This is a genomic window from Herbaspirillum sp. CF444, from assembly GCF_000282135.1.
In the GTDB taxonomy this organism is placed as follows: Bacteria; Pseudomonadota; Gammaproteobacteria; order Burkholderiales; family Burkholderiaceae_D; genus Herbaspirillum.
The window spans coordinates 1-56,158 of sequence record NZ_AKJW01000118.1 but is presented as its reverse complement, the minus strand read 5'-3'; the positions used below and the strand labels follow the sequence as shown (position 1 = coordinate 56,158).

Below are 56,158 nucleotides of genomic sequence, written 5' to 3'. Positions count from 1 at the left end.
GGTCATCCGGTGTTCGGCTACGAGCCGGGCCATCCGGAAATCTATTCAGTCGGACGCGACCGCTTCAAGAATCGTTTCGACGGTCCGCGTCTGGTGCGCCCGTGGACCGGCTGGCATACCGACGTGACCGCCGCGATCAATCCGCCGGCCGCATCGATCTTGCGCGGCGTGGCGATTCCGCCGTATGGCGGCGACACGCAATGGACCAACCTGGTCGCTGCCTATCAGGGACTGTCGCCGACGCTGCGCGCCTTCGTCGACACCCTGCAGGGCGAACATCGCTTTACGCCGCCCGAAGGCAATCGCGCCACGCAAGACTTCGTCAACAAGGTGGCGGCGACGCCGTTGGTCAGTCATCACCCGCTGGTGCGCGTGCATCCCGAAACCGGCGAGAAGGCGCTGTACGTCAGCCCCGGTTTCCTCAAGAACATCGTCGGCCTGCATCCGCGCGAGAGCGAGCAATTGCTGGCGTTGCTGTTCGAGCACGTGGTGCGCCCGGAATACACGGTGCGCTTCAAATGGGAAGAAGGTTCGCTGGCATTCTGGGATAACCGTTCGACCGCGCATCTGGCGCCGGTGGATATTTACGATACCGATTTCGAGCGTCAGCTGTATCGCATCACATTGGTCGGCGATGTGCCGGTCGGTCCCGACGGCAAGCCCTCGGTCGGCGTCGAGGGACAGCCTGTCGTCGCGCACAGCGTCGAATAGGGGCGGCGATGTCTCGTATTGAAACCGTGCCGCGCTCAGTGGCCATCATCGGCGGCGGCATGTCCGGCACGCTGGCGGCGATTCGTCTGATCCGCCAGGCGCGTACGCCGTTGCTGATCCGCCTCTTCGATCCCAATCCGGAACTGGGACGCGGCGTCGCCTATGGCACTACTGATTTCAGCCATCGCCTGAACGGGCCGGCCAAGGCGTTCAGCCTGCGACCGGATGACGCCAATCATTTTGCCGACTGGCTGCAGGCGCGCGCCAATCGCTCCGGCTGGCGCGATTTTGACGATGGGCTGCTGGCCTTCGCGCCACGCTGGCTATATGGCGACTACATTCGCGCCGAGCTCACCGAAGCATTGAATGTCGCGGCACCTGGGGTCGAACTGGAGCATGTGCTCGCACGCGTCGACGACATCGTGCAGGAGCACAACCGGGTGCGCATCAAGGTCGATGCGCATCGCGAGTTCTTGGCCGACCATGTCTTGCTGGCGCCCGGCGTATTCAAGGCGCGGCCGGGTTTTGCCGTTGCGCAGGCACTGCACGACGACGGGCGTTATCTTGCCGATCCATGGAATCCGGAAGCACTCGACAAACTGAAGAACGTCGAGGATGTGCTGCTGGTCGGCAGCAGCCTGACCATGATCGACGCCGTGGTGTCGCTGGAAGCACGCGGCTATCGCGGCAACTACCAGGTTGTCTCGCGCCGCGGGCTGGTGCCGGTCGGTCGCAGCGAGACGCAGGCCTGGCCGGAATTTCTTACCGATGTCGCGGCGCCGGTCTCCGCGCGTGCAGTGCTGCGCGCAGTGCGCGTGCAAATCGCCAGGGCGAAGGCTGCGGGTGAAGACTGGCAGCGCGTTGTACTCGCAGTACGGCCGCATCTGACGCGTCTGTGGCAAGGTGCTTCACTGGTCGAGCGACAGCGTTTCATGCGTCACGTGCGCGCCTATTGGGATATGTTCCTGCATCGCGTGCCGCCGCCGAGCGCCGCGGTCTTCGAGGCGGTGCGGGCCAGCGGTCGCTTGCATTTGCATACTGGTACGCCGACTGCGGTGCAATCCTCTGCGGACGGCAGGCTCGATGTCTGGGTGCGTTTGCGCGGCGGATCGCTGGAGACGACCTTGCGCAGCGACGCCGTCATCAATTGCACCGGTTTCGAATACGTATGGAAGCGCGTGAGCGACCAGCCCTTGCCGGCGCGATTGCTGGAAAAAGGATATGTGCGCCCGAGCGCGCTTGGCCTCGGGATCGATGCCGATCCACAGACGCTGGCGGTGATCGGCATCGACGGCAAAGCGTCTGGCAATATTTCCACCATGGGTTTGCCGTTGCGCGGCGTGCTGTTTGAATCCGGCACCATTGCCGAGCTGTTGCGGCAGGCGGTATTGTTGGCGCCGCTCCTGGATGCGGCCGGACAGTATGTGGATAAGGAAGAGCGCGACGCCGCCTGATCATGACAAATCCGAGCATGCATACTTGGATTGATTCTTTGATGCGCAGAGGCAAGAGCGATATAGTGGAATCTCTCCCCTTTGCTTCATGATTTGCGGTGTTGTTGTGAAATCGAAGGAAAGCAGGATGGTGCTTACTCCCGCGGCATCGTCCTCATGTCGGCAGCACCGACATGTGAGCAGATTCAAATGCGCGGCCACTTTGCAGATAGCACTGGGCGGCGCGAATCTACTCACATGTCGGTGTTATTTTTTTGCCCTGCAAAATCAAAAAGCCCCTCACGGCGACGTGCGGGGCTTTTGTTTTGGTCCGGCGGGAAATAATTTATTTTTTGTAACTGTAGACGCCGATGCGCGCGTTCGGATCGATCTGGCGGATGTAAAGTTGATAAGTATCGCCGCTGCTGGTTTTCAGTTTTGCCATCTTGCTTTGTTTGCAACACGATGGGCACGCCACTTTCTTTTCCTGTATCGGACGCGCGTCCGGAGACAGTTGCAACATGAGCTGTCCGCAATGCGGACATGCCAGGCTGATGTCTTGCGCAAACATGCTTGCGTGGGCAGCAGCCTTGTCGGCCGGGTTGTTCGATTTCATCGTCGATTATTCTTATAAGGGTTGCCGGTTATAACCAAAGCCGGGGGTGCAACTCCCCGAATCCAGGTGGAGCAAGTCGGTGAATGTATCACACTTTTATTGGCGCGCCCGCGATTTGCCATCGGCAAATTTTTGCACAAATCGTCAGCGGATTTTTTCGGCGTGAACGGATGTGCAGACTGTCTTCGCGGAACAGCAAGTATAAAAATATTGCATGAGATTTGGAACGACTGTTTACGACTTTGCTTAAACAAAAACGGCAAAAGGAAGGAGCGAAAACGGAGATGAAAAAGCAGTGAGGAAGGGCGTGCAGAATCAGACCCGGGAGAACAGCGCAACACAGATCGATCGCAAATGGACGACATGATCCGCGGCGACCTTGCGCGGCAGCCTCGCAGGAAAGCGAAAAGGAACAGTCAACAAAGATAGTCCGCCGGCGGCATTACGCCGGGGGCGGACCATCTGTCATCGGCATGTGCTGCAACCGATTAGTGCGTGGTGTTGATGTAGTTGTTGCGGGCGATGTCGCCGCCTTTGCCCAACTCAGCCACGACTTCGGCGCGGGTCTTGGCCGATGCGACAGGTGCAGGGTTGAAGGTTTCCTGATAGTTCTTGCGACCGAGATCGCCGCCGGCTTGCTTGAGTTCGGCGACAACTTCAGCGCGGCTCTTGGTGGACACGAAAGGCTGGTCGACCGGATATTGGGTTTCTGCAAAAGCGGAACCAGCGGCGGCGATCAGGGCGGTAGCGGCGATAATTTTAGCGATGTTCATTTCATTCTCTCTGAGTAAATGGTTGATGCAAATAAGGCAAAAAGTGAAGCCGTGAAGTGAAACCGGGGTTGGTTCGTTCGGGCTCAGTACCGATCTGGGATCGGAGTTTTGTTTTGCAACCAGATATTTCAGCGTTATCCGAAAATAGAATGACTGATATAAAGAGATCGTCTAACTGAGACGCCAGACGAGACGCGAAGAAATGCCCGCAGCGCGTCGTGCATTTCTTCGCAAATCCGCTCCCTGACTGGCGTTGCCGATGTTCCGATCAGAGATTGACAACGATGCGCGCGAGCTGCATTCCCGATTGTTCCAGAAAAGCGAATACAGAATCTGCGCCGATGGTCTCTATGCGATCGCTGAAACGTTTCTCGTTGGGATGATCGTCGAAGGCAATGTTGGCCTTGAACATCCTTCCGCCCAGACGCGTCATCGGACCAAGGTTCAGCACCGTAGGTTCATAGCCTTTGAACTTCAGCCACGCCTGCGCCTGCTCGCGATTGCGGATGGCGGACTCTTGCGCCATTGCAAGCGTTTCCAATACCCATTGATTGGACTGCTGGTACTTCGTGCTCCATGCGTAGGACAGCATGTTGTAGCTCGGCGTGTGTTCGGCCAGCACTTTTTGCGGATCGGTGAGCACGGCGCGCAGGCGTTGCTGTACTTCCGGCGTCGGCACCGCGATCGCGGTTTCGAAGCGGAACGGATCGTCGAGGAAGAACTGTCCCATCCCCTGCTCGTAAATATTGCTGACCGCCGTGCCGCATTCGTTGAGCTTGTGCACGATGGTCCAGCTGCCCTTGTCCTTGTAGGCGAAACCGATGTGCGAATAGTGCTGCTTGTATTTGCTCAGGTCCTGGCCGACGCGGCCGATGACGACAACGTCGGCGCCGCTGGCGTCGAGTTGCCCGACGGTCTTGACCGCCAGTGTGATGCCCTTGGCGACCATGTTCTCGGTGGGCGGTTTCTGTTCGCATCCCTGGCCGGCATGACCGACCGTCGGCAGCAGCAAGCAGAAGGAAGTGGCGGCGGCGAGCAAGAATTTTTTATGCATGTTGTGCTCTCTGTGATGGCGTGATGGTGTGACGGGCGACTATCAGGAAATCTTCTTGCTCTTCATGAGCGCCTTGCCCAGTTCATTGGGAATGATCGCCAGCACTTGTCCGGCGCTGACCAGCAGCATGCCGGCCGATGTCGCCGTGGCCTTGATGCTGGCGCCGACGCCGACCGAAGCGGCGCCGCTGACATTGGCGCTCACGGTGACCGAGCCGCGCACGCCGGTGCCGATCTTCTCCAGTACATACACTGAACCCTTGCCCGATGCCTCTACGCCTTTGACCAGGTATTCGCCGCCTTCGGAGATGAACATCGCCGGCGCAACCACCGACGCCACGACCGAAATCGCCGAGGCGTCGCTGGCGGTGGATTGCGCGGCGACCGGATTGGACAGCAGGGTGCAAGACAATGCGCAGCTCAGTGCAAGGGTGCGGACGAAGGACAGTGGTGATGTGTTCATGTTGTTCTCTCTGTGATGTTGTCGGGATGCGCTTCCGTTGAGCGCAGACGGACTGTAGCAAAGGTATTGAAAAATGGGTCATGAATGCTGGTAGAATCGAAAAATTATGAATTAAGTATCGAAATTCGATACTTCAATCGCATTGCATCGCACAGAGAGAACAACATGGCCCAGGCAGACGCGCTCATCGGCGCATTGAAAAACGTATTGAAGGCGCGCGGCGTGACCTATGCCAAATTGGGAAAAGGACTGGGCCTGAGCGAAGCCAGCGTCAAACGCGTCTTCGCCGAAAAGAGTTTTACGCTGGAACGTTTCGATCAGGTCTGCTCGCTGCTGAACATACAGATCAGCGACTTGGCGCGCATGGTCGCGCACGAGTCGGTCACGCCGGTGCAACTGACGCGGGAGCAGGAGAGCAAGCTGGTCGCCGACCCGCGCTTGCTGCTGATCGCCGTGCATGCGGTCAATCACTGGACGCTGGAAGAGATCGTGGAAGCCTTTGCGTTCACCAAGGCCGAATGCATCCGCCTGCTGGCGCGCCTGGACAAGCTGGGCATCATCGACCTGCTGCCCAACAACAAGATCAGGGTGCGCGTGGCGCCGGATTTCCAATGGCTGCCGGGCGGCCCCATCCAGCAGTATTTTCGCGCGCAGTTGAAGAATGATTTCTTCAATTCGCGCTTCGACGGCAAGGGTGAAAAGATGATGATGGTCAGCGGCATGCTGTCGCACGCCAGCAATGAAGTCGTGCAGCAGCACATGCGTCGCTTGGGCGCCGAGTTCTCGGCGCTGCATCATCAGGATCTGGAATTGCCGCTGGAGCAGCGTTTCGGCACCAGCTTCATCATGGCCGTACGGCCGTGGACGCCGGAGGCGTTCAAGGCTGTGCAGCGTAAAAGCGGCAAATAAGATTTCCTATCGGGCCGACAGCAGTTCCTCGACATAGGCGATAAACGCCCGCGCCTTGGCGCTGGCCATGCGTCCGCCCGGATACACCGCCCACAAGTCGACCGGCGGCAATTCCCACTCGGTCAGCACGCGTTGCAATGCGCCGCTGGCCAGTTCCGGTTCGAACATCCATTCCGACGAAATTGCCAGTCCCATGTCGGCCAGCACCGCGGCGCGCACGCCTTCGGCGGCGTTGACCCTGATGCGGCCGCTGACGGCGACGGAGACTTCGGTGCTGCCGCGCCGGAATTCCCAGCTGCCGCCGCCGACCCGGCCGTAGATGACGGCGCTATGGCAACCCAGATCGGCCGGCGTGGCGGGAACGCCGCGTCTGGCGAAGTAGGCCGGCGTGCCGACCACCGAACGCGGGCTCTGCGCGATCTTGCGCGCCGTCATGCCGGAGTCGGTGAGCGAACCCATGCGCAGGGCAACGTCGATGCCTTCTTCGAGCATGTCGATATGGCGATCGTCGAGCACGATGTCGAGGCTCAGTTGCGGATGCAGGTCGAGGAAGGGTTGCAGGTAGGGCAGGATGCGCAGGCGGGTAAACGTCACCGCCGCACAGATGCGCAGCGGCCCCGACAAACCGGTGCCGGCATCGCGCGCGCTGCGTTCGGCTGCGTCGGCTTCTTCGATGGCGCGCAGGGCGCGTTCGTAAAAACGCTGGCCTGCTTCGGTCGGCGTCAGGCCGCGCGTGGAGCGCAGCAGCAGGCGCACGCCGAGGCGTTCTTCCAGCTGCGCGATCGTCTTCGACACGGCCGGCTGGCCTACTTCCAGCCGGCGCGCGGCGCCCGAGAACGAGCCCGATTCGACCACGTTGACGAAGGTTGCCATCGCATTCAGCCTGTCCATTTGTATTCCTCCCTGGAATTTGTCGTGACGCGATGATTGGTGGTTTTGTGCGTCAGGAGCATAGTTTATTCCAATTTGGAATGAATCATATGCCGTGCGCCTGCGTTCTCAGGCCTGCCCGATTGGCAGAAGATGCATCCGTCGATTGCACTTCCGCGATCCCCAACCAGGAGAATCATCATGACATTGCAAGCCAGACTGGACGCCTTCAAAGCCGATTTCGTCGCCGGCAAGCCACCCTACAACGCGCCCGCCGCAATCCATCCGATCATGGCCCGCGCCACCGCCGAACTGATCGCTTCCGGCCAGGCCGGCCGTGCATTGAAGGCAGGCGATAAAGCGCCCTCGTTCACGCTCAACGATCCCGACGGCAAGTCGGTGTCGTCCGCCGATCTGTTGGCGCAAGGTCCGCTGATCCTCAGTTTCTATCGCGGCGTCTGGTGCCCTTATTGCAATATGGAGCTGCTTGCTTTGCAAGAAACGCTGCCCGCGTTTCGCGCAGCCGGCGCCAGCCTGGTGGCGATCTCGCCGCAGACGGCGCCCAACAGCCGCAAGTCGATGCGCAACAACAATCTGGGATTCCCCATCCTGAGCGACACGCACAACGACGTCGCCGCTGCCTTCGGTTTGCGTTTTGCCCTGCCAGACTATCTGGTCGACCTGTACAAGATGCTCAAGAACGACCTGCCGACGTTCAACGGCGACGACAGCTGGACGCTGCCGATGCCGGCGCGCTATGTGGTAGCACAGGACGGCACTATTTTGTACGCCGAGGTCAATCCCGACTACACCCACCGTCCGGAGCCGGAAGACATGCTGCACGTCCTGCCGTCCGCCTGAGCCCATCTGTGTCGCCCGGACGACGGCTGCCCTGCGTCCATGCAGGCGCAGCCGTATATCGCTCCGGCGGCAGCCATCGACCGCCACTTTTCACGCGAAGGCGCGGCATATCGTCATCAATGGAAGGAATCGTTTTCGCGGTGGCCGGAATCCGGAAGGCCATGGCCAGAGCACAGAAAAATTCTTGGATGAGTTTGATCGGACGCTGGTGCGAGAGAAGGTCGGGGCTGTTACCGTAGCCGATCATTGCATTCTTGCAGGCGCCATATTCTGGGGGCAGATCTATTGCAACAGCCCGCTGCCGCTCCTCGGCGTCTGCTGCGCACCGTTCGCCATCACTGCCGCTGCCGAACGGGTCTCCACGCCGAGTTTGACGAAGATGTGTTCCAGATGCTTGTTGACCGTGCGCGGACTCATGCCAAGGATGTCGGCGATGTCGCGGTTGGTTTTTCCCTTGCCCAGCCACATCAGCACATCGCTTTCGCGCGGCGTCAGGTGGAAACTTTCCAGCGCGAGCGGATTGGCTGCGGGTTCGCTGCCGGCCGCAGGATGCATCGACGCCGTGGCCGTGGCGGCAGCGATGTTTTTTTCCTCCAGCAGCAGGGTGATTTCGTGCCCCTGTCCGGCAGCCGAAAGGGCGATGCGCAATTCGCAGTCGCCTTGCGTCATCACCAGCGGACGGATGTCGCCGCCGCCCATGCTCTGTCGTTGGCGCACCAGGCTTTCGTTGAGCCAGGATTGCAGCATCGCCGGCAATTTGTGGCTGGCGTTCGCATTGACGCCGACGGGGAAATATTTTTCCAGCCACAGCGATGCCTTGCTGGTCTGCCACAGCGAGAGACCGTTGCCGCCGAGGACGATGACGGCGTGCGCGGCGTGTTCCAGCATGCCGCGCGCCTGCGACATCATGCGCGCGGTCTTGATGTGGGCGCCGATGCGGGCGACGACTTCCTGCGGCTTGATCGGCTTGGTGACGTAGTCGATGCCGCCGACTTCGAAGCCGCGCACCACGTGTTCGGTTTCGGTCAGCCCGGTCATGAACACCACCGGCACGTGGTTGACGCTCTTGATCAGCTTGATGCGCTTGCAGGTTTCGAAACCGTCGATGCCGGGCATCATCGCGTCGAGCAGGATCAGGTCCGGCGTGATGTAGTCGAGCCGCTCCAGCGCGCTGATGCCGTCGGTGGCGACCAGCACGATGTGGCCGCTCTCGTCGAGCGAATCGGACAGCATGGCGAGGTTGTCGGGCTTGTCGTCGACGATCAGGACGACATGCCTATCGGACGTTGTTGACATCATGACGAATCATCTCCTTGATGCGGGTGACATATTCATTCAGGCGAAACTGTTTGACCAGTTGCCGGAGTTCCGTGGTGAAGGGCAGGTAAGCGGAATTCTGTTGTTCCATCTCGTCGAGTTTCCTGATGATGCCCTTGGCGTAACCGATGGAGCCGAGCTCCAGCAGCGCCTGCAGTTTTTCCTGCGAGGGCACCAGCATCATCGGTTGGGCGGTGACGATTTTTTTCTCAGGAGCGGATGGCGGTAAAGGTGGCGGCGCCGATTCCGATGTCCCGGGCGAGGATACCCAGTCGATGCGCAGCTGCTGTTTTATCTTGGACAGCAATTCGCTGTACGACACCGGCTTGACGACGAAGTCGTTATAAAGAGGCGGATCGCCGCCATCGTTGCTGCGTTCGTTGCCGCGCTCGTGTCCGCTTTCGAAAGCATTGGCCGAGACGATGATGATCGGCAGCTGCGCCAGGCCGCGCGCGCGGATGGCGCGCGCCACCGACCAGCCGTCCATCATCGGCATGGCGATGTCGAGCAGCACCAGGTCCGGCGTCGGCGTACGGTGCGCCAGTTCTTCCAGGCAGGCGATGCCGCCGTCGGCCTCGATCACCTCGAAGCCCAGCGGCAGCAGCATCTCCTTGAGCAGCAGGCGTTGCGAGGCCTGGTCGTCGACCACCAGCACGCGCTTGGAGGGACCGATATAGCCCGACATCTGGTCTTCCAGTTTCAGGCGCGGGCGCGGCACGTGCACTTCCGGCAGATAGATCTTCAGGTGGAAACTGCTGCCGCTGCCGACCTTGCTCTTGACCGCCAGTTCGCCGCCCATGATATGGGTGAGCATGCTGCTGATGGCCAGTCCCAGGCCGGTGCCGATGTCTTCGCGCAGGTTGGCGGCATTGCTGCGTTCGAACGGCAGGAAGATGCGTTCGAGGTCGTCGTCGGCAATGCCGATGCCGGTGTCGATGATGTCGAAGTAGGCGATCTCGCGCAGGTAGCGCACGCGCACCGTCACGCCGCCGCGGTCGGTGAACTTGACGGCGTTGCCGAGCAGGTTGATGAGGATCTGGCGCAGGCGCTTCTGGTCGGCGTGCACGATGTGCGGAATGCGGCCGGTTTTCTCGAAGCGGAAGCTCAGGCCCTTTTGCTCGGCTTGCGGCGCGAACATGCCGGCGATCTGTTCGAGGAATTCCGATAGCGCCAGTTCGTCCGAGGCCAGCCGCATCTTGCCGGCTTCTATCTTGGCGATGTCGAGCAGGCCGTCGATCAGGCTCAGCAGATGTTCGCCGCTGCGCCGGATCACCGCGATGGCGTCCTTGCGCGCCGGCGGAATCGTCGCATCGACATGCAGGATCTGCGCATAGCCGAGGATGCTGTTCAGGGGCGTGCGCAGTTCGTGGCTCATGCCGGTGACGAAGCGGCTCTTGGCGAGGTTGGCGGATTCGGCGGCTTCCTTGGCGCGTTGCAGTTCGGCGTCGGTTTGTTTGTGCGCCTCGATTTCCTGCAGCAGCAGATTGGTCTGGCGTTCCGATTCTTCATGCGCGACGCTGCGGCTTTCGTTGGTCAGGATCAGCCACCACGAGCCGACGCCGATCAATACCAGCAGCGTGCAGAACAGCTTGATGAAAATGCTCTGGATGGAATCGGGACCGCTGGGCGTCAGGCCGGAGATGCCCGCCATCTGCTGGAAGTACAGCATCCACAGCACCACCGCCAGCCCGCCCGAGATCAGGCCGAACACGATCAGGTAATGGCCGATGCGGGTGTTGAGCTTGAGCGTGAAGCGCGCCGGCAGCAGTGCTTGCAAGGTGCTGAACACCTGGTTCGGCAGGCGCGCCGCCGGCGTCTTGCAGCGGTCGTTGCAACGGGCGTCGAGCGAACAGCACAGCGAACAGATCGCGCCCTGGTAGGCCGGGCAATGCGCCATGTCGGGAGTCTCGAACTGATTGCCGCAGATGACGCAGTCGAGCTGGGCATGTTGGTGGCCGTGTTCTTTGTACGCGTACTTATTTTCGTGCGCCGCCAGCGTGTCCTTGCGCGCAATGTAATAGCGGCTCTTCGTGGCGATGGCGATCAGAGGCGCAGCCAGCAAGGCCGTGCCGAGCGCGATGAACGGCGACATCGCCGCCGCCAGTTTGCCGAGCACGCCGGCCATGGCAATGGCCGAGAGGATGGACGCAATCGCCATCGAACCGACGCCCACCGGATTGATGTCGTACAGGTGGGCGCGCTTGAATTCGATGTGCGCCGGGCTCAGCTTCAGCGGCTTGTTGATCACCAGGTCCGACACCACCGCACCGATCCACGAAATCGCCACCAGGCTGTACAGCGCCAGCACGTGCTCCAGTGCATTGAAGACGCCGAGCTCCATCAGCAGCACCGCGATCAGCACATTGAACACCAGCCACACCACGCGGCCCGGATGGCTGTGCGTCAGCCGCGCAAAAAAATTGGACCATGCCAGCGAACCGGCGTAAGCATTGGTGACGTTGATCTTGATCTGCGACACCACCACGAACAGCGCCACCGCACCCAGCACCAGCGCCGGATTGGAAAACACGTACTGATAGCCGATCAGATACATCTGGGTCGGCTCCACCGCCTTGCCCATCGGCACTTCATGCTGGATCGCGAGGAAGGCCAGCAGCGCGCCGCCCAGCATCTTCGCCCCGCCCAGCAAGATCCATCCCGGCCCGGCCAGCAGCAGCGCGGTCCACCAGCGGCCGCGATTGGCTTGTGTTTTCTCCGGCAGGAAGCGCAGGAAGTCGACCTGCTCGCCGATCTGCGCGATCAGCGAAAACGCCACCGTCGCCGCCGCGCCGAACAGATAGATGTTGAACGAACCGCCTTCTTCGGCACGACCGGCGAAGGTGATCAGATTGGTGAGCGCTTCCGGTTCTTTATAGAGGACGCAGATATAAGGCAGCGTCAGCAGCACGATCCACACCGGCTGCGTCCACATCTGCAGGCGGTTGATCAGCGTGATGCCGTAGGCCACCATGGGGATCACGATCAGCGAGCACAGCACGTAGCCGTACACCAGCGGCAGGCCGAAATAGATTTCGATGGCCTGCGCCATGATGGCCGCCTCCAGCGCGAAGAAGATGAAGGTGAAGCTGGCGTAGATCAGCGAGGTGACGGTCGAGCCGATGTAGCCGAAGCCGGCGCCGCGCGTGAGCAGGTCCATGTCGACGCCGTACTTGGCGGCGTAATAACTGATCGGCAGACCGGTCAGGAAGAACAGCACCACCACGCAGGCAATCGCCCAGAAGGTGTTGGTAAATCCATAACTCAGCGTGATCGCGCCACTGATCGCTTCCAGCGCCAGGAACGAGGTCGCGCCCAGCGCCGTGTTGGCCAGACGGAACTCCGACCAGCGCCGGAACGAGCGCGGCGTATAGCGCAGCGCGTAGTCTTCCAGCGTCTCGTTGGCGACCCAGGTGTTGTAGTCGCGCCGGACTTTGACGATGCGTTGTATGGCGGGATTGGTCACATTTTGCTCGCGTTCATGGTGGCGGCCAGTATCGCTGAGGCCGTTGCCGTCCGCCGTGCAACATGCCGGCAGGACGAAACCCTTTGCAGGGCAGAGCAACATCCTTGCGACTGCCGCTCCGTGAAAGCAATTTTCAAACCAATCGGTATGTGAGGGCATACGTCAAATGACGTATGCCGGAACGCCGCTTCCGGCCTGATTCACCAAAACGCAGCGTCCTTGCGGTCTGCTGTCAAGCGCCCGGAGAAAGCGTCGCCGGAAAAACGCACCAATACCATGCCGCGCATGAGCGAAAGCTGTGCGGCCGGGCGGTTTTTTCCACGCCCGGCATGCGCAGATTTTTACGTCAAACAACGTATTGTTGCGCCGCATCGCAAAACCTATTCTTCGTCCCAGAACGAACGGAAAGAACAACCGGCAGGGAGAAAAACTCGCATGCGATGCAGCGCCACGCTGTGGTCATGCGATGGCAATGGGCCGGTCTTTCCACTCGTTTCGAAGCTCTGTGAGTTCCCTGACTTTCTCTGACCAGCACAACAACCAATAACGCTCGAAAGGAGTACCGCATGTCGCACCGTTCCTCTTCCAAACCGCCTTCATCCCAACGCCGCAAGATCATGATGGGCATCGTCGCCGGTGCCGCCGGTGCTGCCATGGCGCTCCCGGGCCTGGCCATGGCGCAGCAGTTCCCGACCGCCAAGGTCAATACCACCAAGCTGGCCATCACCGACACCGAAGTCACCGTCGGCCAGTTGCATTCGGCCACCGGCACCATGGCGATCAGCGAAACCGGTTCGATCCAGGCCGAACGCCTGGCCATCGACCAGATCAATTCCATGGGCGGCATCCTCGGCCGCAAGATCAAGATCATCCAGGAAGACGGCGCCAGCGACTGGCCGACCTTCGCCGAAAAGGCCAAGAAGCTGCTCGAGAACGATCACGTCGCCGCCGTGTTCGGCTGCTGGACATCTGCCTCGCGCAAGGCCGTGCTGCCGGTCTTCGAAAAAGACAACGGCCTGCTTTACTACCCGACTTTCTATGAAGGCCTGGAGCAATCCAAGAACGTCTTCTACACCGGCCAGGAAGCCACGCAGCAAGTGCTGGCCGGCCTCAACTGGGTAGCAAAAGAGAAGAAGGCCAAGACTTTCTTCCTGATCGGTTCCGACTACATCTGGCCGCGCACTTCCAACAAGATCGCCCGCAAGCACATCGAAAACGTGCTCAAGGGTTCGGTGGTCGGCGAAGAGTACTACCCGCTCGGCAACACCCAGTTCGGCTCGCTGATCAACAAGATCAAGCTGAAGAAGCCGGATGTGATTTTTGCCGACGTGGTCGGCGGCAGCAACGTCGCGTTCTACAAGCAATTGAAGGCAGCCGGCGTGACCGCCAAGACGCAGAACCTGCTGACCATCTCCGTGACCGAAGATGAAATGCTAGGCATCGGCGGCGAAAACGTCGAAGGCTTCTACGCCTCGATGAAGTATTTTCAAAGCCTCGACAACCCGAACAACAAGAAATTCGTGGCCGAGTTCAAGGCCAAGTTCGGCGCCAACTCGGTGATCGGCGACGTCACGCAGGCAGCTTACCTCGGCCCGTGGCTGTGGAAGGCCGCGGTTGAAAAAGCCGGCAGCTTCGACGTCGACAAGGTGGTCGCCGCCTCGCCGGGACTTGAGCTGAAGACTGCGCCGGAAGGCTACGTCAAGGTCCACGCCAACCATCACCTGTGGAGCAAGACCCGCATCGGCGAAGCGCAGAAGGACGGTCAGTTCAAGGTCATCTACGAGTCCGATCTGATCGAGCCGAATCCTTTCCCCAAGGGTTACCAATAAGCACTGCTGATCATTTCTCGGTCGTCCTGACGAAAGTCAGGACCCGGCGTCGTAACAGTCGTAACAGGTGGGCAGCGAGCAGCGGTGAGGCGCGCAACGTCACTGGGTCCCAGCGTGCGCTGGGACGACGGTGAGGGGGCAGCGGTCAATGGATTCTGATTTGTTGGCAGCAAAGCGGCGGCGTCTGTAGTGACATGCGGGCGTTGCCGCCCATGTAGTTTTCACGTCGTTGCGGCATCTAGAAAATGCATTTTCATTTCATCACTCAGGGCGGGAGTCAACATGGTTTCTCTATCCGAATTTTTCGCCATCTTCGCGATGCAAGGCTTCAACGGCCTGTCGGTGTTTTGCGTGTTGCTGCTGATGGCCCTGGGCCTGGCGATCATCTTCGGGCAGATGGGCGTGATCAACATGGCGCACGGAGAGTTCCTGACCATCGGCGCTTACATCACGTATCTGCTGTCGCATCTGACCACGACCTATGCGCCCAGCCTGCAGCCTTACTATTTTTTCGGCGCGGTGGTGCTGTCCTTCCTGGTCGCTTACGGTTTCGGCTATCTCACCGAGCTGCTGCTGATCAGCCGTCTCTATAAACGCCCGCTCGACACGCTGCTGGCGACCTGGGGCCTGAGCCTGGCGATGCAGCAGACCTTCCGCTCGATCTTCGGCGCCAAGGAAGTCAGCGCGACCCTGCCGGATTGGCTGCTCGGCTCCTTCAAGCCGACCGACGCCATCGACATCCCGATCAACGGCCTGTTCATGATGGCGCTGACGGTGCTGCTGACCGGCACCATCTTCATCCTGCTGTTCCGTTCGCGCTGGGGCCTGCAAGTGCGCGCCACGATGCAGAACCGCGTCATGAGCGGCGCCGTCGGCATCAATACCCGCAAGGTCGACCGCACCACCTTCGCTCTTGGCTGCGGCGTGGCGGGCGTAGCCGGCGCGGCGTTCACCACGATCGGCTCGACCGGTCCCACCAGCGGCTCGCTGTACATCGTCGACACCTTCCTGGTGGTGGTGTTCGGCGGCGCGCAAAGCCTGATCGGCACGATTGCTTCGGCCTTCTCGATTGCGCAGACGCAGTCCACCGCCGAGTTCTTCCTGACCGGTTCGATGGCCAAGGTGCTGACGCTGTCGGCGGTGATCCTGATCCTGATGCTACGTCCGCAAGGCCTGTTCTCGGTACGCGTTCGCAAATAAGCGCAAATAAGCGCAAGTAAGTGATGACGTCTTTCAGATTTCTCCTCCGCGAGGTTCGACAATGAATGCAGCATACGAAAAAATATTGGGCGGCAGATCCGGATTGGCCGGGCTGCTGATACTGGGCGTGCTGTTGCTGGTGATCTTTCCGTTGGGCCTGGATATCTTCCGTCTTAACCTGGTCGGCAAATATCTGTCCTACGCCTTCGTCGCCGTCGGCCTGGTGCTGTGCTGGGGCTACGGCGGCATCCTGAGCCTGGGACAGGGCGTGTTCTTCGGCGTCGGCGGCTATTGCATGGCGATGTTCCTGAAGCTGGAAGCATCGGACCCGATCAGCACCAAGATCCAGTCCACGCCCGGCATCCCCGACTTCATGGACTGGAACCAGATCACGTCGCTGCCGGCGATGTGGCAGCCCTTCCATAGCTTCAGCTTCACCGTGCTCGCCGTGCTGGCGGTGCCGACCTTGCTGGCGCTGATCATCGGCATGGCGATGTTCAAGCGCCGCGTCGGCGACGTGTATTTCTCGATCGTGACGCAGGCGATTGCGGCGATCCTGTCGATCCTGATCATCGGCCAGCAGGGCCTGACCGGCGGCGTCAACGGCATCACCGATCTGAAGACGATGATGGGCTGGGATATCCGCACCGACAGCGCCAAGATGATCCTGTATTTCGTCAATGCAGGTCTGCTGTTCGCCTGCATCCTGTTCGGTCGCTACATCCTGACCTCCAAGCTCGGCCGCCTGCTGATGGCGATGCGCGACAAGGAGGAGCGCGTGCGCTTCTCCGGCTACGACGTCGCCAGCTTCAAGGTGTTCGTGTTCTGCGTGGCGGCGATGTTCTCGGCCATCGGCGGCGCCATGTTCACCTTGCAGGTCGGCTTCATGTCGCCGTCCTTCGTCGGCATCGTGCCGTCGATCGAGATGGTGATCTACGCCGCGGTGGGCGGTCGCATGTCGCTGCTCGGCGCGGTGTACGGCACGCTGCTGGTCAACTTCGGCAAGACGTATTTCTCCGAGACTTTCCCCGAGCTGTGGCTGTTCCTGATGGGCGGTTTGTTCATCGCGGTGGTGATGTACTTCCCCAACGGCCTGGCCGGCGTGTATGAAAAACAGGGCAAGCGCTTGATGGCGAAACTGTCCCGTAAAAAAGCAACACCACCCGAACCGGTGAAGCCAAAAGCCGTAGCCAAGACCGATTCGACCGATATCCATCTCGACGGCGCCAACCTGGAGGCCAGCAAATGAGCAACGCACCCATCGGATTCGAATCGACCGACCATCCAGTTCTGGCGATAGAGGACCTGACGGTTTCCTTCGACGGCTTCAAGGCGGTCGACAAGCTCAACCTGTACGTCCAGCGCAATGAAGTGCGCGTGGTGATCGGCCCCAACGGCGCCGGCAAGACCACCGTACTGGACCTGATCTGCGGAAAGACGCAGGCGACCTCGGGCAGCATCCGCTTCAACAACCACGAGCTGACCAAGATGAGCGAACACGCCATCGTGCGAGTCGGCGTCGGCCGCAAGTTCCAGACGCCGTCGATCTACGAAAACCTCAGCGTGTTCGAGAACCTGGAGATGTCCTTCCCGCGCGGTCGCAAGGTGTTCGGCGCGCTGACCTTCAAGCGCACCGCCGACGTGGTGGCGCGCGTCGAGTCGGTGGCGGCGGAGATCTTCCTCGACCAGCATCTGTACACCCAGGCCGACCTGCTGTCGCACGGCCAGAAGCAGTGGCTGGAGATCGGCATGCTGCTGATGCAGGAACCGGAGCTGCTGATGCTGGACGAACCGGTCGCCGGCATGAGCGTGTCCGAGCGCGAAAAGACCGCGCAACTGCTGGGTCGTATCAGCCAGGGTCGCTCGGTGGTGGTGATCGAGCACGACATGGATTTCGTCAAGAGCATCGCGCACAAGGTGACTGTGCTGCATCAGGGAAAAATCCTCGCCGAAGGCAGCATGGACAAGGTGCAGTCTGACCCGAAGGTTATCGACGTCTATTTAGGTCACTAATTCATTCCCGGAGCCAGCCATGTTCAACGTATCCAATCTTGCTTCCGGCTACGGCCAGAGCGCCGTCATCCACGACATCAACCTGTCGGTGGCGAAGGAAGAAATCGTCGCCGTCATGGGCCGCAACGGCATGGGCAAGACCACGCTGTTCAAGACGCTGATGGGCATCCTGCCGCTGCGCGACGGCAGCATCAAGATCGACGGCGTCGAACTCGGCGCCATGGAAAGCCATCAGCGCGTCTCGCGCGGCGTGGCCTACGTGCCGCAGGGCCGCATGATTTTTCCCGGCATGACGGTGCTGGAAAACATCCAGACCGGCCTTGCCGCCGATGCACGCGGCAAGGTGCCGGACGAGCTGTACGCGCTGTTCCCGGTGCTGTACGAGATGCGCAGCCGCAAGGGCGGCAACCTGTCTGGCGGGCAGCAACAGCAACTGGCGATTGCACGCGCACTGGCAACCAATCCGCGCGTGCTGTTGCTGGACGAGCCGACCGAAGGCATACAGCCGTCCATCATCAAGGACATCGCGCGCAGCCTGAAAGAGATCCGCAAGATCCGCGAGCTCACCATCATCGTGTCGGAACAGGTGCTGAGCTTCACGCTGGAAATCGCCGACCGTTTCTTGGTGATCGACAAGGGCCGTTTCGTCTATGAAGACACGCGCGCCAACGTCGATGCACCGACCATCAGCAAGTATTTGTCGGTCTGATTTTTCTGCGCAGTTCATTTGTATATCGGCAGTCTTTAAGGAGGAGCACCATGAGGCACGGAGACATATCAAGCAGTAAAGACGCGGTAGGCGTGGCGGTCGTCAATTACAAGATGCCGCGCCTGCACAACCGCGCAGAGGTGATGGACAACGTCAACAAGATCGCGGCGATGCTGGTCGGCATGAAGCAGGGCTTGCCCGGCCTCGATCTTGTCGTTTTTCCGGAGTACTCGACGCACGGCATCATGTACGACGAGAAGGAAATGTACGACACCGCCGCCAGCATTCCCGGCGAAGAAACGCGCGTGTTTTCGGATGCCTGCCGCATCGCCGGCGTCTGGGGCGTGTTCTCGCTGACCGGCGAGCGCCATGAAGAACATCCGCACAAGGCGCCCTACAACACGCTGATCCTGATCGACAACCAGGGCGAGATCGTGCAGAAGTACCGCAAGATCATGCCGTGGACGCCGATCGAGGGCTGGTATCCGGGCGACACGACTTACGTCTGCGACGGTCCCAAGGGATTGAAGATCAGCCTGATCATCTGCGACGACGGCAACTATCCGGAAATCTGGCGCGACTGCGCCATGAAGGGCGCCGAGCTGATCGTGCGCTGCCAGGGTTACATGTATCCGGCCAAGGACCAGCAGGTGCTGGTGTCGAAGGCCATGGCGTGGATGAACAACGTCTATGTCGCCGTCGCCAACGCGGCCGGCTTCGACGGCGTGTATTCCTACTTCGGCCACTCGGCGATCATCGGTTTCGACGGCCGCACGCTGGGCGAATGCGAGACCGAAGAGATGGGCATTCAGTATGCCGAGCTGTCGGTCGGCGCGATTCGCGATGCGCGCCGCAACTGGCAGTCGCAGAACCATCTGTTCAAGCTGCTGCATCGCGGCTACACCGGCAAGATTAATTCCGGCGAGTCGTCGGCGGGCGTGGCCGATTGTCCCTTCGATTTCTACAAGACCTGGGTCAACGATCCGCAGGCTGCGCGCGCCAAGGTTGAAGCCATCACGCGCAAGACCGCCGGCACGCCGGAATGCCCGGTGCCGGGCATTCCCAACGAATAACCGCTCATTCATACAGATCCCACACGAGAAGGAGAGTCGCATGCAACACTTCAAGATCAAGCCCGGCGTACCGCTGGCAGAGCAGCCTGAACTCGGACACAATCGCTGGCATCCCGACCTGCCTTTCCTGTCGTCGGTCAAGCCCGGCGAAGCGATTCTGATCGAATCGCTGGACTTCCTCGATGCCCAGATCAAGGACACCGACGACGTCGCCGACGTCAAGAACGTCGACCTCACGCGCGCGCATCCGCTGACCGGTCCTTTCCATGTCGAAGGCGCCGAGCCTGGCGATCTGCTGGTGATCGACCTGCTCGACATCAAGCCGGTGACGCCGGTCGGTTTCTCGGGTGTGTTCTCCAAGGAAAACGGCGGTGGTTTCCTGGCGGATTATTTCCCCGAGGCCGACAAGGCGATCTGGGATCTGAAAGGCTTGTATGCCACCTCGCGCCACATTCCCGGCGTGCGCATCGCCGGCCTCACGCATCCGGGCCTGATGGGATGTTTGCCGTCGCACGATCTGCTGGCCGAATGGAATCGCCGCGAAGCGCCGCTGGCCGCCAAGGGCCTGGCCAAACCGCCGGATCCGAGCACTGCCGTGTTGCGCGGCCTGACCGGCGCCAAGTTCGACGAGATGGCCAAGGTCGCGGCGCGCACCGTGCCGCCGCGCGAGCATGGCGGCAATACCGACATCAAGGATCTGTCGGCCGGCACGCGGATTTTCTTCCCGGTGTATGTGAAGGGGGCGGGCTTCTCGATGGGCGACCTGCACTTTTCGCAAGGCGACGGCGAAATCGGTTTCTGCGGCGCGATTGAAATGGACGGCGTCAGCCACGTCGGCTTCGATCTGATCAAGGGCGGCATGGCGAAGTACAACATCACCTCGCCGATTTTCATGCCGAGCGTGGTCAAGCCGCACTACGAGCAGTGGCTGACCTTCGAAGGCATCAGCGTCGAAAACGGCGTCAACTATTACCTCGACGCCACCGTCGCCTATCGCCAGGCTTGCCTGAAGGCGATCGACTACCTGACCCACTTCGGCTACACCGGCAGCCAGGCCTACATGCTGCTGACCGCGGCGCCGGTGGAAGGACGCATCGGCGGCATCGTCGATATTCCGAACTGCGCGTGCACGGTGTCGCTGCCGACCTCGATCTTCGATCAGGACATCACGCCCAAGGGGATGTTGAATGACAAGTCGTATTGGGGGCGAAAACCTTAGTCGTTTAGTCCAATCGCGGATGGAGGTCTCACTTCGTCCGCGATCCTCGCGTCAAAGCAATTTTCACACCGGAGCAGAACATGCCCTTATACGATATCCGCTGCAGCCACTGCGAAGGCATCTTCGAAAAATTCCTCAACATGCAGGCCTTGCATGGCCAGGTTGCCTGCCCTTACTGCAAAACGGATACCATCGCCGCGCCATTGCTGACAGGAGGTCGCGTCGGCTTGCAGGTGACGGAGCGCTGGCGTCCGCGCAACGGCGCAGAACAGCTGGCCGGGCAGGGTGCCGCGGGACCGGGCGCGCATGCAGGCGCGGGGCGCAGCAGCGTGCTGCACAATTGCAAGGGGCATAGCTGCAGCATTTGTGCGACGTGAGATTTTCGCAATCAATGTGAGGACACAAACTGCGCGCCGTCATCCTGCGGCGGCAGTGTAAAGCTCTTGCGCATGCGTTCGACTTCATCGACCGGCGTACGGCCGAACAGGCGTTTGAATTCGCGGCTGAACTGCGATGCGCTTTCGTAACCGACTTGCGCGCAGGCGGCGCCCGCCGTCATGCCGTTGCGCAGCATCAGCAGGCGCGCCTGATGCAGCCGCGTCGATTTCAGATACTGCAGCGGCGAGGTATCCGTCACGGTCTTGAAATGGGCATGGAAGGTCGGCACGCTCATGCCGGCTTCCCTGGCCAGTTGTTCGATGCCGAGCGCTTCGTCATAGCTGCGGTGGATCATGCTGATGGCGCGCGAGATCTTGCCGAACTGTCCTTGCATGGTCAGCGCGGCGCGCATCGATCCTCCTTGCTGACCAGTCAACACGCGGAAGTAGATTTCGCGTCTCAACGACGGACCCAATACTTCCGCTTCCAGCGGATTGCTCATGGCTTCCAAAAAACGCAGCACGGAACTGCTCAGCGCCGTCTCCATCGGCGTTGACACCATCCCACGCGGTTTGGCGGCGCTGGGGCCGACGCATTCATCGATCTGCATCATCAATTCTGCCGCGACCTTGAAATCCAGACGCAGGTAGATCGCCAGCATCGGCTCCTTCTCGCTGGCGTCGGTTTCCATCGAAAACGGCACCGGCACCGATACCGCCAGATAGTGCTGAGCGTCGTACAAATACACTTCCGAACCGAGATGGCCGCGTTTGCGTCCCTGCGCCACGATCACGATGCCCGGCTCGTACAGCACCGGCATGCGCTTCAGCGGGCGATTCGAACGCAGGAAGCGCACGTCCGGCAGCGGCGACAGGTTGTAGCCTTCCAACGGCGTCAGCGCCGCCAGCAACTCGACCATACGTTCGGCCATGCGGCGACGGATTTCCTTCGGCGTGCTGAGCGGCAAGGAGGTTGGCATGTCATTGAATCCGGCAATTGGCAATGCCGCCACTGTGCCATTGTTTTCCTGTATTTGCAGGTGTCTCATAGAATCAGGCAAACATGCGAGAAGAACCGGCAGCTTCAGAATGCGTGGAAATCGATAATGGCCTGGTCGATTTTTGTTCTTGTTTTTCACGCACAGCAAAGGAATTGCCATGTCTGCATCCAAAACTTTTTTTATCACCGGCGTCAGCAGCGGCTTCGGCCGCGCCTTGTCGCAAGCTGCCATCGATGCCGGCCATCGCGTGATCGGCACGGTACGCAATGCCGCTGCCGCAAGCGATTTCAAAGCGCAGTTTTCAGCAACGCCGGGTCGCGCATTCGCACGTATTCTCGACGTCACTGATTTTGCCGCCGCAGAAAAGATCGCGGCCGATGTTGAAGCCGCCATCGGCCCGGTCGACGTGCTGGTCAACAATGCCGGTTACGGTCATGAGGGTATCTTCGAGGAGTCCGGCATGGATGCGTTGCAACGTCAATTTGACGTCAACGTGTTCGGCGCGGTGGCGGTGACAAAATCCTTCGTGCCCTTCATGCGTCAACGCCGACGCGGCCACATCATCAACATCACCTCGATGGGGGGCTTCATTACGATGCCGGGAATCGCGTATTACTGCGGCAGCAAGTTCGCGCTGGAGGGAATTTCGGAGACGCTGGGCAAGGAACTCAGGGCCTTCAATGTGTTTGTCACTGCCGTGGCGCCGGGATCGTTTCGTACCGACTGGGCGGGGCGTTCGATGGTGCGTTCGCCGCGCAGTGTCGCCGACTACGACGCGCTGTTCGACCCCATCCGCAATACACGTGCAGAGCGCAGCGGCAAGCAGCCGGGCGATCCGCGCAAAGCTGCGCAGGCGATGTTGACGCTGGTGGATAGTCCGTCGCCACCGGCGCATTTGCTGTTGGGAAGCGATGCATTGGGACTGGTCAGGAAGAAGCTGGCGGAGCTGACGCAGGAGCTGGCGCAATGGGAAGTGCTGACGTGTTCGACGGATGCCGCGTAGATTGAAACAGCGCAATCGGAGACGCGTTCGGTGATGACGGCATGGCAAATTTATTTCTTGGCAATGTCTGACAAACTGCTGAATCTTCTTACAGATTAATACAACTTTACCGTCTTCGTTTTGTGGTCTTTCTTCGTTAAGAGGGTAACAGCCTTGTTGCGTCCGGCGTCTGCCCGGGCGGTTGATATAGGGCTGACATCATTGTCCGATTTCCTAACGAGGAGCAAAAAGATGAATACCCGAATGATCAGGATCGCAGGCTTGTTGTCGGTGGCGGCCGTGGTGGTAGCCGTCAGTGGTTGCGTGGTGACGCCGCCATCGGTGCGCCCGGCGTATGTCGAACCGGCTTACGTTGCGCCACCGGGCGTGGTGTATGTGCAGCCGACCTATGCATCGCCCGGACCGGGCTATGTCTGGGAGTATCACGCCCACTACGGTTGGGGTTGGCGTCATCCGCAATACGGCTGGCATCGCGGCTGGCGTTGAGTTGATGACGATGGCTTGAATGTCGTCGCTTGCCTTCCGCTCTGCATTCCATGAAAGGAATGCAGGGCGTTTTCATTTCTGCATTTACTTTACCGTCTTGTCATTCGCTCTCTGATCGAACTCGCGGCGCGCCTGTTCGATGCTTTGCAAGTTTTCTGCAGCCCAGATCCATACGCCGCAAAATGCTGCGCCCAGGCTCATGCCGAGCCCGGTCAGCTTGTATTCGACGCGCGGCGGCACCACCGGATGTACGGTACGAATCAGCAAGCCGTCGCGTTCCATCTGGCGCAGGGTTTGCGTGAGCATCTTCTGGCTGATGCCGCCGACCAGTTCGCCGATGCGCGTGAAGCGCGACTCGCCGTGTTCCGATAGTACTTCCAGAATCAGCATGGTCCATTTGTCGGCGACGCGGCCGATCACTTCGGTGACGAGCGCTTCCAGGCGCGGATCGATTTCTTGCGGCGGCGCTTGCGTAATATAGTAGTGCGCCTTGGCAATTTGTTCTTTGGTGGGCGGTGCGATCTTCATTTTCTGGCTCTCCTGTTACTCTCTTTTCGGTAACTCTCGCACTTGATAGTGCCTACTTTCTAAAAGAGAGTGTAGTCCATATACTGGGTTTCAGCGGGTTTTCTGGCAAGCGAAACTTGTCGCTCATCCATCGATCATCATCGGACTCACCCAGGAGCAGTCATGAAACTGAAGAATAAAACCATCCTCATCACCGGCGGCAGCAGCGGTATCGGCCTTGAGTTGGCGCGCCGCCTGATCGCGCTCGGCAACACCGTGATCATCACCGGCCGCGATAGCGAAAAGTTGCACGCGGCAAAACGCGTGTTGCCGCAAGTGCACGCCATTCAGAGCGACGTCAGCGACGCCGGGGCGATTGCCGCCTTGCACGCACAGGTGACGGCGCAGTTTCCCGCCTTGAATGTATTGATCAACAATGCCGGCATCATGCGCAATCTCGATCTCAACGACACGCGTCACGGCGTCGCCGACATCACGCGCGAAATCGACATCAATCTGAGCGGACCGTTGCGCATGGTGCAGCAATTCCTGCCGCACCTGAAAGCGCAGAAGGATGCCGCCATCATCAACGTGTCGTCGGGACTGGCGTTCGTGCCGTTCGCTTCTTCACCGGTGTACAGCGCCACCAAGGCTGCACTGCATTCCTACTCGCAAGCCTTGCGCGTGCAATTGCGCGGCAGCAGCGTTGCGGTGATCGAACTGGCGCCGCCGGGGACCGAGACGCCCTTGTTCCGGGACGAGTTCAAGGAAGAGGTGAAGGACATGAAAGCGATGGACGTCAAAGTGCTCGCTGAACATGCGATCAAAGGCATCGAAGCCGGCAAGCTGGAAATTCGTCCGGGTCTGAGCAACGTGCTCAAGCTGATGAGCCGGCTGGCGCCGGAGTTCATGCTGAATCAGCTGGCGAAGAGTTTCAGGCCGTCCCGGATGTGAGCTGACGCGAGGTGAGGCAAACCGCACGGCGCCGACGGGAAGGGGCCGAAGCCGAAGTACGCCGGGCTTTGCGTACTTCGGTTTGTATCATGGCGCCAATCAAACTATCAGAACGCGTAGCGGCCTTGCACGTAGATCGTGCGGGGGGCGCCGACCATGCGGCCGGGATTGCCGTCGATGTTGCGCGTGTAATAGCGCTTGTCGGTCAGGTTGTTGACACCCGCCATGACATCGAAGCCCTTGGCGTTGGGGATCTTCCAGCTGACTTGCGCATTCCAGGTGCGGAAGCCGGGGATCTCGCCGACGCTGCCGTCGGCACTTTCCGTAATGGTATTAGCGACATCCATGAACTGGCGGCTCTGATGCGTGGTCGACAGATTGAACGCCCACGGACCCGTCTCGTAACGTGTGCCGATGGTGTCGGTCGTGCGCGAATAGAACGGCACGTCGAGACCGGAGGTCGTCCCCGACTTTTGCAAGGCGCGGGTGTAGGCATAGGTCGCGTACAGGCTCAGGCCGCGCAGGGCGCCGTCTTTGTCGAAGCTGTAATCGACCGAGGTTTCGACGCCGTCATGCTGGGTCTTGCCGATGTTCTGGAAGAGTGCAGGATTGGTGCCCGGGATTTGCGAGATCTGGTTGTCGAAGCGGATGTCGAACACGGTGACTTCAGCCGACAGATTGTTGCCCTTCCAGCGTGCGCCGGCTTCCACGGTCTTGGCCAGTTCCGGCGACAGCGGATTGCTGGCCGACAGCGAGTTGAGCTGGGTGTTCTGCACCACGCCGAAGGACGTGTTGTAGTTGGTGAACAGCGTCAGCTCGGGCGAATACAGGTAGGCCACGTTCACCGACGGCAGCGGCTTGTTGTTGGTGACTTCGAACTTGCCGTTGGTGGTCGAATCGATGCGGCTGGAGTTGATGTGCTCGTAACGCACACCCGGCGTAATGCGCCATGCGCCGAAAGCAATCTTGTCGTCGATATAGAGCGCATGCGCATCGGTGCTGTTCTTGAATGAAGAAACTGCACCATTGACACCGGTTGCGATGGACTCATTGTAGGTCTTGTCGGTGCCGCGCTCGCCGATGTAGCGATAGCCGACGGTCACGTCGTTGGCGACTTTGCCGGTGATGAAGCGTTGCGTGTAGCGCGGTTCGATGCCGGTGGTCTGGTAGTCTCGCGGCTGATGCTGGTAATTGGTCGTGGAGCTGCCGATCAGCACGCTTTGGCGGAAACTTTCGACGAAGTAAGTGCGGATTTCAAATTCCCTGGTGTCCGAGATCGTGTTCAGATAGCCGAGGTCGATGGCCTTGCGGTTGCCCGACCAGAAGTCGTGCTTGCGCGTGTTCTGGAACGGATTGGCATTGTACTGCGCGACTGTCAGGCCGCCCGGCGTGCGGGAGAGCACGTCGTAGTAGGACACCTTGCCGTAGATCTCGGAGCTCGGATCGATTTCGAAGCGGAACTTCAACGCGAAATCGTTCAGGCGCTCGTTGCTGTTGTCGCGCCATCCCGATCCTTCCGAACCGGAATACAGCATCGCCAGGCCGAGGCCGTTGTCGAGCTGCGTGCCTGCAAAAGCGCTGTACTGCGTGCTGGAGCCGCCCTGGCCGAAACTGTTGTAGCGCACGCTGGCATCGCTGGTCAGGCCCGGCTGGTTCGGGATCGAACGTGTCTTGAAGTTGATGATGCCGCCGACGTTCTGGGGACCGTAGCGCACCGCGCCGCCACCGCGCACGACGTCGATGGATTCGATGTTGTTGAGGCTGAGCGGCGCAAACGAAATTTGCGGCTGGCCGTAGGGCGCCACCGCCATCGGCAGGCCATCGAGCAGGATGGTCGAACGCGGAGAATAGCGTCCGGTCAGGCCGCGTACGCCGATATTGAGCGAAATGGCGCTGCCGGCCGTGCCGGAATTGTCGGTTGCCTGCACGCCGGGAATGCGGCGCATCACGTCGCCGATGCTGACGGCGCCGGTGCTTTCGATTTCGCTCTTCTTGACCACGGTGCGCGCTCCCGGGAAAGTCTTCACGCTTGTCTCGAGGCTATTGCTGCCCAGCCAGTCGCCGCTGACCTGGATGGACTCCAGCGTGTTGGGCGTATCAGTCGTTGCCTGCTGTGCATACGACGCGCCGGACAGGGACAACAAAGCGGTTGCAATGGCGACGGCGCAGCGGCTCGGCGTCGCGACGGAGCGCGGGAGAGTAAATGGAGTCATGGTCGTTTCGGTTGATATAAAAGCGAGTGGTGCTGCCGGCGTGCGATTAAGGGGCTCAGGCAGACATGTAAAAGTATTCTTTGGATATGTAACTAAATAAGAATCATAACCATTTGCATCTTCGATACCAAGCAGAACATGCTGCCTGGTATGGCCTTGAAGAGCGTATGCGGCCTGCTATTGGTCAAAGTGTTGCGAAAAAATCACAGGTTAAATACGCGAGTTAAAAACAACTGTGGAAAACCGCAAATCGTTTCTCCTGCGGTAAAAGATGACGCCCGGCAAGCCGGCGGGCGATCGTGTACGCTGTCGCCTGCGATCGAAGCTTGCAGATTTCACAAATTCAAAAGGCGGAGCAGCAATGAACACAACATCCTCTACAAAAGTCGCCCTGGTCATCGGCGGCGGCAGCGGCATGGGCGCCGGCGTGGCGCAAAGACTGGCGGCGGACGGATTCGGCGTGGCCATCCTGTCGTCGTCAGGCAAGGGCGAGGCGCTCGCCGGAAGCCTTGGCGGCGTCGGCGTCACCGGTTCGAATCGTTCACCGGACGATCTGCAAAAAGTGGTGGACGCCTGCATGGCCCGCTGGGGGCGTATCGACGTGCTGGTCAACAGCGCCGGTCACGGTCCGAAGGGAAAAGTGCTGGAGCTGAGCGACGAAGAATGGCTGCTCGGCATGGAGGTCTATCTGATGAACGTGGTGCGCACGGCGCGCCTGGTCACGCCGCTGATGCAACGGCAGGGCGGCGGCACCATCATCAATATTTCCAGTTTCTCGGCGGTGGAGCCGTCGCAGTCGTTCCCGACGTCCAGCGTGTTTCGCGCCGGCCTGGCAGCCTATGCCAAACTGTTCGCCGACAAGTACGCCGCCGAGAACATCCGCATGAACAACGTCCTGCCGGGCTTCATCGACAGCCTGCCGGAGAAACCGGGCATCCGGGAACAGATCCCCATGGGACGCTACGGCAAGGTCGCCGAAATCGCGGCGCTGGTGTCGCATCTGTCGTCGGACGATGCGGCCTACATCACCGGCCAGAACATCCGCATCGACGGCGGCATCACCCGCTCGCTGTAACAGGACGAAAGTCGCTGCCGTCCGGCAAGAACAGTGCAGTGCGGCTATCATGACCGGATTCAGAGAAGGAGATGCGCTATGGATAGCCAGACATTGCATGCCTACGACAGCAACGCCGCGTCCTTTGCCGACGACTGGCTGGCGCAGCCGGCGCCGGATGACATGTATGCGCTGCTGAGTGAACATTTTGCACCCGGCCCGACGGCCGACATCGGTTGCGGCGCAGGGCGCGATGTCGCCTGGCTCAATGCCAACGGTTTCGATGCGGCAGGTTATGACGGTTCTGCCGGTTTGCTGGAAGAGGCGCAGCGGCGTTATCCGACATTGACCTTCGAGAGCGCCCTGTTGCCGGCGCTCGACGGCGTGCCGACCGGACAGTTTCAGAACGTGCTGTGCGAGACCGTCATCATGCATCTCGATCCCGGTGATGTTCCTGCGGCGACCGCTCGCTTGTTGGCGCTCCTTCGTCCCGGCGGCACCTTGTATCTGAGCTGGCGCGTCACCGACGATGCGTCACAGCGCGACAAACATCAGCGCCTGTACGCGGCCTTCGATGCACAGTCCGTACTGGATGCCTGTGCCGGCCATCACGTGTTGTTCAACAAGACGGAAACCAGTCTGTCTTCAGGAAAAACCATACAGCGGCTGATTGTCAGGAAACCCTGAGCGAGGCACGAAACGCGCTTCAGGCCGTTGGAAAACGGCCGGGAAAGCAGACCGTCACGCGCAGGCCGGAAACGGTCTGGCCGGCGTCCTTCATATTGGCAACGGAAATGCTGGCGCCGTTGCGATCCAGAATCGCTTTGACGATGGCCAGCCCCAGTCCTGATCCCGATTCGCCGCTGCCGAGCACGCGGTAGAAGGGATCGAAGATACGCTTCCGGTCTTCGTCCGACACGCCGGGGCCGCTGTCTTCGATGTCGATCAGCACCTGGTTGCCGTCCTGGCGCGCGCTCATGACGATGCGGCCGTATTCGGGCGTGTAGCGGATGGCGTTGTCGACCAGGTTCTTGATGACGACGACGCAGTCGAACGCATGTCCGTGAAACCGGGTCTCGCGGTCGGCGCGCACTTCGATGTCGAGCTTCTTGGCTTCGACCATCGGCATCAGGTCTTCCAGCACCTGTTTGAACATGTCTTCCATCGGGACCTGCGACAAGGGCTGCTGCGACTGCCCCTGCGGACTTGCCTGCGAACGCGCCATCAGCAGCAATTGCTCCAGCAACGTGCGCATGCGCTGCAGGCCGCCGCGCAACGCGGACAGCCGTTCCGTGGCCGGCGGCGGCAGATCGATCTTGGACAGGTTCTCCGCCTGCAGCGACAGCGCCGTCAGCGGCGAGCGCAATTCGTGGGCGGCATCGGCGACGAAGCGTTTTTGCATCTCCATCGATTTTTCCACGCGCAGCAGAAGCGCGTTGATGGACGAGGTAAAGGGGCGGATCTCCGCCGGCACGTGGCGATCATCCATGGCGCCCAGGTCCGCTTCGCCGCGCCGGTCGAGATCGCCCGACAATTTGGCGATCGGCTTCAACATTTGCCGGATCAGCACGTTCACCACAATCAGCAGCACCGGCATCAGCACGAGGAACGGCAACACCGTGCGCAAGCCGCTGCCGTGCGCGATCTCGTCGCGTACTTCGGTGCGCTGGCCGACCACCAGCCGGTCTCCGCTGGGCAGGTTGCGGATGAACAGCCGCCAGGCGTGATGGCTGGACTGGAAGGTCTGGATGCCTTCGGGCAAATTCGGCGGCAGACTGAGTTTTTCGTCATGGCGCACGGAGATTTCAGAGCCGTGTTTGCCCATTACCTGCACGATGACCTGGGATTCCGGATCGGCGGTTTCTTCGGTAATTTCCGTAATCACGAATCCGGGCGCGGGGCGTTGCTGCTCCATCAGGCCGGCGATCTGGCGCAACTGATCGTCCTGGAATTCATAGGCTTCATTGAAGGCGCCCCGGAACGAAAAATAACCCCCGCCCAGCGCGGCGACGACGATCACCAGCGACAGCCAGAACAGCAGTTGCGCTTGCAGCGAATGCGTTATTTTTCTTTTGAAACCATCCATCCCAGTCCCCGGACATTCTTGATGATCTGGTTGCCCAGTTTTTTGCGTATGGAATGAATCAGATATTCCACGGCATTGCTTTCGACTTCTTCGTTCCAGCCGTAGATCCGGTCTTCCAGATCGCGGCGCGACAGAATGGCACCCGGACGCAGCAGCAGCGACTGCATCAGGGCGAACTCGCGTGACGACAAACGCAGCGTATTGCCTTCGAAAGTGATTTCGCGGGTGGAAGGAATCAGGCTGATGGCGCCGTTGGTCAGGATGGGGTTGCCGCTGCCGCCGTTGCGGCGCAGGACGGCGCGCATGCGCGCCAGCAATTCCCCCATTTCGAACGGCTTGATGACGTAATCGTCGGCGCCGCCGTCGAGTCCGCGGATGCGGTCTTCCAGCGCATCGCGCGCGGTGATGATCAGGACCGGGACCGGCACCTCGCTCTGGCGAATGTGGCGCAGCACTTCAAAGCCGTCCAGATGCGGCAGGCCGAGATCGAGCAGGACGACGCCATATTCCTGGGCCTTGATGGCAGTCTGCGCGGCGCGACCGTCATTCACCCAGTCGACGGCATAGGCCGCGTCCCTGAGGGCCTGTTCGATCGCTTGCGCAATCATCTTGTCGTCTTCCACCAAAAGCACTCTCACGATGCGCCTCGCTCCTTGTCCCGAAAAATGTCCGATGGCCGGACGAACCCGGCCATTCGGCCGCACGCCATGCCGACTATACAGCGCTGGCGGCTTCCCTTGTCCATGCGGCGGGTATTGCCGGAAATACGTCCGTACGCCGGATTCCGCAGTCTCGAGCTTGCAGGGTAAGCGAGAAAACTTAGCTGCGACTGAGGAAATGACTTATGTAATCGGGAGCAGAAAAGTTCGGGACAGGCAAAGCGAGGTCCAGGCTTTTCGTCAATTAAGCTTTGCTGCAGCCGCAGTGCTGGTTTTCCTGTCGTCGCTCTTCATGTACGAGCGTTTCCGTCTTGCCGGCATGATATTATTTATCTCTCTGTGATGTCGGTCTCGACGGCGTTTGTCGGACTCTCGTTGACCGGGATCGATCAGCACATCAGTGCAGCGCATGCAACAAGGCCAGGGAGGGCTTATGGCGGTACCGGAGTCGATCTCCTCATTGGACCCAGCGGACTGGAGCGATCTCCGGCAGCAGGGACATAAAATGCTGGACGACATGTTCGACTACCTTGAAAACGTCAGCGAGGGCCCGGTATGGCAACCGATTCCGGATGCCGTGCGCCAGGGTTTCAGCGAACGCCTGCCCATGCAGGGCAGTTCGCTCGACAGCGTTCATCAGGTCTTCATGCAAGACATTCTTCCCTATGCCGTCGGCAACGCCCATCCCGGTTTCATGGGCTGGGTCCACGGCGGCGGCACGCCGGTCGGCATGCTGGCCGAGATGCTGGCCGCCGGCCTGAACGCCAATCTCGGCGGCCGCAATCAGATTCCCGTGGAGGTCGAACGCCAGATCGTGCGCTGGATGCGCGAGCTGTTTTCCTTTCCCGACGGCGCCAGCGGCTTGTTCGTCACCGGCACCTCGGCCGCCAACCTGATCGGCGTGCTGATCGCGCGGCGCCGCGCCTTCGGTGTCGAAGTCCGCGACGACGGCACGCAGACCGGCAGCAACGTGGTCGCCTACACCTCGATCGCCGCCCACGCGTGCATCGAACAGGCGATGGACATTGCCGGCCTCGGCCGCAAGCACCTGCGCAAGATTCCCATCCAGGCCGACGGCGCCATGGACCTCGCGGCGCTGGAGCAAGCCATCGCCGCCGACCGCGCCGCCGGCATGCAGCCTTTCCTGGTGGTCGGCACGGCGGGGTCGGTCGACATCGGCGCCATCGATGACCTCGAAGCCATCGCCGCGCTGGCGCGGCGCGAGCAACTGCATTTCCACGTCGACGGCGCATTCGGTGCGATGGCCATGCTGTCGCCCACGCACGGCAAGAAGCTAAAAGGCATAGCACAGGCCGACACCATCGCCATGGATTTCCACAAGTGGCTGCAGGTGCCTTACGACGCCGGTTTCCTGTTGGCGCGCGACGGCGAACTGCACCTCAGCACCTTCGACGACGAGCAAAAGACCTATCTGGCACGCGACACGCGCGGCATCGCCGCCGGCTCGCCCTGGCCGTGCGACCTCGGACCCGATCTGTCGCGCAGCTTCCGCGCGCTCAAGACCTGGTTCACCTTCAAGGTCTACGGCGCCGCCAGACTGGCGCAGGTGATCGACCACAGCTGCGGGCTGGCGCGCTATCTGGAACAACGCATCAAGGCCGACCCGACGCTGGAGATGATGGCGCCGGTCAACCTGAACATCGTCTGCTTCCGCCTGCGCGGCACCGCGCAGATGTCCGATGCGGCGCTTGACGCGGTCAACCGTGAACTGCTGATCGCCATCCAGGAATCCGGCGTCGCCGCGCCGTCGTCCACCAAAGTCAACGGCCGTCTCGTCATCCGCGCCGCCCTCTTCAACCACCGGAGCATCACCGCAGACATGGATAAACTGCTCGACGCCATCGCGCGCCTGAGCCGTGACCTCCTCGCTGCGCACACCATGAGCCAGAACATCCAGCCATCTTTGCAGGACCTCACGCCCCGGTTCGATCCGGATTCTCCCTACCTGATCGGCTTGGCGAAGCTGCTGACCGCCGCCTATTTCGACGTCGATCTGGGACCGATCGGCAATACGCTGATCCAGCACCTGCAATCGGCGCCGGACGATCACAAGGCCATGATGGATCTGTCGACGATTCTGTACATCCGCGGCAATGACGAAGTTGCCGCGGCGACGCAGCTCGACGCCATCCAGATGCAGCAGCTCTACCATCTGCCCACCGCTGCCGGCGGCAAGCCCGGTTTGCGTCTGCTGGCGCTGATGGTGACCGGGGACTTCATGGCCAATACGCCGCTGGAGTTCATGCTCACCGGTTCCGACGTGGCGCTCGACGTCTTGTACGTCAAGCCCTACGGCGACCTGCCGACCGAATTGCCGCCGCACGACGTGCTGTTCGTGGCGGTCGGCGAATCCGACATGACGCGCGACCTGCTGGAAGAATTGTGCGAAGCCGTGGACGGCTGGAACACGCCGCTGCTCAATCATCCGCGTCCCTCGCTGGACCTGTCCCGCGATCGCGTCGGAGAACTGCTGCAAGACAAGCCCGAGCTGTCGATACCGCTGACCGCGCGCGTCGATCGCTACGACCTGGAAGAATTGCAGAACGGCGCCGCCGCATTGACGAGCTTCCTGTCGGACGGCGAGTTCCCGCTGATCATTCGCCCTATCGGTTCGCACGCCGGCAAGGGCCTGGAAAAGCTGCTCGCGCCTGCCGACATCGCGGCCTATCTGGAAACGCACGACAGCGATGAATTCTTCATTTCGCGCTTCGTCGATTACAGCAGCGCCGACGGCTTGTTCCGCAAATACCGCATCGTGCTGATCGAAGGTCGTCCTTTCCTGTGCCACATGGCCATCTCGGAAAACTGGATGGTGCACTACCTCAACGCCAACATGACCGGCGAGAACAGCTTCAAGCGCGATGAAGAAGCCGCCGTCATGCGCAACTTTGATCAGGACTTTGCCGAACGCCATCAGGCTGCATTCGACGTGCTGAACCGCAGCTTTCCGCTGGATTATTACGGCCTCGACTGCGCCGAAACCAAGGACGGCCGCCTGCTGATTTTTGAAGTCGACACAGGCATGATCGTGCACGCGATGGATCCGGTGGACATGTTCCCCTACAAGCAGGACAACATGCGCAATGTGTTCGCTGCTTTCCAGAGCATGCTGCACAAAGCCAAAGCCAGACAATCCGGTAACGCCGATGCCAGCACTCCCAGCCAAGCCGGGTAAGCTGTCGCCTGCCTCCGCCCTGCTGTTGCAGGGCGGCGACGACAGAATCCGTCTGCTCGACGGCGAGGCCTTCAATAAATACGGATGCCGTCCCTATCCGGTCGCGGACTGTATCGATTTCAGTTCGTCGACGGCATCGCACGTATCCGCCTCCACCTTCGGCGCGCTGGAGTCGCTCCAGCGCCGCCTGGAGGAAGCGGTCTCCGCATCTTCGTCCGAACAGGTGTACGCGCAGGAGCTGCGGCAACTGCGCGCGCGTTTTCTCTCGCTGTGGGATTTATCGACAGCGACGACGGAGATGATCTTCTCCGCCTCCGGCACGGACGCGCATCTGATCGCGGCGAGTCTCGCGCAAACGCTGCATGAGGCACCGCTGCACGCCATCATGATCCAGTGCGAAGAGAGCGGCAGCGGCGTTGCCGCGGCATTGTGCGGCCAAGCGTTTTCTTCCCGCACCGCCACCGGCGATGTCCCGCCTGCGCCTGAGTCCGCGGCCGCCGCCGGCACGTCCTTGATCCACATCGATCTGCGCGCAGCCGACGGCACTGCCCGTCCCGGTGCGGAAGTCGATGCCGATTTCGAGCGTGCGGCCGAGCATGTGCTGGAACAGGGTTTGCCGGCCCTGCTGGTCGCGGTGGACGTATCGAAAACCGGTCTCGCGGCACCGGGCATGGAAGCACTCGCCCGATTGAAAAATCGCTGGGGCCGGCAACTGACGGTGCTGGTCGACGCCTGCCAGTTCCGCCTCGACGGCGCGGCGTTGCACGCGTATCTGCAACTCGGCTGCATGGTCGCCGTCACCGGCTCCAAGTTTTTCGCGGCGCCTTCGTTTTGCGGCGCCTTGCTGATTCCGTCAACGCTGGGGCAAGAGCTGCGGGCGCGGACCATGCCGGCCTTGTTGCGCAGCTATTCCCGCAGCGCAGAGTGGCCGGCGCATTGGCCGGGCAGGGACGAACTCACGCGTGTTCCCAACATGGGTTTGCTGCTGCGTTGGGAGGCGGCGCTGCAAGAGATGCAGAACTTCCTGCAAGTGCCGGCGAATGATGTCCGGCGCATCGTATCGGCATGTGCGGCGGCCGTGCAAAACAGGCTGTCGTCGGATCCGCATTTTCAGGCGCTGGACAACAGCGCCGCAGCATCGGCAGCGAAGAAACCGCTCACCATCCACGCCTTCATTCCCTGTAGACCGGCTCCGGATCGCAAGATGCTGGAGCGCAGCGAAGTGGAGCGCCTGTACCGGACTTTGCAAAACACGGTACAGGCCGACGGGCGCAGGTATCTGCTGGGCCAGCCGGTGCAATGCGGCGGCCCCGGATCGTCTCCGGCATGGGCCTTGCGTCTGTGCCTGAGCGCGCCGCTGATCGTCAACGCCTATCGCGGCGGCGAGGCCGGCGTGAGCGCGCTGATCGAACAGGCGCTGGCTTGCCTGACGGCAGTGGCGGCGACCATGGACCGGTTGTAAGCTGCCGGCATTTATCGGGCAGCAGAAACGGATTCACCCCAGCTATCGCCAGGCCGGAATTTTTCTTCATCCATGAACATGAATCCGTCATCCATTCAAACTGCTGCCGCGCAGACCGAGGTGCTCAAAGCGGTCGACCTGCATTCGGTGCGCGCCGGTCCGTATTCCTTCACGCTCGCGCGCGGCCGCTGCCTGGTCGTCAGCGGTCCTTCGGGCGCCGGCAAAAGCCAGTTGTTGCGCATGATTGCCGACCTCGATGAAAACGCAGGCGAGATCAGTTTGCATGGCGTGCCGCGTTCGCAGATCTTTGCACCCGACTGGCGTCGCCAGGTGGTGTATCAGTCAGCCGAGCCGGCCTGGTGGGAGATCCATGTCAAAGACCATTTCCAGCAAGCGCAGCTGACCGATGCGAGCGCCTTGCTGGCGCAGCTGAATCTGCCGGCGGATATGCTCGACGCCGAGGTGTCGCGGCTGTCCACCGGCGAGCGCCAGCGCATGGCGTTGATCCGTTCGCTGCTCGTCAAGCCGGCGGTGCTGCTGCTGGACGAACCCACGGGCGCGCTCGACGAGAGCAACACGGCGGCAGTGGAAGCCGTGCTCAAGTCGCGGCTGCAAGCCGGGCTGGCGCTGGTTCTGGTGACCCATTCGGCGGAACAGGCCGGGCGCCTGGCCGACGACAGACTGCACATCGCCCGCAAGGAGGCGCCATGACCCTGCAGCCCATTTCCGCAGCCGACCTCGCCATCGCGTCGGTGCTGGTGATCATCAATGCCGCGATTTCCGTCTCGCTCGGCTTGCGCCTGCACAAGCCCGTGCTGCTGGCCGCCGCGCGCATGGTGGTGCAATTGCTGCTGGTCGGCCTGTTGCTGCGCTACGTGCTGGAATCGAAGTCGCCGTTGCTGACGACGCTGGTGATCGTCGCCATGATCCTGGCCGCGGCAAGAGAAGTCACGGTGCGGCCGAAATGGCGTCTGAAGGGTTGGCAGAGCTACGGCATCAGTACCGCCATGGTGAGCGCGACGTCGATCGCCACGGTGCTGCTGGCGCTGCTGACGGCGATTCGTCCCTCGCCCTGGTACGATGCTCATTACGCCGTACCGCTGATGGGCATCGTGCTCGGCAGCGTGCTCAATTCGGCGAGCCTGGGGCTGGATATTTTCTTCGGCGGCGTCACCGCTTCGCGCAACATCGTCGAAGGCCGCCTCGCACTCGGCGCCACCCGCTACGAAGCGCTCGCCCCCTACATGCGCAACGCCATCCGCAGCGGCCTGATTCCCGTGATCAACCAGATGTCGGCGGCCGGCATCATTACCTTGCCGGGCATCATGTCGGGCCAGATCCTGGCCGGCGTCGATGCGGTCGATGCGGCGAAGTACCAGATCCTGCTGATGTTCATCCTCGCCGGCGGCAGCGGACTGGCCGCCACCGGGAGCGTATACCTGGCAGCGAAAGCGGTGACCGACGAGCGGCATCGACTGCGCTGCGACCGGTTGAGGAACTAGGGCCTGTCAGCAATCAATTTGCAAGATGCGTTGTTGCCCGCAAGCGTGCCGGCAAGGCGTATTTCGTCCGGCGCTTTGCCTGTTCTTATTGCAGGTGCGGCAGAATGTCCCGGTATTTTGTAGAATGCCGCTTCGTCCTTCCTATTTCTCCGGATCTCCATGCAAGCTCAATCCATGCGTTCCACCCATCTGGTGCTCGTGCTGCTCGTCATCCTGGTCTGGGGCGTCAACTTCGCCATCATCAAGGTCGGCCTGGCGGGTGTGCCGCCGATGCTGCTGGGCAGCCTGCGGTTCATCCTGGCGGCGTTTCCGGCATTGCTGTTCCTGCGTCCGCCCAAGGTGCCGCTGCGTCTTTATCTGGCGTTCGGATTGACCATCTCGGTCGGACAATTCGCCTTCCTGTTCAGCGCGATTCATGTCGGCATGCCGTCGGGACTGGCGTCGCTGGTGCTGCAGTCGCAATCCTTTTTCACGCTCCTGCTCACCGTGCTGTGGCTGCGCGAAAAATGGCGCGCCAATCAGTTGGCGGGACTGTTGCTCGCGGCCGGTGGTCTGACGCTGATCGGCAGCGCCCACGGCGCGTCCATGCCTTTGCTCGGTTTCCTGCTGACGATTGCCGCGGCCGCCATGTGGGCATGCGGCAATATCGTCAGTCGCGCGGTGGGACGTTACGGTCCGATGAATCAGCTGGCCTTCGTGGTGTGGGCCAGCCTGGTGCCGCCGCTGCCGATGTTCGCCTTGTCGTGGGTGATGGAAGGACCCGCCGCCATCGGCTCGGCGCTGCAGCACATGAGCTTGCAGTCGATCGCCGCCGTGGCGTATATAGCGTGGGCGTCGACGCTGTTCGGCTATGCGGTGTGGAATTTCCTGATTGCGCGCTACTCGGTCAATCGGGTGGCGCCGTTTACGCTGCTGGTGCCGCTGGTGGGTTTGACGACCGGCTGGCTGGCCTTTGGCGAAGCGCTGCAGACGATCCATTTCGTCGGCGCAGCCTTGCTGATGGTGGGCCTGATCGTCAATCTGTTCGGCGCGTCGCTGTTCGCGCGGCTGAACTGGAAAACCCGCCAATCCTGAGGCTTTCGCTCCACCGTCGGGCTCTCATTTGTTCCAGAACGGACTGTCCCACGCCTCCAGCGCCTCGAGAAACACGCGCAGCCTGGCCGGCAGGAATTTGCGCGTCGGATACAGTGCATGGACCGGAATCTTCGGCGAACTCCATTGCGGCAAGACGCGCTGCAGGCGACCATCGGCCAGCATGTCGTTGCAGTAATTGAAGGGCAGCAAACCGATGCCGTGGCCGTTGTGCGTGAAATAGCTGACGCTGTTGAAGTCGCGGCTGGAGATCGCGCCGGAGACCTCGACCGACACTTGCTTCTTGCCGTTGACCAGGTCCCACCTGGCTTCCACATTTTTCCCGTTCATCAGCACGCACTGATGCGCGCGCAGGTCTTCCGGCCTTGCAGGAAGCGGGCGTCCCTCCAGATAGGACGGCGTCGCCACCAGATAGCGCACGTTCGCCCCCAGTTTTTTGGCAATCAGGCTTGAATCTTCCAGGTCGCCGAAGCGTATCCCCACGTCGACGTTCCGTTCGACGAAATTGATGAATTCATTCGTGATGAACAGATCGATCCTGATGCGCGGATAGTTCTTCAGGAAGTCCGACACGAAATTGAGAAACGCCTGTTCCCGCAACACCACGGGAACGGTGACGCGCAGGATGCCCTCCGGCTTCTTCTGCGTCTGCGTCAGTACGCGCTCGGCGTCGGCGAGGATGTTCAGCGGCTCCTGGCATTGATGGAAGTAATCCAGTCCCTGCACCGTCAGCGTCAGCTTGCGCGTGGTCCGCTGCAGCAGGGTGACGCCCAGTTGCTGCTCCAGCTCCGAGACGCGACGGCTGACCGTCGACACCGGCATGCCCAGCGCATGCGCCGCCCGGCTGAAGCTCTCGAACTGAGCCACCTTCACAAATATCGCAATGTCGTTGAGATCCGCCATGGCATGATATTTCCATAAATGGAAAAGAAATTCCACATATTTCCATCTAATCAAGCAAGCCCGTTTGCCTCATTCTCCTTCCTGTGCCATCGCGGCCGTGGGTACTCAGCGTCGCTGACGCATTCCACTTCGTTTCATCCATTTCATTGAAGGAATACATCATGAGCAACAGCAAAACCATCATCATCACAGGCGCATCGCAAGGCATCGGCGCAGGCCTGGTGCGCGACTTCCTCGGGCGCGGCTACAACGTCGTCGCCACCTCGCGCAGCATCGCCCGGCGCGGCGCCTTCGCCGCTTCAGCCAATCTGGTGCTGGTCGACGGCGATATCGGCGAGCAGAAGACGGCAGAGCAAGTCGTCGCCGCCGCACTGGAAAAATTCGGCCGCATCGACGCGCTGGTGAACAACGCCGGCATCTTCTACACCAAGCCTTTCGTCGACTACACGGAAGAAGACTTCCGGGCCTTCGTGTCGACCAATCTGCAAGGTTATCTCTACATCACCCAACACGTGGTGCGCCAGATGCTCAGGCAAGGCACGGGCGGCAGCGTGGTCGGCATCACCACCTCGCTGCTGGAACATCCGATCGCCGGCGTGACGGCTTCGGTGCCGATGATCACCAAGGGCGGCATCAACGCCTTGTCGCGCAACCTGTCGCTGGAATACGCCAAGGACGGCATCCGCTTCAACGTGGTCGCCCCCGGCATCGTCGACACACCCTTGCATGAGAAAAATCCCAAGGATTTCCTGAAGACCTTGTCGCCGATGGGCGTGATCTCCGACGTGCAGGACATCGCCAACGCCGTGGTTTTTCTGACCGAATCGAAGACCGTTACCGGAGAAGTGTTGCACGTCGATGGCGGCGCACACTCGGGCAAATGGTAAGCGCGCACGCAGCGTCGGCGAGCGGCGCGGAACAACGGCTGCAGGAGCTCGGCATCGTCCTGCCGCCGGCGCCGTTGCCTTTGGGCGCTTACGTCGAGGCGGTGCAGGCCGGCAAGTTGTTGTTCCTCAGCGGCATCCTGCCGGTCGTGGATGGCAAGCCGCAGCACGTCGGCCGGGTGGGCGTCGAGCTGGACCTGGAAGCCGGCCGCGCCGCCGCCCACACGGCCTTCCTGAATGCGCTGGCCGTGGTGCGTGACGAACTGGGGTCGCTGGACAAGGTGAGTCGCGTCGTGCGGCTCGGCGTCAACATCGTGGCAGATCCCGATTTCCGTTCGCATCCGATCGTTGCGGACGGCGCATCGGAATTGCTGGAGGCGGTGTTCGGCAAGGACAAGACGTCGACCCGCAGAGCGATTGGCGTGGTCTCGCTGCCGCTGGGCGCACCGCTTGAGCTGGAACTGATCTTCGAAACGATATAGCAAAAAGTGAAGGAGTCGGACATGAAAGACGCACTCGCCGTTGCCGGCAATTCCTACGCCAGCGACAACGCCCTGCATTGGAAGCGCAATCTGATCGTCTGCGTGTTCGGCTCCTTCACGACGCTGGTCAGCCTGACGCTGCTGCTGCCGTTCCTCCCGGTCTACGTGGAGGAACTCGGCGTCAGACAGAATGCCGCCATCGTCTGGTGGTCGGGCCTCGCCTTCGGCGCCACCTTCCTCGGTACCGGCCTGACGGCGCCGCTGTGGGGTTACCTGAGCGACCGTTACGGCCGCAAGCCCATGCTGGTGCGCGCCGCCATCGGCATGGCGATCGTTATGCCCCTGATCGGCTGCGCGCACAACGTTTACGAACTGACCTTGCTGCGTCTGCTGGCCGGCGTGATCGGCGGCTACGCTTCTTCATCGACCTTGCTGGTGGCGACGCAGACGCCGGCGGACAAATCCGGCTGGGCGCTGGGCATCCTGTCGACCGGCGCGCTGGCGGGCACGCTGACCGGGCCCTTGATCGGCGGTCTGCTGCCCGGCCTGATCGGCATCCGCCATACCTTCTTCGCGACCGGTGCCATGATCGCGGTGGCGGCGCTGTTGACCATCGTGCTGGTGAAGGAGAATTTCGTGCCGCGCCCGCGCAGCAGCAATGCAGCGGCGCCGGCGGCAACAAAACATCGGCGCCTGATCGTCGGCGCCATGTTTGCAACGGCCATGCTCGTGCTGTTCGCCAACATGTCGATCGAACCGATCATCACCGTCTACCTGCAGGACATCCACGCCGACCGCAGCCACGTCGTGCTCGATGCCGGCATCGTGATGGCTGCGTCGGCGCTCGGCAGCATCATCATGGCCGCGCCGCTGGGCCGGTTGGCTGATCGCATCGGCGGTTGGCGCGTTATCGTGTACTGTCTGGCCGCTGCCGGGTTATTGATGATTCCGCAGGCCTTCGTTGTGGCGTGGTGGCAACTGGCGATCCTGCGATTTTTGCTGGGCGCGGCGCTGGCCGGACTGTTGCCGTCGATTGCCAAGCAGATCCGGCAATCCGTGCCGGAGAGCGCATTGGGTAAAGTACTTGGTTATTCACAGTCCTCGCAATATGCAGGACAAGTACTTGGTCCGCTGGCAGGCGGTGCGATGGGCGGAATGATCGGCATGCGCTCGGTGTTTTTTCTGACGAGCGGCATGTTGTTGTTCGGCGCCGTTGCCAACTTGTGGGCTTGCCGCAAGGCGGCGGACACGGGAAACTAAGACCCGTCGACCAAAGGAGACGGTATGAACAGCATCATCGCAACCCAGCTCCGGGTTTGACTCACGGCATTATCCAGGCGCCGATGGCGGGAGTGTCGCCGCAGCAGCAGATGGATTCAAAAACGGCTGGAGGTCGCGGCCGAGGAACTTCGTTCCCGGCACCGGATTGAACGTGAAGGGCGTCGTTTCGATAAATCCGAACGAAGTATAAATGTGCTGCGCAGCAGCAAACTCCGGCAGCACGTCGAGGCAGATCCGTACATAACCGGCGTCGCGCGCCTCTTGCAGGATGCGCTCGACCAGACGCCGGCCGAGTCGCTCGCCGCGCGCCTCCGGACGCACATAGACGCGCTTCATCTCGCAGAGCTGCGCATCGACTTTGCGCAAGGCCACGCAGGCAACCGCGCGGTCGTCGCGCCACGCGAGCAGTAGCCTGCCGTCGGGTGGGGCGTATTTTCCCGGTAGCGCAGCAAATTCGGTTTCGTAATCCTGAAAGCCGAGATCGACGCTGACGCTGCCGATGTATTCGCGAAAGATGTCGATGACGGCATCGCGGTCAGCGGGAAATTGGGCGGGTCGGATTTCTGTCATGCAGGAATTTTAGCGCAGCTTGTCATCCCGGCATCTTTTTCGGTCTCGATGAAATGCCGTCACAGAAAAAGCAGTTCTGGCAGTAGAATTCTCCGCAGCAGGCTGATCCGAAAGCATCACGTCCTTGTATGCCCTTTCAGGAGAACCGTGTCATGAATCTGTCCAAATTAAAAGTCGCCAGTCGTCTGTATATTGGATTCGGGCTGGTCCTGGCGCTGTTGCTGGGCATTGCGTTCTTCAGCTTTACGCGCATGGCGCTGCTCAACGACAACATCAATTTCCTGGTGAACGATCGCTACGCCAAGATCGCGCTGGCGGATGCGATTTCCAACAACGTCAATCTGGTCGCGCGGGTGGTGCGCAATATCGCCTTGTCCGACGACGAAGCGAGCTCGAAACAGGAACTGGCGCGCATCGTCAAGGCGCGGGAAGAAAACGACGCGACGCTGAAGAAACTCGGCGACGCCATCGTCACGCCGCAAGGCAAGGAGTTGATGGCGGCGCTCCAGCGTACCGGCGCCGACTACTATGCAGAGCAGCAGAATCTGCTGAATCTGCTGGCGCAGAACAAGCTTGCCGAGGCAAAGCAGCTATTGTTCAACGCCATGCGCGCGAAGCAGAACGCAATGTTCGACGCGCTCAAGAAGGTGTCCGACTATCAGCACGACGCGATGAACAAGACCGTCGCCGACAGCCAGGAAACCTATCGTCGCACCACCGCCTTGCTGTTTGCCGTCAGTGCCGTAGCCTTCGTCCTGAGCCTGATCGCGGCCGTGCTCATCACGCGCAGCATCATCCGCCAACTCGGCGGCGAACCGGACTATGCCATGGCCGTGGCCGGCGACATCGCCAACGGCAATTTGTCGACATCGATCATCTTGCGTCATGGCGACCAGACCAGCCTGATGGCCTCGATCGGAGTCATGCGCAACCGCCTGGCGGAGATCGTCGGCCACGTGCGCACCGGCACCGACACCATCGCCACCGCTTCCAGCCAGATTGCCATGGGCAACCTGGATTTGTCGACGCGCACCGAGCAGCAAGCCAGTTCGCTGGAAGAGACCGCATCGGCGATGGAACAATTGACCTCGACGGTGAAGCAGAACGCCGACAATGCGCGCCAGGCCAATCAGTTGGCGGCCTCCGCATCTGAAGTGGCGATCGCCGGCGGCAATGTGGTGGGCAAAGTTGTAGAAACCATGGGCACGATCCACGCGTCGTCCAAGAAAATCGTCGACATCATCAGCGTCATCGATGGCATCGCCTTCCAGACCAATATCCTTGCCCTGAATGCGGCGGTGGAAGCGGCGCGTGCGGGAGAGCAGGGACGCGGCTTCGCGGTGGTCGCCTCCGAAGTGCGCGGACTGGCGCAACGCTCGGCTGCGGCAGCCAAGGAAATCAAGGCGCTGATCGACAGCTCGGTGGCGCAGGTCGACGTCGGCAGCAGGCTGGTGGAGCAGGCCGGCACCACCATGACCGACGTCGTCAACAGCGTCAGGCGCGTGACCGACATCGTCGGCGAAATCAGCTCGGCCAGCGAAGAACAAAGCGATGGCATCGAGCAGATCAACCTCGCCATCACGCAGATGGATGAAGTGACGCAAAAGAACGCCGCGCTGGTGGAAGAAGCGGCGGCCGCCGCGCAGTCGATGCAGCACCAGGCCGGCACCTTGCTGGAAGTAGTAAGTATTTTCAAACTCGGCGCGGAACAATCTGCATCGGCGCGCCAGCTGGCGCATCAGTTACCGCCTCAGTTCGTGCAACAAAGCCGGACCGTAGACATCACGCCTTCAGCGTCGAAGCTGGTTGCCAATACGGTCAGCAAGCCGCTCGCCAAAATCGGCGCCAAGCCTGCGATCGGCAAACCGGCAGCCGCGGCGCAAGAAGACGCATCGTGGGAGCAGTTCTGATCGGCAGGTCTAACTGCTCCAGCCCAGTCCCAGCGCCTTCTGGATGGCGACGAAATTGCGCGTCAGATTGGCTTCGGCCTGCAGCAGATTCTGCTGCGCGCTGAGCTGCTGGCGCGTGGTGTCGAGCACGTCGACCAGCGTCGTGGTGCCGGCGCGATAGCGTTGCTGCGCCAGATCCAGCGCCTGGTCCGCCGACACCTTGCTGCGCGCCAGTGTCGCCACGGTGATGCGGCCATGGCGGAATCGCGAGAGCGAATCTTCTGCATCCCTCAGGGCTTCCAGCACGGTCTGGCGATATTTCATTTCCGCTTCATTGCGCACTTCTTCGGCTTGCGTCACGCGCGCGGCATTGCGGCCGAAGTCGAGGATGTTCCAGCTCAGCATCGGCGCCAGGATGGTCGCAAAATCATCGAGCTTGGTCAGGTCGGAAGCGTGCGTGCCGCCGAGGCCGATCACGCCGAACAGTTTCAGGCTGGGATAGCGTGCGGCTTCGGCCTGGCCGATTTTGGCGGTGTCGGCGGCGAGCGTGCGTTCGGCGGCGCGGATGTCGGGACGATGCCGCAGCAGCTCGGTCGGATCGCCGACAGCGACGGCAGCCGGCGGCAACGGCAGTGGTGTCGCGGCGCTCAGTTTGTCGTCGAGCGCGCCGGGTTCTTCGCCGACCAGCGTCGCCAGTTGATTCAGATACGACTCCATTTCTGCGCGCAAAGGCGTCAGGTCGGCGCGCGTGCCTTCCAGTTGGTTTTGCAGACGCAGGATATCGAGGTTCGATGCCGTGCCGCGGTCGAGGCGCTGGCGCGCGAGCGTGAGCATCTGCTCTTGCGTGGCGATCGACTGGTCGCCGAGGGCGATGCGCTGCTGACGGTCGCGCAGGCTGATGTAGGCGTTGGCGACTTCGGCGGCGAGGCTGACCTGGACGTCGGCCAGCGAGGCTTCGGCCGCTTCCGACGTGGCGCGTGCAGCCTGGATGCTGCGTTTGTTGGCGCCGAAGATATCGGCTTCCCACGAGGCGTCAAAACCGAGGCTGTACAGATTCGTGGTGGTCGACGAACCGCTTCCCGAGAGCGGCGGCAGCTTGGCATGGGCATATAGCGCCGAACCGCTGGCGCTCGGCATGGCGTTGGCTTGTTCCAGGTTCAGCGCCGCGCGCGATTGCTGCAGCCTGGCCCTGGCGACGTTCAGGTTGGGGTTGGCGGCAAGCGCGCGCTGCACCAGTTCATTGAGCAGCGGGTCGGACAAGCCTTCCCACCAGTTGTTGAGTTGCGCGGCTTGCGTCTGCACGGCATCGCCGCCGCGCAGGAAGCGGCCGTTCTGCGTGGCGTGCGGCGCGACGTCGGGCGGGCCGGCGTAGTCGGGACCGAGCGTGCAGGCCGACAGCAGCGCTGCAACAGCGAGCGGAATGAGGTAAGAAGTAGGGGGCATGGAGTTCATCGGTGAGCATCAGTGAGTCGTAACCGGAGGCGCGTTCATCGGCAGCGGGCGCAGGAAAAACACCAGCGGCGTCACGCAGAGTATGCCGACGCCGAGCAGCCAGAACAGATCGGCGTAAGTCATCGTCAGCGCCTGCACCTGGATCGTGCCGCCCAGCGCCTGGAATGCGTTGGCTTGTCCGCCCAGCGCAGCGCTTTGCGCGCTCATGAAGGATTGCACCAGGTCGGAGTTGGCCGACAGGCTGTCTTCCAGGCGGCGGCTGTGCAGCCAGATGCGCTGGTCCTGGATCACCGCGATGCCGGCCAGCGCCAGCGAGCCGCCGAGGTTGCGCGCGGCGCTGTACAGTCCGGCCGCATCGCCCGCCTGCGACGCCGGCACCGAGCGGATCGCCGCCTGGTTCAGGAAGATCATCGCCAGCACGGTGCCGAGACCGCGCAGCAATTGCGAGGCGACGAAAGAAACGCCGCTCGACAACGGACTCAGGTCGGTTTCGATGAAGGCGCTGACGGCCAGCATCAGCAGGCCGGTGCCGACCGCCAGGCGAATGTCCACGCGCCGCATCAGCATCGGCGTGAAAGGCATCAGCAAGATCATCGGGACGCCGGACAACAGCACGATCTCGCCGGATTGCAACGAGTTGTAGTCGGCGATGCCGGACAAGAATTGCGGAATCACGTACGCGGTGCCGTACAGCGCCACGCCGACCACCATCGCCATCGCGACCACCGAACCGAATTGCCGGTCCCGCAGCAGCCGCAGCTGGATCACCGGGTGGCGCGCGCGAATCTGGCCGATTGCCATCAGGATGAAACCGATCACCGACACCGTCGCCAGCCAGCGGATGTCGGGCGAAGAAAACCACTGCTCGCGCTCGCCTTCTTCCAGCACCACGGTCAGGCCGCCGAGTCCGAGCGCCATGCCGAGCACGCCGAACCAGTCGGCCTCGCGCAGCAGGTCGAACTTGGGTTTTTCATACGGCATCGCCACCAGCAGCAGCGTGATCAGCGCCGCGCCGACCGGGACGTTGATGAAGAAGGAATAGTGCCAGCTGACGTTTTCGGTCAGCCAGCCGCCCAGCACCGGCCCCAGCACCGGGCCGAGAATCGCGGTGGCGCCGAACATGGCGTTGCCGACCGGCTGCTGCCAGCGCGGCAGGCGCGTGGCGATGATGGTCATCGCCGTCGGAATCAGCGCGCCGCCGGTGAAGCCCTGGCCGACGCGGCCGATGATCATCATCGGCAGACTGTTGGCGAGGCCGCACAGGATCGAGAAACCGGTAAACAAACTTGCCGCCAGCAACAGCAGCGTGCGCAGGCCCAGCAATTTTTCCAGCCAGCTCGACAACGGGATGATGATGATTTCGGCGACCAGATAGGCGGTGGCGATCCACGTGCCCTCGGTGCCGCTGGCGCCGATTTCACCCTGGATGGTCGGCAGCGAGGAGTTGACGATGGAAATGTCGAGCGTCGCCATCAGCGCGCCGAGCGTGCCGGCGGCGACCGCCAGCCACGCTGCGGCATCGGCGCGCGCAGGGGCCTGGGGCGTGCTCACAGGTGTTTCCCTTCATTGTCCTTGGCGTCTTTGGCATTGATGGTATTGACCCTGGCGGTCACCGACAGGCCGGCGACGAACAGGCGACGCGTTTCAGGACCGACGTCGACGGCGATGCGTACCGGTACGCGCTGGACGATCTTGGTGAAATTGCCGGTGGCGTTTTGCGGCGGCAGCAGCGAGAACTGCGCGCCGGTGCCGGGCGAAATGCTTTCCACGTGGGCCTGCAATTCCCGTCCCGGCAAGGCGTCGATTTCCACCGTCGCCGGTTGGCCGACGCGCATCATGCCGATCTGGGTTTCCTTGAAATTGGCGACCACGTAGAACGCCGTCGGCACCACCGACATCATGCGCGTGCCGGCCGAGACGAACTGGCCGACGCGCACCGACTTGTCGCCGATGCGGCCGTCGGTGCTGGCCTGGATTTCGGTCGACGCCAGGTTGACGTTGGCGGCGTCGAACTGCGCCTGGGCGTTTTCACCCTGGGCGTGCGCCTGGCGGATTTGCGCCTGCATCGAGTTCACGCGCAGTTGCGCCGCTTCCAGCGCAGCGCGGCGGGCCGCCACGGTAGCCCGCGACAAGGCCGCCTGATTGCGCAGCGAGTTCAGTTTTTCTCGTGTTTCTGCGCCGGTGGCCGCCAGCGGCGTGTAGCGTTCGACTTCGCTGGCGGCGAAGCGCGCGTCTTCTTCGGCCGAAGCCAGTTGCGCCTGCGCCTGGGCGATGGCGCTCTTCTGTTCCTGCAGCGAGGCCTTGGCGGATTCTTCGCTGGCCGTCGCGGCGTCGATCTGCGCCCTGAATTGCGCGGTCTGCGCGGCATAGTCGCGCGGGTCGATGCGCACCAGCGGCTGGCCGGCTTTCACGTCCTGGTTCTCGGCGACGTAGACTTGTTCCACGTAACCGGAAACCTTGGGCGAGACCGTGACGTTGTCGGCGCGAATGTAGGCGTCGTCGGTGCTCTCGATATATTTGCCGCGCGTTTCATGGTAAAAGAACCATCCCGCCAGCGCGATCAGGGCGGCGGTTGCAGCGGCGCGCAGGATGAATCTGGCGCGGGGGCTCAGGCGTTTTTTGGGTTTTTCCGGAGTCGGGGCCGGTGCTGGAGTAGAGATGTCCGCTGCGCTCATGCTTGTTCTGTCCTGGTCGGTAGGAAACTTATCGGCACCGGAGTGAAATCGTTGGCGCCTCAAATTAATGGAGGTACCATATAATATGCTAATAGAGAAAAATATGTCCAACACCTTTACACTCGCCTCCGAAAACGTCGAGGCCGCCGAAGCGCTGCGCGATTTTTACCAGACCTCGCAACGTGCGCTGAACCGTTTGATGGCGGCGCAAGGCGCTTCGTTCGCAAAGACCAAAATGATGATTTTTATTCATCGTCAGGGAAAGGTGCGTTCCACCGATCTGATGGAAGCCTTCGGCTTCGCGCCGCGCACCATCACCGAGGCTGTCGATGCGCTGGAGAAAGACGGTCTGGTCGAACGCGTGGCCGATGCCGGCGACCGCCGCGTCAAGCACATTTCGCTGACGGCGGCCGGCGTCGAGGTGGTGCAGTTATCGGAACCGATACGCAAGCGTTTCGGCGATCAGTTGTTTGAAGTCCTGGATCCGGCGGAAAAGAAACAGCTCGCGCAGTTGGTGGGGCGACTCAATGTGCGCCTGCGCGAACTGGAAAAAAATATCGCCGACGGCGAGGGCTAGGGCCTGACGGCAACATTTTCCGGCGGCAAATTACCCTTCGGAAATCAGGAATTCCCTGATTGGGATATCCCAACATATTGAGTATGCTGTAGTCAGCAACAGGGGGAGTTTACTCAGTGTGATCGGAACCAGGAGGCTGCTATGACTTACGGAATCAGTTTCACGAACATCGGCATCATTCTTCTCGACGTCTTGCTGGTCTGGGCGTGCATGGGCGTCGACAAGCATCTGAAGCTCCTCGACAGCGAGGAGCAGAAGCTGGACGATCTCGATGCATACCGATACGGGCAGGCTTCTGGTCTGCGCTGACGATTGCTGCACGGTTGCGGTAGCGGCGTCTTCAAGGCGAATCGGAATCCGCACCTGGTTCATCCGGATCGAACTTCTTGCGCAGCGCCAGTTGTTGTCGCGCGCGCGCCTCTTTGTTGCGTTCAAAATTGGCGGCGTTGATCTTTGCCTGTTCCCTGGCATGTTCGAACACCAGCTTTTCCAGCGGGCTTCTCTCGCATCCCGCCAGCAAAAAAAACAGCAATGGAAACACATAAGTCGATCGCATGTTTCTACCCATCGTGATGGACGTCGGTGAGGTATGCAGGGCATGAGTTCTGGTTATGCATGCAGACATCCACGCGATACGCTCATCGGGAATGCACATGTTTTTTTGTTGGCATGCCGCTGCCGGGGCCGCGCGGGAAGATCGGAAGGGCGCAGCGCGGGCAGCCTTGATACTAGCGGTTCCGCGCCGGTATTGATGTAGGGAAAGCCGGACAAGTGAAGGGAAATATCCCGACATCCGACGCGTCGGACGGCATGCCGGCGGCCTGCCGTTTCCCGCGATCCGGCGGAATTATTCCAGCGAAATCAAACCGTGATGGATGGAAAATTTCACCAGGCTGGGCAGGTCGCTGACGCCGATTTTCTGCATCAGCCGGCTGCGGTAGGTCTCGATGGATTTGGGCGACAGCGACAGCATGACGGCGACCTGCGCGCTGGAGTGTCCTTCGGCCACCAGTTGCAACACTTCCCGTTCGCGCGCGCTCAAGGCGTCGAGCGGTCCGGAGACACGGTTTTCCAGCAGGTAGTCGTCCACCACCGTATCGGAGATTTTCTGGCTCAGGTAGCGCTGCCCGGCCTGCACGATGCGGATGGCGTTGACCAGTTCCGAGCCGGCCGAATTCTTCAGCAGGTAACCGCGCGCGCCGGCCTGTAGCGCGCGGAAGATATGCTCTTTCGTCGCATACATCGAGAGCATGATGATCTTCACGCCCGGCGCATCGTTCCTGAGCAGCAGGGCTGCTTCGATGCCGTTCAGGTTGGGCATGGCGATATCCATGATCACGATGTCGGGGCGCAGGCTCACGACCTCTTTCACGGCCTGCCGTCCGTCGCTGCCGGAGCCGACCACGGTAATGTCGCTATGCACCTGCAGCATGACGGCCAGGCCGTCCCTGACGATGGTATGGTCGTCGGCGATGTAGATGCGGATGGGCGCGGTCGCCGTCATAGTTCCACCGTCACTTCGACGCAGGTTCCCTTGCCGGGTTCGGAAATGATTTTCAGGTTGCCGCCCAGCGCTTGCGCGCGCTCGCGCATGGACACCAGGCCCCAGGTCGGTTTCAGCTTCTGGTCGCGATGCGGGTTGGGCACGAAGCCGACGCCGTCATCCATGATGGTCAGCGTCACGGCGTTTTGCAAGATGTTGAGCATCACCTCGACATTGGCCGCGCGCGCGTGCTTGGCGATGTTGGTGATGGCGCCCTGGGCGATGCGAAACAGCGAAATCTCCAGTTCCGGCTCCAGCCGGTCGGCGATGCCGTAGACATCCACCGTGAACTGGAAGCCGCAGCGTTCGGCGAACAGCTCGCACTGCCAGCGCAAGGCCGCTTCCAGTCCGTAGTCGTCCAGCACCGGCGGCCGCAATTCCGCCATCAGGCGCCGCACGGCGTCGGTGGTGTCGTCGAGCAGGACGATGGAATCCTTCAGTCGCGCTTCCATGCCGGAGGAATTGTCTCCGGCGATCTCGCCGCTCATGATGGTCATGTTGATGCTCAGCGCGGCCAGCGCCGAACCGATGGTGTCGTGCAGTTCCTGCGCGAAGCGGCGGCGTTCGGCTTCCTCCACGCGGGCCAGTTCGCGCGAGACGTCGCGCAGTTCGCGGGTCAGGGCCAGCAGGTTTTCTTCGGACTGTTTTCTTTCGGTGATGTCGACGTGCGAACCCTGCAGGAAAATCGCCTTCTCGTTTTCATCCAGCATCGCCATCGAACGCGACAGGATCCAGCGGTAGCTGCCGTCGCGATGGCGCATGCGGTACTCGATCTCCAGCGATTCCCTGGGCGCATCGAGATAGGATTCGGTCGCCGTCACGGCGCGCTCGCGGTCGTCGGGATGGATGCGCGCCACCAGTTCGTCCATGGTGTCGCCGATCTCGTGGTCGGCGTAGCCGATCTGGCGTTTCCATTCCGGCGAGAAGTAGAACTGGTCGGTGCGCAGGTTCCAGTTCCACAATCCGGTGTTGGACGCGCTCACGGCGAGCTTCAGCTGACCCAGCGTGAACTCCAGCTGGGCGGTGCGTTTGAAGATGCCTTTTTCCAGTTCGTGATGGCGCTTTTCCAGCGCCTCTTCGGCTTCCTTGCGTTCGGTGATTTCCCTGAGGAAGGTCACCACGCCGATGAAGTCCTTGCCGCGGTTGACCATGATCGGGCTGGCGCTGACCTCCAGCCAGCAGAAGCGGCCGTCCAGCCGCGTCATGCCCATCATCACGTTGCTGACCGGCTGCAGCGACGTGCCGGCAACGACCATCGGGTATTCCGCCTCGCCGAAGGCGGTGCCGTCGCTCTTCATGGCCTTGCGGTCGCGCAGCAGCGACACCATGTCGGCCATGGCCTCCTTCGGACATTCGAGAATGCTCTCCGCGACGCCGTTGCAATCGAACACGGCGCCGTCTTCGTGCTGCATGACGATGCCGTCCGTGAACGCATCCACCAGCGCGCGGTACAGGTCGTCCTTCTTGAGGCAATTGTCATCTGCCGATGTGCAAATCAGACTCTTCATATCATTCGTATGGATTTTTATTTTTCTGTTTTTGTCGGCGGCCCGAAGCTGTTTTTTGTAACTCGCAGTGAGTTCAGCCAGCCGGGTCCACGCTTGCTGAGCGGCATCAGCATAACAGCAGACGAAAGCCTTTGAGTGCTCTTTACGCTTGCTGCGTGCAAAAGAATCTGTGTGGTCTGCCGTGTAGTCTGTTTGCCGCGTCGGTGAAGAAAGTATCTCCATGCTTTCCTCCCGTTTCAATCTTGTCATTCGGTCAAGGAGTATCGGCGCTCATGTTCTCCGAAATGCTGTCGCCCCATTCAAAAGCCTCTTTCTGCAAGTTGTAGAACTCTCCGGCGGATAATTGAAAATTGCTCAACATTTCGTTCAGTTGCGCGGAGCTGAGCAGCTCCGGTCTTTCAACAGACTCCACCAGCGTCAGCAAGCCGCCGTAAAAACCGGCGCGCGACAGCAGCGCTTCCCTGATTTCGATAGACACGCCGAGCGGGCCGATCACGTCGGCGATTTCCAGATTGAACAGTGCATCGGTCAGCGACAGCACGCCGACCATGAAGGCGGTGTCGGATTTGTTGGGACGGCGCGGCTGGATCTTCTGCGACAGCAGTTCGCACATCTTGCCGCGCGTGGCGGCCAGGATCATCAACGGCGAAGAGGCGGCATTGCGGTTGCTGTTGGGGTTCGCGTACAGCAATATCTGCAGCCAGCGTTTCAGCTGGCGATCGCCGAGCACCAGCAAGGCCTGGCCCAGCGAAGCGATATGCCGGCGGAATCCGCACAGCGGCGTATTCACCAGGCGCAGCAGCATCAGGCTCAGTGCAACGTCCTGCTTGATGAAGCGCACGATTTCGTAATTGTTGGCGCCCTTGATGATCAGCGCCAGGATCTGCATGATGACCACGCACGAGGCGCTCAGCTTTTTTCCTTGCAACACGTCCGGCCTGGCGAAGTAGTAGCCCTGGTAGTAATCAAAGCCGTAGTCGCGGCACAGCTTGAATTGCTCGCTGGTCTCCACCTTCTCGGCCAGCAGCTTCTTGCCCTTCAGCTTGAGGCTGGCGCTCAGGGCGGCGAGCGTTTCGACCTGCATGTCCAGGACGTCGACCTTGACGATGCGGGCAAGCGGCATGAGCTGTTCGGTGCGGGCCGACTCTTCCACCAGGTCGTCGATGGCAAATACATAGCCCGCCTCGACCAGCGTCTCGATGCGCCGCATCAGCGACGGCGTCAGTTCCACCGTCTCGAGAATCTCCAGGATGACTTGCTCCTTGGGCAGCACGAAGATCACCTCGCTCATCAGCATGGAGGCGTCGACGTTGAGGAAAGCGGTGAGGGAGCCGATCACGTTGTGCAGACCCAGCTCGGCCGCATGCTCGATGACGGCGGCGGTGGCGGCGACATCGTCGGTGACGGTGGCGCGGTTGACGGCGGTGCTGCGAAACAGCAACTCATATCCGATCAGTTCTTGCTCGATGTTCAGGATCGGCTGTCGGGCGAGGAAAAAATCCTTCGCGCCCAAGTCCGGAACATCCATGGTCAACGCAGCTACCGCCATATCCTTGTCCTCCCTTATTCGCTGTCCACGCGCTTGTTCGTACACACACCCGGGCGTTGATCCCGATTCCTGCACGGATCGGTGCGCCTCTTTGTGCATCCCTCAATCGCAATGTGAATAAACCGTCAATACAGGTGAAATGCTGCAGATCGGCTTTTGCGGACAAGATCAGTCGCAAAAGCAATCGACTCCGCCGACAGAGATATCGCCGGAAGAGAAACATGCTGAAATGTGGAACGCGTTCTTGAATAACTTGCCGGATGATAACAACGCCGTTTGGCTTTGTATGTCAGGAAACCTTGATCGGATCTCCCTGCTTGAGCGCAACGTACCGGGAAAACGGGCGATTGTGATGCCAACTTGTCATGTGAAGACGCAGATGCATGAGTAGAACGCATCTCACGCCTATTGATGAAATGAGTTCTGATGCATTTGTCAGGCATCATCCCGATAGCGCAGCACTTGATTGCGCCCGCCGTTCTTCGCCTGATAGAGCGCCTTGTCGGCTTTGGCCATGAGCAGGGTGCAGTCCTGCATCAGGTCGGCTTGCGTCGACACCACGCCGGCAGAGAAGCTGTAAGAAAAATCGGGCGCGATCTGTGCGAGGCACTCCTGATGCAAGGCCTCGTTGATCCTGCTCAGGACCAGCATCGCGTCATCCACCTTGGTCTCCGGAAAGAGCACGGCGAACTCTTCTCCGCCCAGTCGCCCGACGATGTCCTGAGAGCGGAGACGATCGCGCAGGAATGCCGAAAAATGCCGCAGCACCTGATCGCCGACCGGGTGGCCGTACGTGTCGTTCACGCGTTTGAAATGGTCGATGTCGAGGATGCCGAAACAGAAATCATGCTTGTAGCGTGCCGCCCGCAGCAACTCTTCATGGAAGCGCCCGAGGATGTGGCGCCGGTTGGGAAGGTTGGTGAGTTCGTCGGTCTGGGCGATGTGCTCGATCTTGGCGATGGCTTCCTTCAGATCCTTTTCCGTTTTCTTCTGCAGCGTGATATCGGCGCAGTGCAAGACCAGGTGGCCGGAAGGATAGCTTTGCTCGCTCACCAGCAGCCAGCGGCCGTCGATCAGGTCGGTTTCAAAGCGGCGGAACGGCTTTGAGCGCGACACGCCATGGACATAGCCGAGCCATGCTTCGAGCGAATCCCATTCGATGTTGACGCCGCCCCGATGCACATACATCCAGGTCAGCCAGTCGTCGAGTCCCCAACCCGCCATCGCAGCAGGATCGAGGCCGAAGATATTGACGAAGGCGCGATTGTGGAAGATGAAGAAATCGTCCGGATCGAAGATGGCGATGCCGTTCTCCGTGAACTGGATGTGATGTTCCATCACTTCCTGTAGCGAGGCTGGTCGCGAGCTGGACAATGTCATGGGAGCATCTCCGGTTGGCTGCGTTTGGTCCAGCGTAATCCGCGTCCGACGTTGATGTCAATCGGTCAACCGTCTTTTTATCGAGCGTGAAAAGACCGCTGAAATTTTCATGCGCAACGGCAACAAGGACCGCTCTGCGGCCAGTCGTCCGTCAGAACGCGTACTGTATGCGCATCGTGAAGCTCTTTGCGGAGTTGCCGGCGTTCTTGCCGATGAGATAGGCCGCTTCATACAGGAGCTTGTGCGTATCGGGCAGATACCAGGTGCCGAACACGGCGGGGCCGGCGCGATGCGATTGCGTTGCCGTGCTGTTCCAGTTGTCCCAGCGCCCCAGTTCGCCGAATCCCTGCAGGCCGAAGTTGAACAGCGGCTTCCAGTGTTGCCGGACCTGCCATTGATAGACCAGTTGCGTTGCATTGCTGTTGCCGGTGCTGCCGTCGCTGCTGCCGCGATAGTCGCGTTGCAGGAATACGTTGGCATTGAGCTGCGTGCGCCAGATCTCGGTCTGGAACACCGGCCCCCATTCCAGTCCATATCCCCCGCGCTGCTTGTATTGCTCGATGTTGGTATGGATGGCGAGATCGAACCAGTATTGCCCTTGCGTGAGCAAGAAGTCGTTTTGCCAGTTGAGGCCGCCGAACTGCGTGCCTTGCGCCGCCGTCTGGAAATACGTGCCGTAGACTTCGGTGTACCAGCGCGAGTTGACGCCATAGCCGATGCCCAGTTCGGGCGCGCCGACCGGCGCACTGTCGTTTCTCTTGGCGTTCCAGTATTTGTAATCGATGGAAACCTGGTCTTCGGCGCTATAGACCGACACGAGGTAGTAGCCGGTGGCAGCCTCGGCGCGATCGCCTGCGACGGCGCAGATGGACAGGATCAGCGCAATGGCGACGGCTTTCGCGGTGACGAGCGGCTGTATTTTCTGCATTGGAATCCCCCGATTTCCGGTTTCGGCGTAATGCCCCGATAGCTTGTTACAGCATACATCGGAACCGTAGATTGCTTGCGTCCCAAAACGCGTCGAGCGCTTGCACACCGTCAAAGACAACCAGGGTCAGCTTCATTGAATCACGTTCCTTTTTTCTCGCCTGTTCGCTGCACGACGTGCTTCCGGTCTAGTGAAACCAGGAGCGGACGATGGGCGACAAGCCCATCACGACTGCGCAACACAATCCGAGCAGGATCAAGGCCAGCGCCACGGCGACAAGATAGACCAGCGAGACCAGTGGTTTTTCGATGTACGCCGGCCATTTCCGGGCGTAAATGTTATCGCGCAAGCGTTTCAGCAAGCTTACCTCCGATGGTTGGATATGTCAGTCGCGGGAAGGGGGCAGAAGGGGAGTGGTGGTGGGCAGCCACAT

53 protein-coding genes (1 of these 53 cut by a window edge) are annotated in these 56,158 nt (G+C 61.0%); 29 read left to right on the top strand and 24 right to left on the bottom strand.

Annotated features, from left to right (window positions below):
• Both PMI16_RS24440 and PMI16_RS24435 read left to right on the top strand, forming a co-directional pair.
• Nucleotides 1–711 carry the 3' portion of a TauD/TfdA dioxygenase family protein gene (locus PMI16_RS24440; protein WP_007884591.1) on the top strand. It extends 237 nt beyond the left edge of the window, so the window shows 711 of its 948 coding nt (coding positions 238–948); its start codon lies off the left edge, out of view; the stop codon is at nucleotides 709–711.
• Nucleotides 712–719: 8 nt separating this feature from the next.
• Nucleotides 720–2,165: an FAD/NAD(P)-binding protein gene (locus PMI16_RS24435; RefSeq protein WP_007884590.1), complete on the top strand. Its 1,446-nt coding sequence runs from the start codon at nucleotides 720–722 to the stop codon at nucleotides 2,163–2,165.
• A gap of 325 nt (nucleotides 2,166–2,490) precedes the next feature.
• On the opposite strand, the gene PMI16_RS24430 is transcribed toward PMI16_RS24435, so the two are convergent.
• The 4 genes from PMI16_RS24430 to PMI16_RS24415 form a co-directional block, all read right to left on the bottom strand.
• Entirely contained in the window at nucleotides 2,491–2,760 is a 270-nt protein-coding gene (locus PMI16_RS24430; RefSeq protein WP_007884588.1) for a hypothetical protein, read from the bottom strand.
• 488 nt (nucleotides 2,761–3,248) lie between these two features.
• On the bottom strand, nucleotides 3,249–3,533 hold the full coding sequence (locus PMI16_RS24425; RefSeq protein ID WP_007884584.1) for a DUF4148 domain-containing protein: 285 nt from the start codon (nucleotides 3,531–3,533) through the stop codon (nucleotides 3,249–3,251).
• 268 nt (nucleotides 3,534–3,801) lie between these two features.
• Nucleotides 3,802–4,587, bottom strand: coding sequence for a DUF2145 domain-containing protein (locus tag PMI16_RS24420; RefSeq protein ID WP_007884583.1), 786 nt, complete (start codon nucleotides 4,585–4,587; stop codon nucleotides 3,802–3,804).
• A 42-nt stretch (nucleotides 4,588–4,629) separates the two neighbouring features.
• The gene (locus PMI16_RS24415; RefSeq protein ID WP_007884581.1) at nucleotides 4,630–5,049 is read right to left on the bottom strand and encodes a hypothetical protein; all 420 of its coding nucleotides are present in this window, start codon (nucleotides 5,047–5,049) and stop codon (nucleotides 4,630–4,632) included.
• A gap of 165 nt (nucleotides 5,050–5,214) precedes the next feature.
• On the opposite strand from PMI16_RS24415, the gene PMI16_RS24410 reads away from it, so the two are divergent.
• Nucleotides 5,215–5,958 carry a helix-turn-helix domain-containing protein gene (locus tag PMI16_RS24410; RefSeq protein WP_007884580.1) on the top strand — a complete coding sequence of 248 codons (744 nt, stop codon included), beginning with the start codon at nucleotides 5,215–5,217 and terminating at the stop codon, nucleotides 5,956–5,958.
• A 6-nt stretch (nucleotides 5,959–5,964) separates the two neighbouring features.
• Here the strand turns inward: PMI16_RS24410 and PMI16_RS24405 are convergent, their stop codons facing one another.
• On the bottom strand, nucleotides 5,965–6,849 hold the full coding sequence (locus PMI16_RS24405; RefSeq protein WP_007884579.1) for a LysR family transcriptional regulator: 885 nt from the start codon (nucleotides 6,847–6,849) through the stop codon (nucleotides 5,965–5,967).
• A 180-nt stretch (nucleotides 6,850–7,029) separates the two neighbouring features.
• Between PMI16_RS24405 and PMI16_RS24400 the strand changes: the two genes are divergently transcribed.
• Complete coding sequence (locus tag PMI16_RS24400) at nucleotides 7,030–7,689, top strand: peroxiredoxin-like family protein (protein ID WP_007884578.1); 660 nt, start codon at nucleotides 7,030–7,032, stop codon at nucleotides 7,687–7,689.
• Between the two features lie 282 nt (nucleotides 7,690–7,971).
• On the opposite strand, the gene PMI16_RS24395 is transcribed toward PMI16_RS24400, so the two are convergent.
• Both PMI16_RS24395 and PMI16_RS24390 read right to left on the bottom strand, forming a co-directional pair.
• Entirely contained in the window at nucleotides 7,972–8,988 is a 1,017-nt protein-coding gene (locus PMI16_RS24395; RefSeq protein WP_007884577.1) for a response regulator transcription factor, read from the bottom strand.
• Nucleotides 8,966–12,469, bottom strand: coding sequence for a hybrid sensor histidine kinase/response regulator (locus PMI16_RS24390; protein ID WP_034382204.1), 3,504 nt, complete (start codon nucleotides 12,467–12,469; stop codon nucleotides 8,966–8,968). The genes PMI16_RS24395 and PMI16_RS24390 overlap by 23 nt, the downstream gene beginning before the upstream one ends.
• Nucleotides 12,470–13,035: 566 nt before the next feature.
• On the opposite strand from PMI16_RS24390, the gene urtA reads away from it, so the two are divergent.
• The 8 genes from urtA (at nucleotide 13,036) to PMI16_RS24350 (ending at nucleotide 20,889) form a co-directional block, all read left to right on the top strand.
• Complete coding sequence (urtA, locus tag PMI16_RS24385) at nucleotides 13,036–14,298, top strand: urea ABC transporter substrate-binding protein (RefSeq protein ID WP_007884574.1); 1,263 nt, start codon at nucleotides 13,036–13,038, stop codon at nucleotides 14,296–14,298.
• A 282-nt stretch (nucleotides 14,299–14,580) separates the two neighbouring features.
• On the top strand, nucleotides 14,581–15,498 hold the full coding sequence (urtB, locus tag PMI16_RS24380; RefSeq protein WP_007884573.1) for an urea ABC transporter permease subunit UrtB: 918 nt from the start codon (nucleotides 14,581–14,583) through the stop codon (nucleotides 15,496–15,498).
• Between the two features lie 61 nt (nucleotides 15,499–15,559).
• Nucleotides 15,560–16,747: an urea ABC transporter permease subunit UrtC gene (urtC, locus tag PMI16_RS24375; protein ID WP_007884571.1), complete on the top strand. Its 1,188-nt coding sequence runs from the start codon at nucleotides 15,560–15,562 to the stop codon at nucleotides 16,745–16,747.
• A complete protein-coding gene (gene urtD / locus PMI16_RS24370) occupies nucleotides 16,744–17,511 on the top strand; it encodes an urea ABC transporter ATP-binding protein UrtD (protein ID WP_007884565.1) in 768 nt (255 codons plus the stop codon). The genes urtC and urtD overlap by 4 nt, the downstream gene beginning before the upstream one ends.
• Nucleotides 17,512–17,530: 19 nt before the next feature.
• Nucleotides 17,531–18,220 carry an urea ABC transporter ATP-binding subunit UrtE gene (gene urtE, locus PMI16_RS24365; protein ID WP_007884563.1) on the top strand — a complete coding sequence of 230 codons (690 nt, stop codon included), beginning with the start codon at nucleotides 17,531–17,533 and terminating at the stop codon, nucleotides 18,218–18,220.
• Nucleotides 18,221–18,270: 50 nt separating this feature from the next.
• Nucleotides 18,271–19,293, top strand: coding sequence for an aliphatic amidase (locus PMI16_RS24360; RefSeq protein ID WP_007884559.1), 1,023 nt, complete (start codon nucleotides 18,271–18,273; stop codon nucleotides 19,291–19,293).
• A 40-nt stretch (nucleotides 19,294–19,333) separates the two neighbouring features.
• Nucleotides 19,334–20,512, top strand: coding sequence for a formamidase (gene fmdA, locus PMI16_RS24355; RefSeq protein WP_007884558.1), 1,179 nt, complete (start codon nucleotides 19,334–19,336; stop codon nucleotides 20,510–20,512).
• An 80-nt stretch (nucleotides 20,513–20,592) separates the two neighbouring features.
• Nucleotides 20,593–20,889, top strand: coding sequence for an FmdB family zinc ribbon protein (locus PMI16_RS24350; RefSeq protein WP_007884554.1), 297 nt, complete (start codon nucleotides 20,593–20,595; stop codon nucleotides 20,887–20,889).
• Between the two features lie 11 nt (nucleotides 20,890–20,900).
• Here the strand turns inward: PMI16_RS24350 and PMI16_RS24345 are convergent, their stop codons facing one another.
• Entirely contained in the window at nucleotides 20,901–21,869 is a 969-nt protein-coding gene (locus PMI16_RS24345; RefSeq protein WP_237719944.1) for an AraC family transcriptional regulator, read from the bottom strand.
• A 178-nt stretch (nucleotides 21,870–22,047) separates the two neighbouring features.
• On the opposite strand from PMI16_RS24345, the gene PMI16_RS24340 reads away from it, so the two are divergent.
• Complete coding sequence (locus tag PMI16_RS24340; RefSeq protein WP_007884550.1) at nucleotides 22,048–22,893, top strand: oxidoreductase; 846 nt, start codon at nucleotides 22,048–22,050, stop codon at nucleotides 22,891–22,893.
• A 231-nt stretch (nucleotides 22,894–23,124) separates the two neighbouring features.
• Nucleotides 23,125–23,379: a hypothetical protein gene (locus PMI16_RS24335; RefSeq protein WP_007884549.1), complete on the top strand. Its 255-nt coding sequence runs from the start codon at nucleotides 23,125–23,127 to the stop codon at nucleotides 23,377–23,379.
• Nucleotides 23,380–23,463: 84 nt separating this feature from the next.
• On the opposite strand, the gene PMI16_RS24330 is transcribed toward PMI16_RS24335, so the two are convergent.
• Entirely contained in the window at nucleotides 23,464–23,907 is a 444-nt protein-coding gene (locus PMI16_RS24330; protein ID WP_007884547.1) for a winged helix-turn-helix transcriptional regulator, read from the bottom strand.
• 162 nt (nucleotides 23,908–24,069) lie between these two features.
• On the opposite strand from PMI16_RS24330, the gene PMI16_RS24325 reads away from it, so the two are divergent.
• The gene (locus PMI16_RS24325) at nucleotides 24,070–24,840 is read left to right on the top strand and encodes an SDR family oxidoreductase (protein ID WP_007884545.1); all 771 of its coding nucleotides are present in this window, start codon (nucleotides 24,070–24,072) and stop codon (nucleotides 24,838–24,840) included.
• A 107-nt stretch (nucleotides 24,841–24,947) separates the two neighbouring features.
• Here PMI16_RS24325 and PMI16_RS24320 read toward each other — a convergent pair whose 3' ends face one another.
• Nucleotides 24,948–27,053, bottom strand: a complete 2,106-nt coding sequence (locus tag PMI16_RS24320; RefSeq protein WP_007884541.1) for a TonB-dependent receptor family protein — start codon at nucleotides 27,051–27,053, stop codon at nucleotides 24,948–24,950.
• A 361-nt stretch (nucleotides 27,054–27,414) separates the two neighbouring features.
• Here PMI16_RS24320 and PMI16_RS24315 point away from each other — a divergent pair, with 361 nt between their 5' ends.
• On the top strand, nucleotides 27,415–28,128 hold the full coding sequence (locus PMI16_RS24315) for an SDR family oxidoreductase (RefSeq protein WP_007884539.1): 714 nt from the start codon (nucleotides 27,415–27,417) through the stop codon (nucleotides 28,126–28,128).
• 78 nt (nucleotides 28,129–28,206) lie between these two features.
• Nucleotides 28,207–28,794, top strand: coding sequence for a class I SAM-dependent methyltransferase (locus PMI16_RS24310; RefSeq protein ID WP_007884534.1), 588 nt, complete (start codon nucleotides 28,207–28,209; stop codon nucleotides 28,792–28,794).
• 19 nt (nucleotides 28,795–28,813) lie between these two features.
• Here PMI16_RS24310 and PMI16_RS24305 read toward each other — a convergent pair whose 3' ends face one another.
• Nucleotides 28,814–30,193, bottom strand: coding sequence for a sensor histidine kinase (locus PMI16_RS24305; protein WP_007884533.1), 1,380 nt, complete (start codon nucleotides 30,191–30,193; stop codon nucleotides 28,814–28,816).
• Entirely contained in the window at nucleotides 30,169–30,831 is a 663-nt protein-coding gene (locus PMI16_RS24300) for a response regulator (RefSeq protein WP_007884532.1), read from the bottom strand. The genes PMI16_RS24305 and PMI16_RS24300 overlap by 25 nt, the downstream gene beginning before the upstream one ends.
• Before the next feature lie 526 nt (nucleotides 30,832–31,357).
• On the opposite strand from PMI16_RS24300, the gene PMI16_RS25580 reads away from it, so the two are divergent.
• The 5 genes from PMI16_RS25580 (at nucleotide 31,358) to PMI16_RS24265 (ending at nucleotide 38,086) form a co-directional block, all read left to right on the top strand.
• Nucleotides 31,358–34,048, top strand: a complete 2,691-nt coding sequence (locus PMI16_RS25580; RefSeq protein ID WP_085942300.1) for an aminotransferase class V-fold PLP-dependent enzyme — start codon at nucleotides 31,358–31,360, stop codon at nucleotides 34,046–34,048.
• Nucleotides 34,020–35,510 (top strand): hypothetical protein, encoded by a 1,491-nt coding sequence (locus PMI16_RS25105; protein WP_007884529.1) that lies wholly within the window; start codon nucleotides 34,020–34,022, stop codon nucleotides 35,508–35,510. Before PMI16_RS25580 ends, PMI16_RS25105 begins: the two co-directional genes overlap by 29 nt.
• Before the next feature lie 78 nt (nucleotides 35,511–35,588).
• Nucleotides 35,589–36,221, top strand: coding sequence for an ABC transporter ATP-binding protein (locus tag PMI16_RS24275; RefSeq protein WP_007884527.1), 633 nt, complete (start codon nucleotides 35,589–35,591; stop codon nucleotides 36,219–36,221).
• Nucleotides 36,218–37,012, top strand: coding sequence for an ABC transporter permease (locus PMI16_RS24270; protein WP_007884526.1), 795 nt, complete (start codon nucleotides 36,218–36,220; stop codon nucleotides 37,010–37,012). Before PMI16_RS24275 ends, PMI16_RS24270 begins: the two co-directional genes overlap by 4 nt.
• Nucleotides 37,013–37,186: 174 nt before the next feature.
• Nucleotides 37,187–38,086 (top strand): EamA family transporter, encoded by a 900-nt coding sequence (locus tag PMI16_RS24265; protein ID WP_034382175.1) that lies wholly within the window; start codon nucleotides 37,187–37,189, stop codon nucleotides 38,084–38,086.
• 24 nt (nucleotides 38,087–38,110) lie between these two features.
• Here the strand turns inward: PMI16_RS24265 and PMI16_RS24260 are convergent, their stop codons facing one another.
• Nucleotides 38,111–39,007, bottom strand: a complete 897-nt coding sequence (locus PMI16_RS24260) for a LysR family transcriptional regulator (RefSeq protein WP_007884523.1) — start codon at nucleotides 39,005–39,007, stop codon at nucleotides 38,111–38,113.
• Nucleotides 39,008–39,168: 161 nt separating this feature from the next.
• Between PMI16_RS24260 and PMI16_RS24255 the strand changes: the two genes are divergently transcribed.
• The 3 genes from PMI16_RS24255 to PMI16_RS24245 are packed head-to-tail and all read left to right on the top strand — an operon-like array spanning nucleotide 39,169 to nucleotide 41,633.
• Nucleotides 39,169–39,894 (top strand): SDR family NAD(P)-dependent oxidoreductase, encoded by a 726-nt coding sequence (locus PMI16_RS24255; RefSeq protein ID WP_007884521.1) that lies wholly within the window; start codon nucleotides 39,169–39,171, stop codon nucleotides 39,892–39,894.
• Nucleotides 39,888–40,373 (top strand): RidA family protein, encoded by a 486-nt coding sequence (locus tag PMI16_RS24250; protein ID WP_007884520.1) that lies wholly within the window; start codon nucleotides 39,888–39,890, stop codon nucleotides 40,371–40,373. Before PMI16_RS24255 ends, PMI16_RS24250 begins: the two co-directional genes overlap by 7 nt.
• Before the next feature lie 21 nt (nucleotides 40,374–40,394).
• Nucleotides 40,395–41,633: an MFS transporter gene (locus PMI16_RS24245; RefSeq protein ID WP_007884518.1), complete on the top strand. Its 1,239-nt coding sequence runs from the start codon at nucleotides 40,395–40,397 to the stop codon at nucleotides 41,631–41,633.
• A 69-nt stretch (nucleotides 41,634–41,702) separates the two neighbouring features.
• Here PMI16_RS24245 and PMI16_RS24240 read toward each other — a convergent pair whose 3' ends face one another.
• Nucleotides 41,703–42,224 (bottom strand): GNAT family N-acetyltransferase, encoded by a 522-nt coding sequence (locus tag PMI16_RS24240; RefSeq protein WP_007884517.1) that lies wholly within the window; start codon nucleotides 42,222–42,224, stop codon nucleotides 41,703–41,705.
• Nucleotides 42,225–42,376: 152 nt separating this feature from the next.
• Here PMI16_RS24240 and PMI16_RS26735 point away from each other — a divergent pair, with 152 nt between their 5' ends.
• Entirely contained in the window at nucleotides 42,377–44,134 is a 1,758-nt protein-coding gene (locus PMI16_RS26735) for a methyl-accepting chemotaxis protein (protein ID WP_007884516.1), read from the top strand.
• 9 nt (nucleotides 44,135–44,143) lie between these two features.
• Here the strand turns inward: PMI16_RS26735 and PMI16_RS24230 are convergent, their stop codons facing one another.
• The 3 genes from PMI16_RS24230 to PMI16_RS24220 are packed head-to-tail and all read right to left on the bottom strand — an operon-like array spanning nucleotide 44,144 to nucleotide 48,240.
• Nucleotides 44,144–45,556 carry an efflux transporter outer membrane subunit gene (locus PMI16_RS24230; protein ID WP_007884515.1) on the bottom strand — a complete coding sequence of 471 codons (1,413 nt, stop codon included), beginning with the start codon at nucleotides 45,554–45,556 and terminating at the stop codon, nucleotides 44,144–44,146.
• 18 nt (nucleotides 45,557–45,574) lie between these two features.
• A complete protein-coding gene (locus PMI16_RS24225) occupies nucleotides 45,575–47,116 on the bottom strand; it encodes an MDR family MFS transporter (RefSeq protein WP_007884514.1) in 1,542 nt (513 codons plus the stop codon).
• The gene (locus PMI16_RS24220; RefSeq protein WP_007884513.1) at nucleotides 47,113–48,240 is read right to left on the bottom strand and encodes an HlyD family secretion protein; all 1,128 of its coding nucleotides are present in this window, start codon (nucleotides 48,238–48,240) and stop codon (nucleotides 47,113–47,115) included. Before PMI16_RS24220 ends, PMI16_RS24225 begins: the two co-directional genes overlap by 4 nt.
• Before the next feature lie 103 nt (nucleotides 48,241–48,343).
• Here PMI16_RS24220 and PMI16_RS24215 point away from each other — a divergent pair, with 103 nt between their 5' ends.
• Together PMI16_RS24215 and PMI16_RS26215 are read left to right on the top strand one after the other, a co-directional pair.
• Nucleotides 48,344–48,817, top strand: coding sequence for a MarR family winged helix-turn-helix transcriptional regulator (locus PMI16_RS24215; protein WP_034382169.1), 474 nt, complete (start codon nucleotides 48,344–48,346; stop codon nucleotides 48,815–48,817).
• Nucleotides 48,818–48,958: 141 nt separating this feature from the next.
• Complete coding sequence (locus PMI16_RS26215) at nucleotides 48,959–49,126, top strand: hypothetical protein (RefSeq protein ID WP_007884511.1); 168 nt, start codon at nucleotides 48,959–48,961, stop codon at nucleotides 49,124–49,126.
• A gap of 31 nt (nucleotides 49,127–49,157) precedes the next feature.
• Here the strand turns inward: PMI16_RS26215 and PMI16_RS24210 are convergent, their stop codons facing one another.
• The 4 genes from PMI16_RS24210 to PMI16_RS24195 form a co-directional block, all read right to left on the bottom strand.
• Nucleotides 49,158–49,373, bottom strand: coding sequence for a hypothetical protein (locus PMI16_RS24210; RefSeq protein ID WP_034382166.1), 216 nt, complete (start codon nucleotides 49,371–49,373; stop codon nucleotides 49,158–49,160).
• A gap of 291 nt (nucleotides 49,374–49,664) precedes the next feature.
• On the bottom strand, nucleotides 49,665–50,321 hold the full coding sequence (locus tag PMI16_RS24205) for a response regulator (RefSeq protein WP_007884509.1): 657 nt from the start codon (nucleotides 50,319–50,321) through the stop codon (nucleotides 49,665–49,667).
• Complete coding sequence (locus PMI16_RS24200) at nucleotides 50,318–51,868, bottom strand: PAS domain-containing sensor histidine kinase (RefSeq protein ID WP_237719942.1); 1,551 nt, start codon at nucleotides 51,866–51,868, stop codon at nucleotides 50,318–50,320. The genes PMI16_RS24205 and PMI16_RS24200 overlap by 4 nt, the downstream gene beginning before the upstream one ends.
• A 253-nt stretch (nucleotides 51,869–52,121) precedes the next feature.
• Nucleotides 52,122–53,417, bottom strand: coding sequence for an EAL and HDOD domain-containing protein (locus PMI16_RS24195; RefSeq protein ID WP_007884507.1), 1,296 nt, complete (start codon nucleotides 53,415–53,417; stop codon nucleotides 52,122–52,124).
• Nucleotides 53,418–53,556: 139 nt separating this feature from the next.
• Here PMI16_RS24195 and PMI16_RS24190 point away from each other — a divergent pair, with 139 nt between their 5' ends.
• Entirely contained in the window at nucleotides 53,557–53,808 is a 252-nt protein-coding gene (locus PMI16_RS24190; RefSeq protein WP_034382163.1) for a hypothetical protein, read from the top strand.
• Between the two features lie 44 nt (nucleotides 53,809–53,852).
• On the opposite strand, the gene PMI16_RS24185 is transcribed toward PMI16_RS24190, so the two are convergent.
• The 3 genes from PMI16_RS24185 to PMI16_RS26210 form a co-directional block, all read right to left on the bottom strand.
• Nucleotides 53,853–54,797: a GGDEF domain-containing protein gene (locus PMI16_RS24185; RefSeq protein WP_007884506.1), complete on the bottom strand. Its 945-nt coding sequence runs from the start codon at nucleotides 54,795–54,797 to the stop codon at nucleotides 53,853–53,855.
• Between the two features lie 151 nt (nucleotides 54,798–54,948).
• On the bottom strand, nucleotides 54,949–55,725 hold the full coding sequence (locus tag PMI16_RS24180; protein WP_007884505.1) for a hypothetical protein: 777 nt from the start codon (nucleotides 55,723–55,725) through the stop codon (nucleotides 54,949–54,951).
• Between the two features lie 187 nt (nucleotides 55,726–55,912).
• Nucleotides 55,913–56,086 carry a hypothetical protein gene (locus PMI16_RS26210; RefSeq protein WP_007884504.1) on the bottom strand — a complete coding sequence of 58 codons (174 nt, stop codon included), beginning with the start codon at nucleotides 56,084–56,086 and terminating at the stop codon, nucleotides 55,913–55,915.
• Nucleotides 56,087–56,158: the final 72 nt, after the last annotated feature.

Bases quoted from the DNA above. Each gene is read 5' to 3' on its own strand.
- PMI16_RS24430 (WP_007884588.1), bottom strand. From the start codon at position 2,760: ATGAAATCGAACAACCCGGCCGACAAGGCTGCTGCCCACGCAAGCATG.
- PMI16_RS25105 (WP_007884529.1), top strand. From the start codon at position 34,020: ATGCCAGCACTCCCAGCCAAGCCGGGTAAGCTGTCGCCTGCCTCCGCC.
- PMI16_RS24345 (WP_237719944.1), bottom strand. From the start codon at position 21,869: ATGCCAACCTCCTTGCCGCTCAGCACGCCGAAGGAAATCCGTCGCCGC.
- PMI16_RS24415 (WP_007884581.1), bottom strand. From the start codon at position 5,049: ATGAACACATCACCACTGTCCTTCGTCCGCACCCTTGCACTGAGCTGC.
- PMI16_RS24260 (WP_007884523.1), bottom strand. From the start codon at position 39,007: ATGGCGGATCTCAACGACATTGCGATATTTGTGAAGGTGGCTCAGTTC.
- PMI16_RS24250 (WP_007884520.1), top strand. From the start codon at position 39,888: ATGGTAAGCGCGCACGCAGCGTCGGCGAGCGGCGCGGAACAACGGCTG.
- PMI16_RS24410 (WP_007884580.1), top strand. From the start codon at position 5,215: ATGGCCCAGGCAGACGCGCTCATCGGCGCATTGAAAAACGTATTGAAG.
- PMI16_RS24265 (WP_034382175.1), top strand. From the start codon at position 37,187: ATGCGTTCCACCCATCTGGTGCTCGTGCTGCTCGTCATCCTGGTCTGG.
- PMI16_RS24315 (WP_007884539.1), top strand. From the start codon at position 27,415: ATGAACACAACATCCTCTACAAAAGTCGCCCTGGTCATCGGCGGCGGC.
- PMI16_RS24275 (WP_007884527.1), top strand. From the start codon at position 35,589: ATGAATCCGTCATCCATTCAAACTGCTGCCGCGCAGACCGAGGTGCTC.
- PMI16_RS24305 (WP_007884533.1), bottom strand. From the start codon at position 30,193: ATGGATGGTTTCAAAAGAAAAATAACGCATTCGCTGCAAGCGCAACTG.
- urtC (WP_007884571.1), top strand. From the start codon at position 15,560: ATGAATGCAGCATACGAAAAAATATTGGGCGGCAGATCCGGATTGGCC.
- PMI16_RS24200 (WP_237719942.1), bottom strand. From the start codon at position 51,868: ATGAAGAGTCTGATTTGCACATCGGCAGATGACAATTGCCTCAAGAAG.
- fmdA (WP_007884558.1), top strand. From the start codon at position 19,334: ATGCAACACTTCAAGATCAAGCCCGGCGTACCGCTGGCAGAGCAGCCT.
- PMI16_RS24190 (WP_034382163.1), top strand. From the start codon at position 53,557: ATGCTGCAGATCGGCTTTTGCGGACAAGATCAGTCGCAAAAGCAATCG.
- PMI16_RS24340 (WP_007884550.1), top strand. From the start codon at position 22,048: ATGTCTGCATCCAAAACTTTTTTTATCACCGGCGTCAGCAGCGGCTTC.
- urtA (WP_007884574.1), top strand. From the start codon at position 13,036: ATGTCGCACCGTTCCTCTTCCAAACCGCCTTCATCCCAACGCCGCAAG.
- urtD (WP_007884565.1), top strand. From the start codon at position 16,744: ATGAGCAACGCACCCATCGGATTCGAATCGACCGACCATCCAGTTCTG.
- urtE (WP_007884563.1), top strand. From the start codon at position 17,531: ATGTTCAACGTATCCAATCTTGCTTCCGGCTACGGCCAGAGCGCCGTC.
- PMI16_RS24240 (WP_007884517.1), bottom strand. From the start codon at position 42,224: ATGACAGAAATCCGACCCGCCCAATTTCCCGCTGACCGCGATGCCGTC.
- PMI16_RS24180 (WP_007884505.1), bottom strand. From the start codon at position 55,725: ATGCAGAAAATACAGCCGCTCGTCACCGCGAAAGCCGTCGCCATTGCG.
- urtB (WP_007884573.1), top strand. From the start codon at position 14,581: ATGGTTTCTCTATCCGAATTTTTCGCCATCTTCGCGATGCAAGGCTTC.
- PMI16_RS26735 (WP_007884516.1), top strand. From the start codon at position 42,377: ATGAATCTGTCCAAATTAAAAGTCGCCAGTCGTCTGTATATTGGATTC.
- PMI16_RS24205 (WP_007884509.1), bottom strand. From the start codon at position 50,321: ATGACGGCGACCGCGCCCATCCGCATCTACATCGCCGACGACCATACC.
- PMI16_RS24425 (WP_007884584.1), bottom strand. From the start codon at position 3,533: ATGAACATCGCTAAAATTATCGCCGCTACCGCCCTGATCGCCGCCGCT.
- PMI16_RS24325 (WP_007884545.1), top strand. From the start codon at position 24,070: ATGAAACTGAAGAATAAAACCATCCTCATCACCGGCGGCAGCAGCGGT.
- PMI16_RS24420 (WP_007884583.1), bottom strand. From the start codon at position 4,587: ATGCATAAAAAATTCTTGCTCGCCGCCGCCACTTCCTTCTGCTTGCTG.
- PMI16_RS24220 (WP_007884513.1), bottom strand. From the start codon at position 48,240: ATGAGCGCAGCGGACATCTCTACTCCAGCACCGGCCCCGACTCCGGAA.
- PMI16_RS24210 (WP_034382166.1), bottom strand. From the start codon at position 49,373: ATGCGATCGACTTATGTGTTTCCATTGCTGTTTTTTTTGCTGGCGGGA.
- PMI16_RS24405 (WP_007884579.1), bottom strand. From the start codon at position 6,849: ATGGACAGGCTGAATGCGATGGCAACCTTCGTCAACGTGGTCGAATCG.
- PMI16_RS24230 (WP_007884515.1), bottom strand. From the start codon at position 45,556: ATGCCCCCTACTTCTTACCTCATTCCGCTCGCTGTTGCAGCGCTGCTG.
- PMI16_RS24350 (WP_007884554.1), top strand. From the start codon at position 20,593: ATGCCCTTATACGATATCCGCTGCAGCCACTGCGAAGGCATCTTCGAA.
- PMI16_RS24195 (WP_007884507.1), bottom strand. From the start codon at position 53,417: ATGGCGGTAGCTGCGTTGACCATGGATGTTCCGGACTTGGGCGCGAAG.
- PMI16_RS24310 (WP_007884534.1), top strand. From the start codon at position 28,207: ATGGATAGCCAGACATTGCATGCCTACGACAGCAACGCCGCGTCCTTT.
- PMI16_RS24400 (WP_007884578.1), top strand. From the start codon at position 7,030: ATGACATTGCAAGCCAGACTGGACGCCTTCAAAGCCGATTTCGTCGCC.
- PMI16_RS24330 (WP_007884547.1), bottom strand. From the start codon at position 23,907: ATGAAGATCGCACCGCCCACCAAAGAACAAATTGCCAAGGCGCACTAC.
- PMI16_RS24255 (WP_007884521.1), top strand. From the start codon at position 39,169: ATGAGCAACAGCAAAACCATCATCATCACAGGCGCATCGCAAGGCATC.
- PMI16_RS24360 (WP_007884559.1), top strand. From the start codon at position 18,271: ATGAGGCACGGAGACATATCAAGCAGTAAAGACGCGGTAGGCGTGGCG.
- PMI16_RS24185 (WP_007884506.1), bottom strand. From the start codon at position 54,797: ATGACATTGTCCAGCTCGCGACCAGCCTCGCTACAGGAAGTGATGGAA.
- PMI16_RS26215 (WP_007884511.1), top strand. From the start codon at position 48,959: ATGACTTACGGAATCAGTTTCACGAACATCGGCATCATTCTTCTCGAC.
- PMI16_RS24435 (WP_007884590.1), top strand. From the start codon at position 720: ATGTCTCGTATTGAAACCGTGCCGCGCTCAGTGGCCATCATCGGCGGC.
- PMI16_RS24215 (WP_034382169.1), top strand. From the start codon at position 48,344: ATGTCCAACACCTTTACACTCGCCTCCGAAAACGTCGAGGCCGCCGAA.
- PMI16_RS25580 (WP_085942300.1), top strand. From the start codon at position 31,358: ATGCTGGACGACATGTTCGACTACCTTGAAAACGTCAGCGAGGGCCCG.
- PMI16_RS24320 (WP_007884541.1), bottom strand. From the start codon at position 27,053: ATGACTCCATTTACTCTCCCGCGCTCCGTCGCGACGCCGAGCCGCTGC.
- PMI16_RS24245 (WP_007884518.1), top strand. From the start codon at position 40,395: ATGAAAGACGCACTCGCCGTTGCCGGCAATTCCTACGCCAGCGACAAC.
- PMI16_RS24335 (WP_007884549.1), top strand. From the start codon at position 23,125: ATGAATACCCGAATGATCAGGATCGCAGGCTTGTTGTCGGTGGCGGCC.
- PMI16_RS24395 (WP_007884577.1), bottom strand. From the start codon at position 8,988: ATGATGTCAACAACGTCCGATAGGCATGTCGTCCTGATCGTCGACGAC.
- PMI16_RS24270 (WP_007884526.1), top strand. From the start codon at position 36,218: ATGACCCTGCAGCCCATTTCCGCAGCCGACCTCGCCATCGCGTCGGTG.